The sequence below is a fragment of the Methylobacterium sp. EM32 genome (assembly GCF_040593685.1).
Lineage (GTDB): Bacteria > Pseudomonadota > Alphaproteobacteria > Rhizobiales > Beijerinckiaceae > Methylobacterium.
In genome coordinates this window covers 1-55,615 of record NZ_JBEXZS010000173.1, presented here as the reverse complement: position 1 = coordinate 55,615, position 55,615 = coordinate 1, and the positions used below count along the sequence as shown (strand labels likewise).

Below are 55,615 nucleotides of genomic sequence, written 5' to 3'. Positions count from 1 at the left end.
GCCTCCAGGACGTGGACGCGCTCGCCGAGCTCGGCCGCCAGCGCCTCCAGGGCCTCGCGCCGCGTGCCGGAGACCGCCACGTGCGCGCCCTGGGCGTGCAGAGCCCGGGCGATGGCGCCGCCGAGGCCGCCGGTGGCGCCGGTAACGAGGGCCTTGCGGCCGCTGAGGTCGAACATGATGGTCACTTTCTCAAAGCGTGAAGGCCGCGACCTCGGCCGGGGTGCCGACCGGCGTGGCGGAGGTTCCCGCCGCGATGCGCTTGACGAGGCCCGACAGCACCTTGCCGGTGCCGATCTCGTAGAAGGCGTCGACCCCGGACGCCGCCATCGCGGCGACGCATTCGCGCCAGCGCACGGTGCCGGTGACCTGCGCGACCAGCGCGTCGCGGATCGCCGCCGGCTCGCTCATGGGGGCGGCGAGCACGTTCGCCATCACCGGGACCTTGGCGGGACGAAGGTCGACGGCGTCGAGCGCCGCGCGCATCGCCTCGGCGGCCGGCGCCATCAGGGCGCAGTGGAAGGGCGCCGAGACGTTCAGCATCACGGCACGCTTGGCGCCGCGCCCCTGCGCCAGCGCCACCGCCCGCTCGACCGCGGCGCGGGTCCCTGAGACCACCACCTGACCGGCGCCGTTGTCGTTGGCGACATCGCACACCTCGCCCTGGCGCGCCTCTGCGGCGACCTCGGACGCCGCCTCGACGTCGAGGCCGAGCAGCGCCGCCATGGCGCCGGAGCCCACCGGCACCGCCTTCTGCATCGCCTCACCGCGCAGGCGCAGCAGGCGCGCGGCGTCCGACAGCGACAGGGAGCCGGCGGCGGCGAGCGCGCTGTACTCGCCGAGCGAGTGGCCGGCGACGAAGGCAACGTCGCGAGCGAGATCGAGGCCGCGCTCAGCTTCCAGCACCCGCAGCACCGCGATACTGGACGCCATCAGGGCCGGCTGGGCATTCGCCGTGAGGGTCAGCTCCTCGGCCGGGCCCTCGAACATCAGGCGCGAGAGGTTCTGCCCCAAGGCCTCGTCGACCTCGGCGAAGACCGCGCGGGCGGCGGCGTGATCCTGGGCCAGGGCGGAGCCCATGCCGACGGCCTGGCTGCCCTGGCCCGGAAAGATGAAGGCGCGCGACACGTGCGGGGTGCTTCCTGCCCTTGAGAGCGGCGGCTCGCGAACCGCGGCATGCGGCTGCGGGACGCAGCGATTGGGCGGCGCCAGTCGCAGAGGCACCGGCCATAGTCAAGCGTGGCCGGCGCGCAAAATTCGCGGGCTCGTCGCCGGCCTGCGCCGTGGGGTTAGCTTCCTTCGAGGTCAGGCCTCGTCGAAGAAATCGACTTCGCCGGTATCGAGGCTGTAGGCGGCCCCGACGATCCGGAGCTTCTTCTCGGCGAGCGGCGTCAGCAGTTCCGGCTCGGAGGCGGTGCGCAGGCGCCGCACGACCCGGCTGACATTCGCCCGCACGGCGTTCTCGACGAGGTCGCCGGGCTTGGTCCGCACCCCCAGCACCGCCGGGACGATCGGCTCGATCATCTGGCCGATGGCGCCGGGATAGACCGTGTTGTTCGTCACCACGTCCACCGCCGCCTCGACGGCGCCGCAGCGGCTGTGGCCCATCACCAGGACCAGCGGCACGCCGAGCTTGGCCACCGCGTACTCGATGGAGCCCAGAGCCGTCGTGTCGACGGTGTTGCCGGCGTTGCGCACGATGAACAACTCGCCGAGGCCGCGGCCGAACAGGATCTCGGGCGAGACGCGGGAATCCGAGCAGCTGACGAGGACGCAGAACGGCGTCTGGCCCAGCGCGATCTCGATGCGCCGCTCGCGGCCCTGCACCGAGCGCACCGGGCTGTCGGTCTTGAACAGCCGGTTGCCCTCCTTCATCGCCTCGAGCGCCTGGTCGGGATTCAGGGTGGTGCGCTTCGTCGACGGTGCCGCCGCGTGGGCGAGGCCCGGCGGGAGCAATGCGGTGGCCGCGATGGCGGCACCGAGGGTACAGCCGCAGCCGAGGAGGTGGCGCCGGCTCGGACTCTTCGTCATCGGGTCGTCTCCTTCATCCCTGTCTCCCGCCCGATATGTTCGGTGCGGCCGACCCGGGGCACCGGGCCGCCCGCGAGGATTGGCGGTGCGCCCTCCCCGCGCAATCATCCGGAAACATTAAGCCTGGTCGCGACGAGGGGCACGCGCCGTCATCGCCTGCTTGTTGCAAAACGGCATCTCGTGTAGGGAGGCCGCTAATCCGAGATTTTCGATTGACCAAGGAAGGGGTCGCGCATGGCTCGCGTCACCGTTGAGGACTGCATCGACAAGGTCGAGAACCGCTTCGAGCTGGTGCTCCTGGCCGGCCACCGCGCCCGGCTGCTCTCCTCCGGCGCCCCGCTCACCATCGACCGCGACCGCGACAAGAACCCGGTCGTGGCCCTGCGCGAGATCGCCGACGAGACCATCACGCCGGACGACCTCAAGGAGCAGCTGATCCACTCGCTGCAGAAATACGTCGAGGTCGACGAGCCGGAGGCCGAGACGGTGCCGCTGCTCTCCAGCTCGCCCGCTGCCGCCGCGGTGGCGCCGCAAGCCTCGGGCGACGGCGACGACATCACGTTCGACCGGATGAGCGAGGAGGACCTGCTGCGCGGCCTCGAGAACCTCGCGCCCCCGACCGAGACGGAAGAGGAAGGCGACTGAGCCTCCCCGGGAGGGCGGTCGCGCCCTCCCCCGGATCCGATCTCAGGATCCAATCCGGTCGCGAGGCCGGCGAGACCCGGCCGCGAGGCCGGGTTTTTTCGTGGCCGCGATTTTTTCGCGGCCTTTTTCGCGATGCGGCACGGAAGCGGCACTGCCGCGGCGTTTAGGGGCTGGCGCGGCCGCCCGTTCGGCTCGATATTGACGGTCGGACCTCCACAAGCGTCGTCGGCGTTCAGCGCAACCGGATCACTCGGCACGCCGCGACGCCCCCGCGCCGGTCGCGAGCCGGCGATTTCGTGCGCAAGGAGACCAACGGCGGATGATGCGCCAGTACGAGCTCGTCGAGCGGGTCAAGGCCTACAATCCCGGCGCCGACGAGGGGCTGCTGAACCGGGCCTACGTCTACGCGATGCGGGCGCACGGCACGCAGAAGCGCGCCTCGGGGGATCCCTTCTTCGCCCACCCGCTCGAGGTGGCGGCCATCCTCACCGACCTGCGGCTCGACGACGCCACCATCGTGGCGGCGGTGCTGCACGACACCGTCGAGGACACAGCCGCGACGCTCGACGAGATCAACCGGGTCTTCACCCCCGAGATCGGCAAGCTCGTCGACGGGCTGACCAAGATCAAGCGCCTGGACCTCGTCTCGAAGCGCGCGGCGCAGGGCGAGAATTTTCGCAAGCTCCTGCTCGCGATCGCTGCCGACGTGCGGGTGCTGCTCGTCAAGCTCGCCGACCGGCTGCACAACATGCGCACCCTGCAGCACATGCCGGCGGAGAAGCGCGCCCGCATCGCCCAGGAGACCCTGGACATCTACGCGCCGCTCGCGAGCCGCATGGGCATGCAGGAGCTGCGCGAGGAGCTGGAGGACCTTTCCTTCGTCAACCTCAAGCCCGACGTCTACGCGACGATCGCGAAGCGGCTCTCCGACCTCTCGGCGAAATCCGAGCGGCTGGTCGAGAGCATCGAGCGCGACCTCGTCGCCAAGCTGGCCCATGCCGGCATCGCCGCCACCGTCAAGGGGCGGCAGAAGCGACCCTACTCGATCTGGAGCAAGATGGAGCGCAAGTCGGTTGCCTTCGAGCAGCTCTCCGACATCTTCGGCTTCCGGGTCATCGTCGACGAGGTCGATACCTGCTACCGCGCTCTCGGCGTCGTCCACACCACCTGGCCGATGGTGCCGGGGCGCTACAAGGACTACATCTCGACCCCGAAGCAGAACGACTACCGGTCGATCCACACCACGGTGATCGGGCCGAAGAGCCAGCGCGTCGAGCTCCAGATCCGCACAACCGAGATGGACGAGATCGGCGAGTACGGCATCGCGGCGCACGCGCTCTACAAGGACGGCGCCCCGCATCTCGCCACCGAGAGCGGCGCCTACCAGTGGCTGCGCCGCACCATCGAGCTGCTGGCCGAGGGTGACAGCCCCGAGGAGTTCCTGGAGCACACCAAGCTCGAACTGTTCCAGGATCAGGTCTTCTGCTTCACCCCGAAGGGCCGGCTGATCGCCCTGCCCCGGGGCGCGACGCCGATCGACTTCGCCTACGCGGTCCATACCGACGTCGGCAACACCGCGGTCGGGGCCAAGATCAACGGCCGCATCGCCCCGCTCCTCACCGAATTGCAGAACGGCGACGAGGTCGAGATCGCGCGGGCCGACGGCCAGATCCCGCCGGCGGCCTGGGAATCCCTCGTCGTCACCGGCAAGGCCCGCGCCGCCATCCGGCGGGCCACCCGCTCGGCGGTGCGCCGGCAATATGCGGGCCTCGGCCGCCAGATTCTCGACCGCGCCTTCGAGCGCGCCGGCAAGAACTTTTCCGACGAGAAGCTCCGCGGCGCCCTCCCGCGGCTCGCCCGCCAGTCCACCGAAGACGTGTTCGCGGCGGTGGGACGGGGCGAGATGTTCTCCGGCGATGTCGTGAAGGCGGTCTATCCCGACTACAAGGACGAGCGCCGGGGTGCCGCCGCGAGCCAGGTCGGCCCGGGCCAGCCCCGGCCGCACGTCAACGGCGCCGGTCGCCTGTCCCTCGACAAGGACCAGACGGTGCGCCTGACCTGGCCGGGCAAAGGTCCCGCCAAGGAGGGCGCCGCCAACGGGGCCGAGGAGGGCGCGATCCCGATTCGCGGCCTCGACCGCGACCTCCTGGTGCGCTTCGCCCCCGATGGCGGCGCGGTGCCGGGCGACCGGATCGTCGGCATCCTGACGCCGGGCGAGGGCGTGACCATCTACCCGATCCAATCGCCGGCGCTCGCCGCCTTCGACAACGAGCCCGACCGCTGGCTCGACGTGCGCTGGGACGTGGACGGCGCCTCCAACCAGCGCTTCCCGGCGCGGCTGGCCCTGCAATCGATCAACGAGCCCGGCAGCTTCGCCCAGATCGCCCAGGTGATCGCCGACCACGACGGCAACATCGACAACATCTCGATGAAGCGCCGGACCCAGGACTTCACCGACGTCACCATCGACCTCGCGGTCTGGGACCTGAAGCACCTCAACGCCATCGTGTCGGAGCTGCGGGCGAAGCGCGTGGTGAGCCGGGTCGACCGGGTGAACGGATAGTCTCCGGTCTCTCGGCGCTCCGGCCCTGCTGCGCGCGGCAGGGCCGGAGCGCCGAGAGGCGGACCGACGGCCCCTCTCGGCGGGATCACGGTCGCCGACGAGCGGGAGACGCCCGTCTCACGGCAGCCGAACCATCACGCCAATCCGCCCTCGATCTCCTCCGTCGGGAAACTCGACTTGACGGGTTGTGCCGACGCGCGCATCTTTTCTGCAGCAATAAATTTCTATTTTCATGGCGAACCGCACATCTGCGGATATGATTTCTGTTTTTATTTATTATATTTTGAGAAGCGCTTAAGCAAAAAAGATAAACGATGCGCGCGTGCCGCATGAAATTGCTCCATGGGAGGCGAAACGTGATGACAGCAAGACGTAGTCGCCTGTCGGCTCTCTGTCTGTCGACGGCATTATGCCTCAACCTGTCGGCGGCGGGGCCGGCGAAGGCGGGGGATGATCACGATCCGATCTGGAAGGTCGAGAAGAAGCTGCTCGGCAAGGACGGAGACAAGTCGACGGATGTCAGCGGCATCGCCTGCACCACGAATGCAGGCTTTCCGCGGCGATGCCTGGTGATCGAAGATGAGGTGCAGGCGGCCCAGATTGTGATCGTGGAGGACGGTCGCCTGCTCGCTGGCGACACGATCCCGCTCATCGGCGACGCGTTCGAGGGCAAGCCGATCGAGTTCGACGGCGAGGGTGTCACCTACGCGGACGGCGCGTTCCTGATCATCGGCTCGCACGGCCACCCGCGCGACAAGAAGAACAAGCTCGATCCGACGAAGGATGCCGCGAAGATCAAGGCGAGCATCGGTGCCAGCAGCCGGATCGTCGAGGTCCGCCTCGATCCCGACCAGATCGGCCCGAGCGGCGGCCTGAAGGCGAAGGCCGCGGTCAAGGTCTTCACCGGTCTGCCGGCGATCCTGGCCGCCGAGCCGCTGCTCGCTCCCTTCCTGAACCGGCGCCTGGATCAGAACGGTCTCACGATCGAGGGGATCGCCGCCTGGGACGACCGGCTCTTCGTCGGGTTGCGCGGCCCATCCCTCGGGGGCGACCGGGCCGCGATCGTCTCGATGCCCATCAAGGACGTCATGGGGAACGGCAAGCCGAAGGCCCGGCTGCACCTCGTGCCGCTCGGGCTGGGACGGGGCGTGCGGGATCTCGCCGCCTCGCCGTCGGGGCTGCTCGTTCTCGCGGGTCCGACGGCGGAGGGCGACGGCGCCTACTCGATCTATCGGGTCAAGGACGAGGCAGTGGAGCTGCTCGGCGAGGTGCCGCCCCTCCGCCGGGACGGCGAGTTGGTGAAGCCCGAGGCGCTGCTGTTCCTCGATCAGGATGACGACGGCCAGCGGGTGCTCGTGCTGTCGGACGGGGCGAAAGAAGGCGCTCCCCGGCCGTTGCGGATACGCCCCTGAGATGTCGCGAGAGCGGCGAGCCGCGCCGGCCGATTGCGCCGGCCGGCGCGCGCTGCCACAAGCCCCGACTCAAGGGCCGCTCCACCGACCACTGAAGGGTGCCATGACCTCCGACGACGTCCTCGCCGAATTCCGCTCCGCCGGCGCCCTGCTGGAGGGCCATTTCGTGCTCTCCTCCGGGCTGCACAGCGCGGTGTTCCTGCAGAAGATGGCGATCTTCACCGATCCGGTGCGCACCGCGCGGGTCTGCGCCGCTCTGGCCGAGCGGATCACGGATCGCTACGGCCGGGTCGACTACGTCGTCTCGCCGGCGGTCGGCGGCATCGTGCCGGGCTACGAGACCGCCCGGGCGCTCGGCGCCAAGGCGATCTTCGTCGAGCGCGACCCGGGCAAGCCCTTCACACTGCGCCGCGGCTTCCAGATCCCGCAGGGCGCCCGGGCGGTGATGGTCGAGGACATCGTCACCACCGGCCTGTCCTCGCGCGAGTGCCTGGCGGCCCTGACGGAGGAGCCCGGCGAGGTGGTGGGCGCGGCCTGCCTGATCGACCGCTCCGGCGGCAAGGCCGATCTCGGCCTGCCGCTCGTCGCCCTCGTCACCCTCGACATCCCGAACTACCCGGCCGACCAGCTGCCGCCGGAACTCGCCGCGATCCCCGCGGTGAAGCCCGGCAGCCGCGCCCTGCCGGGCGCCTGACGCCCCGGCCCATCCCCATCCCGCCGCCGCATCGCCGCTTGACAGGCGCGGCGGCGCATACTTAGCTGGAGCTATTGCGGCCGCTCCGCGGTGTGCGGCACCCGCGCCGATTGCCCCCGCCTAGATACTCAGGGGGCAATTGCTTTGCTCAAGGCGGCTATTCTCGCAAGTGATTCTTTTCGTGCGGCCGTACCGTGCGTCCAAGGATAAATGATGCCCAATCCTCCCCGTAGCGCCCTGTTCATCGACGGCGCCAACATCTACGCCACCACCAAGGCTCTCGGCTTCGACATCGATTACCGCAAGCTCCTCGCTGATTTTCGCGCCCGCGAGAACCTTGTCCGTGCCTTTTATTACACGGCCCTGGTCGAGGATCAGGAATATTCCTCGATCCGTCCGCTGATCGACTGGCTCGATTACAACGGCTATCGCGTCGTGACGAAGCCGGTGAAGGAGTTCACCGACTCGACCGGCCGCCGCAAGATCAAGGGCAACATGGACATCGAGCTGACGATCGATGCCATGGAGCTCAGCCCCTATATCGACCACATGGTGCTGTTCTCCGGCGACGGCGATTTCCGGCCGCTGGTGGCGGCGATGCAGCGCCGCGGCGTGCGGGTGACCGTGGTCTCGACGGTGCAGACCCAGCCGCCGATGGTCGCCGACGAGCTGCGGCGGCAGGCCGACGACTTCGTCGACATCGTGCATCTGATCCCGCGCATCGGCCGCGACCAGGGCGACCGTCCGGTCCGCCCGCCCCGCTCCTTCGGACCGGAAGGGTCGCGCGACGCGGCGCCGCGCGATCCGGCACCGCGCACCACCGTCAATCTCGAGAACCGCTACGGCATTCGCCAGCCCGACGAGGACGACGCCGAGGATTGATCCCGCCGCGGGCGATCGCTCCTCTCTCACGGCGGCCAACCGGCCGCCGTGATCCGTTCGCGGCATGGGTCCTGATCGGAGTGGCGAGCCGTGGCGGATGAGCAGGCGACCGAAGACCGGCGAGAGGACGACCAAGCGGACAAGGACCCCTTTCCTTGGTGGGATCTGCCTGATCTCGTCGAGATGATCGTGGGGGTCGCGCGCGGGATCTGGAGCCTCGGCGCGCTGATCGTCGGCCTCTTCCGGGATTAGGCGCCACGCCTCGTCGTCAGCCGCCGGCCCGGGCCAGAGCCGCAAGGCCGCTCCGGGTCTCGACCGGCGCGGTCCATCCCAGCGCCTCCAGCCCCGCCGCGCGGGCGACCAGGGAACCGATCAACCGCTCGCGCAATTCGCCCCGCCCGGTCAGCGCCAGGGCTGCGTCGAGGAGGCCCTGCGGCACCGGCACCAGGCCCGGCCGGCGGCCGAGGCCGGCGCGCAGGGCCGCGATCATCTCCGGCACGCGCAGGGGCTCGGCCTCGGCCACGATCAGCGGCCGGCGCAAGGGGCCGGGCGCCCGCAGGACCGCGTCGACGGCGTCGCCCAGGGAGTCGACCGAGACGAGCGAGCGCCGCCCGGTGAGGCCCCCGAAGGGGAGCGGGTACGGCGCGGTGGCGAGCCGCATCAGCGCCGCCATGTTGCCCTTCTGGCCCGGCCCGTAGACCAGCACCGGCCGCAGCGAGACGTGATCGATGTCGATGCCCGCCAGCGCCTCCTCGGCGGCGAGCTTCGAGCGGCCATAGGCGTCGGTCGGGGCCGGGGCGTCGGACTCGGTGAGGATGCCGGCGGCGGAGGGGCCGGATTGCGCCCGGATCGAGGACAGGAACACGAAGCGGCGCACCCGGGCCCGCGCCGCGGCCTGGGCGAGGCCGCGCGTCGCCTCGGTGTTGAAGGTCCGGTAATCGTCCTCCGGCGCGCCCGACATCGCGTGGGCGAGGCCGGCCGAGTGCACCACCGCGTCGGCCCCCGAGAGGGCTGCCGCCATGTTCTGCGGCCGGGCGATATCGCCCACCACCGCGCCGCTGATGCCCGGCGGCAGCTCCACCGGCCGGCGCAGCAGCACCCGCACCCGGTAGCCGCGGGCGGTCAGGGCCGCCAGGAGGTGGCGGCCGATGAAGCCGGTCGATCCGGTGAGGGCGACGAGGGGAGCGGTCATGCGGCGGCGTTCCGGATGGCGGGCAGGGCGAAGAGCCGGAGCAGGCCGGCGACGAGTGCGGCGCCGAACGCCAGGGCGACGAGGGACATCGTCCAGCCCGGCACCGCCAGGGTCGCGGCGGCGAGGAGCGCCAGGGCGAGGTTGAGGACGAGGACCGCCCCGACCACGAAGGGCACGGAGCGGCCGTTGGTCGTGGCGCGCTGGTAGAAATGGCTGCGATGCGCCTGCCAGACTAGCTCGCCGGCGAGCGCCCTGCGGCCGAGGGTCAGGGTCGCGTCGGCCAAGTAATAGAGCGGAAGCAGGATCGCGGCGGCGAGCCCGCCCTCGCCGGCCAGCCGGTAGAGCAGCCAGGCGACGACCAGCCCGATCGGCAGCGAACCGACATCGCCGAGGAAGAGCTTCGCCACCGGGCGATTGAACGGCGCGAAGCCAAGGAGGCCGCCCAGCAGCGCCGCCGCCGCCAGGGTCGCGTCCGCCGGCAGCCGGCCGGCGAGGCCGAAGGCCAGGAGCGCGCCGAGCACCGGGACCATCTCGGCCACCGTCATCCAGTCGAGCCCGTCCATGAAGTTCGTGAGGTTGACGAACCACAGCCCGGCCAGGACCGCGAGGCCGCGCTCGAGCCAGAGCGGGATCTCGGGCAGCAATTGCCCGCCGGCGGCGGTGAGGACCAGCACCACGCAGGCCGCCTGGAGCGGCAGGCGCACCCTCACCGACAAGGGCCGGATGTCGTCGACGGCGCCGACGACGCCCAGGACGACCGTTCCCGCCGCGAGCGCCGCGACCTCGCCCCCGGGCATGCCTCCCAGCACGATCATCACGGCCAGCGCCGCCGCCACCACCGCGATGCCACCGCCCTGCGGAGTCGGAATCCGGTGGCTGGAGCGGGCATTCGGCCGTGCGAGCGCGTAGCGCTGGAGCAGCGGCCGCAACGCAACGATCAGCCCGGACGACAGCAGAGCGGCGAGGGGAACGGCGACGAGAGGGCTGAGCGGCATGCGGTGATCGGGGCGGGAGTGGTGCCCACCCCTACCCTACCGGCTCCGATGCGGCCAGACGGCGCGATGGTGCGCTCGCGCCGTCTCAGAGCCCGTAGGTTGGCTCAACAGCACTGAGTTCCGGGCTCCGCTGCGCGGCCCCGGACTGACGCGGAGGATTTCAACTCCATCAACCAAAACGAGCAACGTTGGACCCCGTCTCACAGCCTGTTCGAATCGCGAGGATTGCACCCGAAGGAATTCTTTGATCCTACCCACGACCTCATCCTGAGGTGCGACCGCAGGGAGCCTCGAAGGAGGCCTCCAGATACCGCCGCGATGTCTGGAGCCTCCTTCGAGGTCAGTCGATTTTCAATCGACTGACACCTCAGGATGAGGTTGTGGATAGGATATACCTTGCCGGTCAGTCGAACAGGCTCTTACAGCCGCTTCTCAAAGAAGAAGTCCGGATACGGATCGTCGTTGAAGCGGTCGATCTCGACCCAGCCGGTGCGGCGGTAGAGCTGGAGCGCCTCAGTCAGCGCGCTGTTCGAATCGAGGCGCAGGGTCGTGATGCCGAGGTCCCGCGCCGCCGCCTCCGCGGCCTCCATGAGGCGGCGGGCGAGGCCGAGGCCGCGGGCGGAGGGGCAGACCCAGAGCCGCTTGATCTCGGCGGTCTCTCCGCCTTTGCCCTTCAGGCCGACGCAACCGATCGGCAGCCCGTCCGACAAGGCGACCAGAAAGGCGCCGCGCGGACGCATCATGTCGGCCGCCTCCGGGTCACGGGAGAGAGAGACGTCGAAGCCGGTGGCAAGCCGCCGCCCCAGCTCGGCGTAATATTCCGTCAGGCAATGGAGCGCCGCCTCGGAGCGTGGGTCGGTCTCCTCGACGGCGATCCGCTCGCGGCCGAGCGCCGTCGCGACGAGGTCCATCGCGCGCAGCAACTCGTCGCCCTTGGGAAAGCGGGCGAGCAGCGCCTCTGCCCGGTCGTTCGACAGGGCCTCGTAGGCCGCGAATTCCTGCCGGCCGGCCTCGGTCAGGGCGGCGACCCGGCGGCGGGCATCGTCCGGATGCGGCAGCGTGACGACCAGCCCCTCCTCCTCCAGGCCGCGCAGGAGCCGGCTCATCAGGCCGGAATCGAGCCCGAGATAGTCGCGGATGGCGCCGACCTCGCCGCGGCCGTGGCCGATGGCATTGAGCACCCGGGCGGTGCCGAGCGGCCGGCCGCGGCCGAGGAAAGAGGTGTCAAGAGCCCCGACCTCGGCGGTCACGGCCCGGTTGAAGCGGCGAATGCGGCTGACGGCGTCGGTCGACATATATCTGACTTAAGTCAGAGAAATCGCGCCGTCAACGGGGCTCTCAACGCAAGAAGCCCCGGCCGCAGGGCCGGGGCTTCCCGTTCGTCGATCCGGAGCGGCGCGCCGCCCCGAGCCTCTTAGTTGTTCCGGTTGCCCATCAGCGAGAGCAGGAACTGGAACATGTTGATGAAGTCCAGGTAGAGCGTCAGAGCGCCGACCACCGACACCTTGGCGGCGGTCTCGCCGTCGAAGTTGCCGTAGAGGTACATCTCCTTGAGCTTCTGCGTGTCGTACGCGGTCAGGCCGGCGAAGATCAGCACGCCGATGACCGAGATCGCGAATTGCAGGGCGCTTGAGGCCAGGAAGATGTTCACCAGGCTGGCGATGACGAGGCCGATCAGGCCCATCACCAGGAACGAGCCGATGCCCGACAAGCTCCGGGTCGTGGTGTAGCCGTAGAGGCTCAGGCCGCCGAAGGCCGCCGCCGTGATGAAGAACACCTGGACTACGCTCGCGCCGGTGTAGCGGAGCAGCAGCGTCGAGAGCGACGCACCCATCACCGCCGCGAAGGCGAAGAAGGTGGTGCGGGCCGACGCGGCCGACATCCGGTCCATCCGGAACGAGAACAGGAAGATGAAGGCGAGCGGCGCGAGCGCGATCACCCACATCAGCGGCGTGGCGTAGAGCGTGCGGCCGAAGCTGGTCAGCGGGATCGAGCCGATCCGCGCCACTGCATCCGCTTGCGATGTCGCCACCGCGAGCTTGTTGATGCCGATGGCCACCAGCCCGGAGATACCGAGGCCGATGATCATGTTGTTGTAGACGCCGAGCATGAACGCGCGAAGGCCCTGGTCGATCTGGACCTGGCTCTGGGCGTAGCCCGTGGGCGCCCCGAAGCCGTTCGCGTTACCCTGCCGGAACGGGCTGTTCTCGAATGCCATGGGAGATTCCTTCGGAAGCTCTCTAGCGTGGATGTTCCTGGTGCGAGGCTCTCACGCGACCCTCGGACGCTTGACGCGTCGGATCGGCGTCCGGCCCCTCGCGGGTCCGCTCGCCTTGACCGGAATATGTGAGCCGCGACCGGCGCGCACAAGGGCGGTGCCGGAGCGGCAACTGGCCGGGACGGGCCAAAATCGAGGGTCCCTACGCCGCAGGGACTCTTCGGGATTAAGACCCCGCGAGATTTCGTAGATACTGCGCCGGCTTCTGCCCGAGGATCCGCCAGGTCCCGGCGAGCCCGAGCCCGACCGCCACGACGACCGCCAGCAGGGCCGCGAGCAGCGCCCCCGAGAGGTCGAGGGCGAAATCGAGATGCATGACCCTGGTGAGGATCACCCAGCCCGCCAGCGTTCCGGCCACGAGCCCGAAGAGTGCGGTGGCGAGGCCGAGCGCCCCGTACTCCATCGTGTAGGCCGCGAGCAGCCGCCCCCGCGTGGCGCCGAGCGTCTTGAGCACCACCGCGTCGTAGAGCCGGGCCCGGTGGCCCGCGGCCAGCGCCCCGGCGAGCACGAACAGGCTGGTCGCCACCGCCACCGCGCTCGCACCGCGGATCGCGAAGACGAGCTTGCCGACGAGGTCGTTGACCGCGTCGAGGGCGTCCTTCACCCGCACGCTGCTCACCGCGGGGAATTCCTTCGCCGCGTCGCGCAGGATCCGGGCCTCGAGGGCAGCATCCGGCCCCTCCGGCAGGGTCAGGGTCGCGAGGTCGCTGTGCGGCGCCCCCCGGAAGGTGCCGGGCGAGAAGACCATCACGAAGTTGATGCCGAGGTTGCGCCACTCGACGTGGCGCAGGTTGGCGATGGTGACGGTCAGGTTGCGCCCGAGCACGTTGACGGTGACCTGGTCGCCGACCTTGAGGTTGAGGCTGCGGGCGAGCTGGTCGTCGAAGGAGACGAGCGGCTTCTTGGCGTCGTCGCCCTTCCACCACTGCCCGGCGGTGATCCGCGAGCCGTCGGGCAGGTCCTCGGCGTAGGTGATGCCGCGGTCGCCGTCGAGCACCCAGGCAGCGTCCTCTCTGGCCTTGATCTGCGCCGCCGGCACGCCGTTCAGCGCCGTGATCCGCCCGCGCATCATCGGCACCCGCTCGATCTTGCCCCGCGGCGCGGCGCGCCCGAGGAACTGGTCGAAGGCCTCCGAGTCGCGGCTCGGGATGTCGAGGAAGAACAGGCTCGGCGCCTTCGCCGGCAGGGAGCGGGTCAGCGTCCGGGTGATGTTGGCGTCGATCAGGCTCAAGGTGACGAGGAGCGTGATGCCGAGGCCGAGCGAGAGCACGATCGAGGGCGTCAGCGCGCCGGGCCGATGCAGGTTGGCGAGCGCCAGCCGCGGCGCGGCCCGGGCCGGACGCGGCAGGCGTCGCGCCAGCGCCATCAGCCCGAAGGCGACGAGGCGCAGGAGCCCGAAGGCGAGGCCGGCCGCGACGATGAAGATCAGCGCCACCCCGCGGTCGTAGGCGGTCGTCAGCGCGAGCGCGAGGAGGCCGGCCAGGGCGAGGCCGAGGATGCCGAGGTAGCGCGGCCGCGGCCAGCGCCGGTCGGGATCGACGGTGTCGCGAAACAGTCCCGACACCGCGACGTCGTGGGCGCGCCCGAGCGGCCCGATCGCGAAGGCGAGCGCCGTCAGCACGCCGTAGAGGGCGGCGATCACGAGCTCGCCCGGTGCCAGGGTGGGGTTGAGCGGCAGCGGCAGCAAGGAGCCGAACGCCGCATCGAGGGCGAAGGGCAGCACGGCGCCGACGAGAAGGCCGCCAAGAATGCCGATCCCGGCGATCAGCATCACCTGGGTCAGGTAGATGCCGACCACCTGACCGCCCGGGGCGCCGAGGCTCTTGAGGGTCGCGATCGAGGCGCGCTTGCGCTCGACGAAGGCCCGCACCGCGTTGGCGACGCCGACCCCGCCGACGAGGAGCGCGGTGAGGCCGACGAGGGTCAGGAACTGGGTGAACCGCTCGATGCTGCGGGCGAAGCGCGGATCGGCGTTGAGCCGCGAGCGGATCTCCCAGCCGGCATCCGGCAGGGCGCTCCGAGCCTCGGTCATCGCCCGCTCCACCGCCGCGTCGTCGCCGGTCGGCAGCGTCACCCGGTAGACGAAGCGGTTGAGGCTGCCGGGCTGGACGAGGCCGGTCGCCCTGAGCGCGTCGAGCGACACCATCAGGCGCGGTCCGAAGCCGATGCCGCCGGCGATCTTGTCCGGCTCGGCGACCAGCACGGTGCGCAGCACGATCTCGGCCCCGCCGACGGTGAGGCGGTCGCCGAGCTTGAGATCGAGCCGGGCGAGCAGGGCTGCATCGGCAGCCGCACCGTAGACGCCGTCGCGGGCGGAGAAGATCTCGGCGGGCGGCATCGGCGGTTCGGTCGTCAGCGCGCCGACCGCCGGATAATCGGGCCCGACCGCCTTCAGCTCGACCAGAGCCGCGCCCTTCTCCCCCGCCGAGGCCATAGCGCGGGTGAAGCCCACCGCCGAGACGCGGCCGCGCGCCTCCAGGAAGGCTTTCTCCTGCGGGCTCGCCTCGCGGTGGACCAGCCCGAAGGTGACGTCGCCGCCGAGGATCTTTCGGCCCTCGCGGGCGAGCCCGTCGGAGAGCGAGCGCGACAGCGAGGCGACGCCCGCGATGGTGGCGACCCCGATGGCGATGCAGGCGAGCAGCACCGTGAAGCCGCGCAGGCCCCCGCGCAGCTCGCGCAGCGCGAGGCGCAGGGTCAGCGGCAGGCGCGAGGGACGGCCGGGCGTCCCGCCGGGGAGTCTGGGAAGGCTGCCGTGCATGGTTCTTAAGCGCTCACCACGTTGTCGATCAGCCCCGAGCGCAGCCGCACCGTGCGGTCGCACAGGCGAGCGAGGCCGGGATCGTGGGTGACCAGCACCAGGGTGGCGCCGCGGTCGCGCTTGAGGGAGAAGAGCAGGTCGACGATCTGCGCGCCGGTCGCCTCGTCGAGGTTGCCGGTCGGCTCGTCGGCCACCAGGATCGCCGGCTCGGGCGCCACTGCCCGCGCGATGGCGACGCGCTGCTGCTCGCCGCCCGACAGCTGGGCCGGATAATGGTGCAGGCGGTGCCCCAGGCCAACCGCTTCCAGTTCCCGCGCCGCCCGGGCATGGGCGGCGGGCGCGTCCGCCAGTTCGAGCGGCAGCGCCACGTTCTCGAGCGCCGTCATGGTCGGGACGAGGTGGAAGGACTGGAACACGATGCCGATGCGCCGGCCGCGGAACCGCGCCAGCGCGTCCTCGTCGAGCCCGGCGAGATCGGTCCCCTCGACCACGACCCGGCCGGAATCCGGCCGCTCCAGCCCCGCCATGGTCATCAGCAGGGTCGATTTGCCCGAGCCCGACGGACCGACGAGGCCGACTGCCTCGCCCGGGGCGACGGCGAGGGAGATGCCCTTCAGGATGTGGACCCGGGCGGCGCCGCGGCCGAGGCTGAGATCGACGCCCTCGAGCGCGATCGCCGGTCCGGTGGCCTTGTCGGTCATGGGGGAAGAACCGATCTTGAAGCGCGGCGACCATTCGGGCCGCCGCCGGAGGTTGAGTGTTGGGACGGACCTACGCAGGACAGGCGGCCCGCCGGCCCGATATGGGCCGCGCATCGATGCTTCGCCATGATAGCCGCCGCGCGGCGCTCGCATTTCTCATCGTTTCGCTGGTGATGACGCTCGTGACGCCGCTCCGCGCCGAACCGCGCCCCTTGAATCTCGTCGCCCTCGGCGACAGCCTCACGGCGGGTTACGGCCTGCCGGCGGATGCCGCCTTCCCGGTCCAGCTCGAAGCGGCGCTCAAGGCGAAGGGCCACGCCGTGACGGTCGCCAATGCGGGCGTCTCCGGCGACACCGCGACCGGCGGGCTCGACCGGGTCGAGTGGTCGGTGCCGGACGGGACCGACGGGGTGATCCTGGAACTCGGGGCCAACGACATGCTGCGCGGCACCGACCCGGCGGTGACCGAGCAGGCCCTCGACGCGATCATCGCGAAGCTGAAGGCCCGCGGCATCCCGGTCCTGCTCGCCGGCATGCGGGCGGCGCCGAATCTCGGGCCCGATTACGGCAAGCGCTTCGACGCGATCTTTCCGCGGCTGGCCGACCGCTACGGCCTGATCCTCTACCCGTTCTTCCTCGACGGCATCGCCGGCGACCGCGCCCTCAACCTCGCCGACGGCCTGCACCCGACGCGGGCCGGCGTGGCGCGGGTCGTCGCCGGCATCCTGCCGAGCGTCGAGGAATTTTTGACGCGCCTGCGCAAGGGCGCCTGAGACGAGGGCCCGATCCGCCATGCCGCGCCTGTTCACCGGAATCGAGGTCCCGCCCGAGACCGGCCTGCACCTGAGTGCCTTCCGGGGCGGCCTGCCGGGCGCCCGCTGGGTCGAACCCGCCGATTACCACGTGACCCTGCGCTTCATCGGCGACGTCGATGGCGGGCTTGGCCAGGAGATCACCGAGGCGCTGGCCGAGGTCCGTCCCCGTCCTCCCCTGACCCTCGTCCTCGACGAACTGGCGGTGTTCGGCGGCGAGAAGCCGCACGCGCTCTTCGCCCGCGTCGTACCGGATGACGGCCTCGCCGACTTGCAGGCCGAGCACGAGCGCATCCTGCGCCAGCTCGGCGTCGCCCCCGACACGCGGCGCTTCACGCCGCACGTCACGCTGGCCCGGCTCAAGCGCGGCGCCGGCCCGGACGGGGTGGCGCAGTACCTGGCGATGCAGCCTGTCTTTCCGCGACCGTCGTTCACGGCGCATCGGGTCGCCCTGTACTCGGCGCGCGACTCGGTCGGCGGCGGACCCTACGTGGTCGAGGCGGCCTATCCGCTGGCGGGGGACGAGGCGTGAGGGCCGCCGGTCCCTCCGGTCAGAAGCAGATCCCAAGGACGCAGGCCCCATGAGGCAAGCCCCCCTAAACGGGTGATGGTGGTACAATCAAACTGGTATAGGATCGAGGTACTGCCCCTCGACGGGCACGCGCCCACGCCGGTCACCTCCACCTTCGAACTTGGCGTGGGCGCGTTCTTATTCAGCGGGGCAGTGCCGCGTCACCCCGCCTTGCCGACATACGGACAGTTGCCCGCCTCGATCGGCCGGAACGCCCGGTCGCCGGGGATCGTCGCGATCGGCTTGAGCAAATCCCACTCGCCCTTCGATTCGGCCGGCGCCTTCACCTGCATCAGGTACATGTCGTGGACCATGCGGCCGTCCTCGCGCACGCGGCCGTTCTTGGCGTAGAAGTCGTTGACCGGCGTCTCGCGCATCTTGGCGACGACCGCTTTCGCCGCGTCGGTTCCGGCCGCCTGCACCGCCTTCAGGTAGTTCGCGATGCTGGAATAGACCCCGGCCTGGAACTGCGTCGGCATGCGGCCGTGGCGCTTGAGGAAGCGCTGCGCGAAGGCCCGAGTCTCGTCGTCGCGGTCCCAGTAGAAGCTGGTGGTGAGCAGCATCCCTTGCGCCGTCTCGAGGCCGATCGCCCGCAGGTCGACCACGTCGATCAGGAGGCCGACGAGCTTCTGGCCCTGCTGCTGGATGCCGAACTCGCCCGCCTGCTTCGCCGCCGTCGCGGTATCGCCGACCGGATCGGCGAGCGCGATCACCTTGGCGCCCGAGGCCTGGGCCTGGAGCAAGGCCGAGGAGAAATCCGCCATCCCCATCGGGTGGCGCACCGAGCCGATCACCGTGCCGCCGGCGCGCTTGACCGCCTGGCTGGTGTCGCGCTCCAGCGCGTGGCCGAAGGCGTAATCGGCGGTGACGAAGTACCAAGAGCTGGCGCCCTGCGACACCAGCGGGCCGGCGGTGCCGTTGGCCAGCGAATAGGTGTCGTAGGTCCAGTGGATCGCGTTCGGCGAGCAGGCCGGGCCGGACAGGTCGGACGAGCCGGCCGATGAGTTGAGGAACAGCCGGTCGCGCTCGCGGGTGAGAGTCTGCACGGCGAGCGCGACCGACGAGGTCGGCACATCGGCGACGACGTCGACCTGCTGCAATTCGAGCCACTGGCGGACGATGTTCGAGCCGACATCCGGCTTGTTCTGGTGGTCGGCGGAGACGACCTCGATGCGCTTGCCCAGCACCGTGCCGCCGAAATCCTCCACCGCCATCCGGGCGGCGGCGACCGAGCCGGGGCCGGTGCTGTCGGCCTGGGCCGCGCTCATGTCCGACAGGACGCCGATCTTGACCACGTCGTCGGAGACCTGCGCCTGCGCCGCACTCGCGCTCAAGGCCGCGGCCAGCGCCAGGCCGGCGCGCCGAAGGGCTCGTCTCATGGTGTCTCCTCCCGGTTTTTCCGCATGCTGGCGGGGGGTGTCGGGAAGGTCAACCGCGGAACGAGCCCTACAACCTCCGCAACGCGACGCTCTCGATGCGGTGGCTCGCGCCCTTGGCGAGGATCAGGCTGGCGCGCTGGCGCGTCGGCACGATGTTGTCGCGCAGGTTCAGGAGGTTGATGCGGTTCCACAGCCCGTCGGCGGTGTTCAGCGCCTCGTCCTCGGAGATCTCCGCGTATTTGCGGAAATACGAGAGCGGATCGCGGAAGGCGGTGTTGCGTAGACGCAGGAAGCGGTTGACGTACCAGCGGTGCAGGTCGTCCTCGTGCGCGTCGAGATAGACCGAGAAGTCGAAGAAGTCCGACACGAACGGGATCGCCGTGCCGTCCCGCGGCAGGCGGGCGGGCTGGAGCACGTTCAGCCCCTCGACGATCAGGATGTCGGGCCGGTCGACCACCGTGGTCTCCCCCGGCACCACGTCGTAGACGAGGTGGGAGTAGAGCGGCGCCGCGACGTGGCGCTTGCCGGCCTTGATGTCGGCGAGGAAGCGCAGCAGCGTCGGCGTGTCGTAGCTCTCGGGAAACCCCTTGCGCTCCATCAGGCCGAGGCGGTTCAGCTCGGCATTCGGGAACAGGAACCCGTCGGTGGTGACGAGGTCGACCTTCGGGGTGTTGGGCCAGCGGGCCAGCAGCGCCTTGAGCACCCGGGCGGTGGTCGACTTGCCGACCGCCACCGAGCCGGCGACCCCGATGATGTAGGGCACCTTCACCTCGCGCTCGGCGAGGAGGAAGCGCTGGGTCGCCTTGAACAGCCCCTGCGTCGCCGCGACGTAGAGCGAGAGCAGCCGCGACAGCGGCAGGTAGATCGCGATGACCTCCTCGAGCGAGATCGGGTCGTTCAGCGATTGCAGCCGCATCACGTCCTCGGCCGTGAGGGTGAGCGGCGTGTCGGCGCGTAGATGCGCCCATTCCTCGCGGGAGAAGACCCGGTAGGGCGAGAGGTGGTCGGTCGCCTCGTCGAGGCTCGCCGCCAGCTGCGCCGCGCCGAGGGTCGGCGCCAGGACGGCGCCGTTCACGCCCGGCTCGGTCATGGGGGCGTCGGTCATGCGGGCCTCCTCGACGCCTTCTCGGCGATGCCGCTCTGGGCCGTGCGCCGCTCCAGCTCGGCCATCACCGCCTCCAGCGGAACATCGGCAGCCCTGAGCACCACCAGCAGGTGGTAGAGCACGTCGGCGGCCTCCGCCGTCAGCCCGTCGCGGTCGCCCTGCACGGCGGCGATCGCGGCCTCGACCGCCTCCTCGCCGAGCTTCTTCGCCGGCCGCGCCGGCCCGCCGGCGACGAGCTTGGCGGTGTAGGATTCCTCCGGCGCGGCGGCGGCGCGCTCGCGGACGATGCGGTCGAGGTCGGCGAGGGTGAAGGTGGTCATGCGGCCGCCGTTGGTGATGAGGGTGAACCCTGGGGCCGGCCGTGCCGGGCGGTCAAGCGGCTGATCCCACCATTTCCCGCGGTGATTGCCGAAAGGTCAGGGCGTCAGGTCGAGCCGCATCGCCAGGCCCGCCGCCGCCATGTGGGCCTTGGCCTCCCCGACGGTGTGCTGGCCGAAATGGAAGATCGACGCGGCCAGCACCGCGCTCGCGCCGCCGTCGCGCACCCCGGCGACGAGATCGTCGAGACCGCCGACGCCGCCCGAGGCGATCACCGGCACGTTGACCGCGTCGCTGATCGCCCGGGTCAGGCCGATATCGTAGCCCGAGCGCATGCCGTCGCGGTCCATCGAGGTGACCAGCAGCTCGCCGGCCCCCTTCGCCGCCACGAGGCGAGCGAACTCGATCGCATCGATCCCGGTGGGCTTCCGCCCGCCATGGGTGAAGATCTCCCAGCGGGGCGGCTCGCCCTCGCCCGACACCCGCTTGGCATCGATCGCCACGACGATGCACTGCGCGCCGAATTTTTCCGCCGCCCGCGCCACCAGATCCGGGTCGTTCACCGCCGCGGTGTTGATCGAGACCTTGTCGGCCCCGGCGAGCAGGAGCGTGCGGATATCCTCGACCTTGCGCACCCCGCCGCCGACGGTGAGGGGCATGAAGCAGGCCTCCGCCGTGCGGCTCACCGCGTCGAGCAGGATGCCCCGGTCCTCGTGGCTCGCCGTGATGTCGAGGAAGCAGAGCTCGTCGGCCCCGGCGCGGTCATAGGCTTTGGCGGCCTCGACCGGATCGCCGGCGTCGCGCAATTCGAGGAACTGCACGCCCTTGACGACGCGGCCGTCCTTGACGTCGAGGCAGGGGATGATGCGGGTCTTGAGCACGGGCGCCGTTTCAGGTTGTCGGGTCGATCGGGAAATCGCGGGTGAGCAGGTCGTCGCGGGTGTAGGGGCAGGTCTCGCGGAACGTCCGCAGCGGTAGGCCGGTCTCCCGCGCAGCATCGACCCGCGCGCCGCGGTAGGCGCGGGCCATCGCTTCGTCGAGCCGGCTTTTGAGGCTCGGGCTGTCGGCGAGAATATCGGCCGCCTCGTCGCGCTGGTCGCGGATCGACAGTGCCCAGCTTCGCGTGCGTCGCTCGGGCTGGTGGTCGAACTTCAGCATGTCCAGCAATACGACCCGCCAGGCACTGACGAGGCTCCTCAGTTCAGAGCGGCCCAAGCTCTCGATCTCCTCGGCCAGGTTCTCACGGTCCAGAACCGAGAGGTCGCCGGCGCGCAGAGCAGCGGCCTGTTCCATCGCCCAGCCGTAGATGTCGTCGGCATAGGCCCTCGCCGGGTGCAAGCTCGATTGCGTCGGCTCAGCCTTGGATTTACGGGTCGCTGCTGTCACGCTGTCACACGCCTCACTCGCAATGGAAGGGACGCGACATTGCGTCTTCGCGCGTAAAAGGACAGTCGACAGGAAATGTCTTCGGAGAGAGGCCTGTCTCACGGATCGCGTCGTGCCGTGCCTGCAGGTAGGCGCGCTCGAACGCCTCGTTGAGGCGCGACTTCAGGCTCGGATTATCAGCGATCGTCAGGCTCACGTGCTTACGATGTGTTGAGATTGAGATGGCCCAGCTGGCGCAGCGATGGCTTGGCTGATGCACCCACTTCAACATATGGAGCTGAACCAGAGCGTAGAAGCTGACGAGTCGATTGAACTCCGAGCGGCCCAAACTCTCGATCTCCTCGGCCAGGTTCTCACGGTCAAGAACCGAAAGATCGCCAGCGCGCAGAGCCGCGGCCTGCTCCATCGCCCAGCCGTAGATGTCGTCGGCATAGGCCGTCATGGTCGGCTGGGGAGCCGGCCGTGCGGGAGCGGGCTTGGATTTCCGGGTCTCGGCCGTCATGGCGTCACATGCCTTTCGGAGAGCCGCCGCGATCCTATCACGCGGCGAGCCTGTCCGTCTCAGCCGGCGGCTAGTTCCTGCCCTCTGCGCTCTTCGCCCGCGCGATGGCCGCCAGCGCCTCTTTGGGGTCGATCCGGCCGTCGTAGAGGGCCCGTCCCGTGATGGCGCCGGCCAGCCCCGCGCAATCCGGCTCCAGGATGCGGTGCACGTCCTCGATCGAGGCGAGGCCGCCCGAGGCGATCACCGGGATCTTCACCGCCTGGGCGAGGCCCAGCGTCATCGGGATGTTGAGCCCCTTGAGGATGCCGTCGCGGGCGATGTCGGTGTAGATGATCGCGGCGACGCCGGCATCCTCGAAGCGGCGGCCGAGCTCCTCCGCCGTCACCGTCGAGGTCTTGGCCCAGCCCTCGACCGCGACTTTGCCGTCCTTCGCGTCGATGCCAACGGCGATCTTGCCGGGGAAGCGGCGCGCCGCCTCGCGCACGAAGGTCGGGTCCTTCACGGCGGCGGTGCCGATGATGACCCGGCTGACGCCCTTGGCGAGCCAGCCCTCGACGGTGCGCATCTCGCGGATGCCGCCGCCGAGCTGCACCGGGATCGTCACGGCGGCGAGGATCGCGTCGACCGCCGCGGCGTTCATCGGCGCGCCCGCGAAGGCGCCGTCGAGATCGACTACGTGGAGCCAGGAGAACCCCTGCTCCTGGAACGTCCCGGCTTGCGCCGCCGGGTCGTCGCTGAACACGATGGCCTGCGCCATGTCGCCCTGCACGAGGCGGACGCAGCGCCCTTCCTTGAGATCGATGGCCGGAAACAGGATCACGCGTCGTCACCGCAAGGCTGGAGTTCGGGGAGATGGCGGCGGGCCGTCAGGGCCGCCAGCGCAGGAAGTTGCCGATCAGCCGAAGCCCGAGGGTCTGGCTCTTCTCGGGGTGGAACTGGGTGCCCGCGACGGTGCCGCGGGCGACCATGGCGGTGACCGCGCCGCCGTAATCGGCGGTCGCCACCACGTCGCCGGGCTCGGCCGCCGCGAGGGCGTAGCTGTGCACGAAATAGGCGTGCAGCCCGTCCGCCCCGGTCGGGATGCCGTCGAGCAGGGGGTGGGCCAAGCGCTCCTGGAGCGTGTTCCAGCCCATATGCGGCACCTTCAGGCCCGGATCCGCAGGCCGGATCGGGGCGACGTCGCCCGGGATCCAGCCGAGGCCGGGGGTGATCTCGTATTCGAGGCCGCGGCTCGCCAGCAGCTGCATGCCGACGCAGATGCCGAGGAAGGGCCGGCCGCGGGCATGCGCCGCCTCGGTCATCGCCTCGACCATGCCGGAGACCGCGTCGAGACCGCGCCGGCAATCGGCATAGGCGCCGACGCCCGGCAGTACGACCCGGTCGGCCCCGGCGACGGTCTCGGGATCGGAGGTGACGAGGATGCGGGCACCGGTTCCGGTCTCGCGGGCGGCGCGCTCGAAGGCCTTGGCGGCCGAGTGCAGGTTGCCCGAGCCGTAATCGATGATGGCGACGGTATCCGCGCTCAACGGAGATCCTCCCGGGTCGCGGGGATTCGAATTAATGGGGCGGTCGTCTGGGTGGTTGCGGCGCTCACCGGGGGCCTTGCGCCTCCGGGAACAGACCGAGGGCCGGGCTCTCTGCGCGGGTATTCGCCGGGGTTGCGGGCCGGGGAGCGGTGGTCCCCAGGCGGGCGCCCTCCTCCCGCAGCCAGCGGGCGACGACCTTCACCTCGGCCTCCTTGGTGTCCGAGGCCGTCACCGCGTCGCGGATCGGGCGGCCGGTGCGGGCATAGGTCCAGCGCCGCAGCGACGAGGCCTCGAGCCCGATAAGCCAGGACAGGAGCAGCGCGATCGCGAAGCCCGCCACCGGATGCAACCCCAGGACGAGGCCGGCAAGCCAGACCACGACCTCGGCAGCCAGTACGGCGAGGCCGGCGAGCCAGAGTCGGTGCCAGAAGAACCACAAAGCCGAGAACCAGAAGGCCGGCCAGACGAAGGCGTCCGGCACCAGCTTGGCACGGTCGAGCGCCTCCGGCTCGCCGGGATCGACCTCGTCGGGGACGTGCAGGGTGTAGGTGGTCATCCGGTTCCCCCCGGGATCCGTCGTTGCGGCGATACAGCTCTAGAGCGAGCCTTTGGTCGATGGCACCCGGCCGCCCTCGCGGGGATCGACCTCGACCGCGTGCCGCAAGGCACGTGCCAGCCCCTTGTAGCAGCTCTCGGCGATGTGGTGCTGGTTGTCGCCGTACAGCGTCTCGACGTGCAGCGTGATCCCGGCATTCATCGCGAAGGCCTGGAACCACTCGCGCACCAGCTCGGTGTCGAAGGCGCCGATCTTCTCGCGGGCGAATGCGGTGCGGAACACCAGGAACGGCCGGCCGGAGATGTCGACGGCGACCCGGGTCAGTGCCTCGTCCATGGGCAGGTGCAGGTCGGCGTAGCGGCGGATGCCGCGCTTGTCGCCCAGCGCCTGGGCGAAGGCTTGGCCGAGCGCGATGCCGCAATCCTCGGTGGTATGGTGCTGGTCGACATGGAGGTCGCCCGTCACCTTGATCTCGAGGTCGAACAGGGCGTGGCGGGCGAGCAGCTCCAGCATGTGGTCGAGGAAGCCGACCCCCGTCGCGATGCTGGCCCGGCCGGTGCCGTCGAGGGTGAGCGCGACGCTGACGTCGGTCTCGGCGGTGCGCCGGTCGACGCGGCCGGAGCGGAGGGAGGAATCGGTCATCGCCAGAACTGGTTGCCAACGGAAACGGGCTGCCTTGTTAAAAGGCAGCCCGCGGAAACGCCAGGGGGGTTGCGGGCTTTACACCCTCAACCCGATCGCCCCATGGAGCGGCGGGGCGTCAGACGTCCGCCATCACCCGCGCGCAGACCGCATCGAGCTTGGCCATCAGCGCCGGGTCGCGGTGGGTCGGCGCGGTCATGATCGCGCCGTCGAGGGCACGGTCGGAGCCCGCCGGGCAGGGCTCGCGCTCGGCCGGGAAATCGCGGGCGAGACGGCTCACCAGGCGCGCGGCCTTCGAGGCGTTGGCGCGGGCCACCGCCACCACGGAGGCGACGTCGACGGCGCCGTGCTCCGGGTGCCAGCAATCGAAGTCCGTCACCATCGCGATCGTCGCGTAGGTGATCTCGGCCTCGCGGGCGAGCTTGGCCTCCGGCATGTTGGTCATGCCGATCACGTCGTAGCCCTGCGCCTTGTAATTGAGCGACTCGGCGTAGGACGAGAATTGCGGCCCCTCCATGCAGACATAGGTGCCGCCCTTCCGGACCGCGATCTCCTCGGCCTCGGCCGCCGCCAGGATGCGGGCCTGGAGCCCCGGTCCGACCGGATGGGCCATCGAGACGTGGGCGACGCAGCCATTGCCGAAGAACGACGAGGTGCGGCCGACCGTCCGGTCGACGAACTGGTCGACGAGCACGAACAGGCCCGGATAGAGCTCCTGCCGGAACGAGCCGCAGGCCGAGAGCGCCACGATGTCAGTGACGCCGGCGCGCTTGAGCACGTCGATATTGGCCCGGTAGTCGATGCCCGACGGCGAGAGCCGGTGGCCGCGGCCGTGGCGGGCCAGGAACACCACCTCGGTCTCGCCGATCCGGCCGATGCGGAGCGAGTCCGACGGCTCGCCCCAGGGCGAGGCGATCCGCTCCTCGCGCACGCCCTCCAGCCCGGGCAGGTCGTAGACGCCCGACCCGCCGATCACTCCGAGCACGGCCTTGACCATGGAGTTCTCCTCTAACGAAAGAGGCCCCTTGCGGGGCCTCGGGTAGGTTTCGGATGCTGGCGTCAGCTGGTCTTGTGCAGCTCGGGCTGCAGCCCGTGCGTCTCGCCGCCGACGTCGGACCAGATCTTCTTCTTCACGTAGTAGAGCAGGCCGGCCAGGACGAGCAGGAACAGCATCGCCCGCAGGCCCAGCGACTTGCGCGCCACGAGGTGCGGCTCCGCCGTCCACATCAGGAAGGCGGTGACGTCGCGCGAGTACTGGTCGATCGTCTCCGGCACGACCGGCTGGCCGTTCGCACCCTTGGCGTAGGTCACCTGACCGTCGCTGAGGGGCTTGGGCATCGCGATGACGTTGCCCGGATAGAACTCGTTGTAGTGGCCGCCCTCAGGCACGGTCACACCCTTCGGCGGCTCTTCCTTGTAGCCGTTGAGAAGGGCGTGGATGTAGTCCGGACCCTGCTCGGTATAGCCGATGAAGGGCAGCCAATCGGTGATGAACCACAGGCCGCCGCGGGCGAAGGTGCGGGCCTTGGCCATCAGCGACAGGTCCGGCGGCGCCTTGCCGCCATTGGCGGCGGCCGCGGCCTGATCGTTCGGGAACGGCGACGGGAACTTGTCGGCCGGCCGGCCGGGCCGCTCGAACATGTCGCCGGAATCGTTCGGGCCGTCCTTGACCTTGTACTCGGCCGCCAGCGCCTTGACCTGGGCGGCGGAGAAGTCGGGCCCGCCCTCCTCTTCCAGGTTGCGGAAGCGGACGTAGTGCAGGCTGTGGCAGTTCGAGCAGACCTCGCGGTAGACCTGGAAGCCGCGCTGCAGCTGCGCCTGGTCGAAGGTGCCGAACATTCCCGAGAAGGTCCACTTCTCGCGGTGGGGCAGCGGCCCGTGGTCCTCGGCCGAGGCGGCGCCGGCCGACAGGAAGGCGGCGACAGCGGCAGCCAAAAGAGCGCGTGTCCCGAGAGCGCGTGTTCTGATCATTCCCCTCGATGCCCCTTGCGGCGTCGTTAGTGCTTTATCGCGATGTGGTGCGGGCGGATGCGTGGAGCACCCGCCCGCCCGAGGCATGAATCAGCCCTTGGTCGAGGGCGCGGCGGCGGCGCCGGCCGGCATGCCGGAGGAGCCGACCTGCTTGCCCGGACCGGTGACGCTCTCGAGGATCGAGCCCGGCAGGGGCTTCGGCGTCTCGAACAGGCCGACCAGCGGCATCACGATCAGGAAGTGGGCGAAGTAGTAGAAGGTGGCGATGCGCGAGGCGAGCACGTAGCCGCCCTCCGGGGGCTTCGAGCCGAGCCAGCCGAGCAGGAAGCAGCAGAAGATGAAGACCCAGAAGAACTGGCGGTAGATCGGCCGGTAGTTGGCCGAGCGGACCCGGGAGGTGTCGAGCCACGGCGCCAGCGCCAGGATGATCACCGCGCCGAACATCAGGATCACGCCGCCGAGCTTGTCCGGCACCGCACGCAGGATGGCGTAGAAGGGCAGGAAGTACCACTCGGGCACGATGTGCGCCGGCGTCACGGCGGGGTTCGCCGGGATGTAATTGTCGGCGTGGCCGAGGTAGTTCGGCTGCAGGAAGATCCAGTAGGCGAAGAAGACGAAGAACACCACCACCGCGAACACGTCCTTGATGGTCGCGTAGGGAGTGAAGGGCACGGCGTCCTTGCCCGACTTGATCGGGATGCCGGTCGGATTGTTTTGGCCGGTGACGTGCAGCGCCCAGACGTGCAGGACGACGACGCCGGCGATCATGAACGGCAGGAGGTAGTGAAGCGAGAAGAAGCGGTTGATGGTCGGGTTGCCGACCGAGTAGCCGCCCCAGAGCAGGCTCTGGATCGTGTCGCCGACGATCGGGATCGCCGCCAGGATGTTGGTGATGACGGTGGCGCCCCAGAACGACATCTGGCCCCACGGCAGGGTGTAGCCGAGGAACGCGGTCGCCATCATCAGGAGATAGATGATCACGCCGAGGATGTAGAGCACCTCGCGCGGGGCCTTGTACGACCCGTAATAAAGGTTGCGGAACATGTGCACGTAGACCGCGATGAAGAACATCGAGGCGCCGTTGGCGTGCATGTAGCGCAGGAGCCAGCCGTAGTTCACGTCGCGCATGATGTGCTCGACGGAGTTGAACGCCTCGGTGGCCGAGGGCTGGTAGTGCATCGCCAGCCAGACGCCGGTGATGATCTGCGAGCCCAGCATCGCCATCAGGATGGCGCCGAACGTCCAGAAGTAGTTCAGGTTGCGCGGCACCGGGAAGGCGATGAACGAGGAATGGACCAGGCCTGCGATCGGCAGCCGGGCCTCGAACCACTTCGCGAAGCGGCTCTTGGGAACGTAGGTTGTGGCGTGTGCGCTCATGGGGCAGCCCGCGTCTGGCGTTGCTTCACGATCGGCGTAATCAGGCGGTGGCGCCTTCGCCGATGCGGACCTTGGTGTCGCCCTGGAAGGCGTAGGGCGGAATCGGCAGGTTGATCGGGGCAGGACCCCGGGTCACGCGGCCCACCGCGTCGAATTGCGAGCCGTGGCAGGGGCAGCCCCAGCCCTCGTGGCCGCCGGCATTGGCGATCGGCACGCAGCCGAGATGGGTGCAGTTGCCGTAGGCCACGAGCCAGCGCTCGTGGCCGTCCTTGACGCGGCCGAGGAACGGCGCCGGGTCGATCATGCCCGCCGGGGCGACCGCCTTCATGTCGGCGACCTCCTTCTCGGTGAGGTGGCGCACGAAGATCAGCTTGCCGCGCCAGAACACATTGACGATCTGGCCGTCGGCGATCGGCGTGAGGTCGACGTCGATGGGAGCGCCGGCCGCGATCGTCTCGGCATCGGGGGCCATCGAGGCGACGAAGGGCCAGGCCAGGGCCGCGGCCCCGACCACGGCGCCCGCACCGGTGGCGAGGAACAGGAAGTCCCGGCGGGTCGTCCCGTGGGGATGCGCGGCGTCGGATGGGGCGACGGTGGTGGCCAAGTTCCGGCTCTCCCGAAAATCGTTGACGGCGGGCCGCCGCATGCGCGGCGCCCAGATCTTCTTCTTCACAGGGCGTCGAGGCCCGCGGGAAGGGTCGGCGGGGTTTGTCGTCCCCGATCCTGCCGGACCGAAGCACCTCCCCACGCGTGGCGGCAATGCGACCGGGCGTCGCCGCGCGGCTAGCTCTGTTGCACGGTCAAGCCTCGGAATAAAGGGCGAAAAGGCGCCCCGATCCGGAGGAATTCCAGATTTCCCGGGAGTGTGCTGCGATGCACCCGGACGGTCCCGCAGGGCCGCCCGGATGCGTGGCGGAGGACCTACTCGGCGGGGGCGCCGACGCGGCCGGGGCCCGCGGCTGCGCTGCTATGGCTCAGTCGCAGCACGGTGATCATGCCGACGATGCCCGCGCAGGCGATCAGCAGGAGGCCGCCGGTGAAGCTGCCGGTCCAGTCCTTGATGGCGCCGACGGCGTAGGGGGCGACGAAGCCCGACAGGTTGCCGATCGAGTTCACCACCGCGATCGCGCCGGCGGCGGCCGCGCCCGAGAGGGTCTCGGTCGGCAGCGTCCAGGTGATCGGGAGCGCCCCGAAGATGCCGAGGGCCGCGCCGGAGAACAGGATCACCTTGATGATCGGATCGCCCACGAGGGCCGCCCCGATGGTGCAGACCGACGCGCAGGCGAGCGCCGCGGCGAGGTGGTAGCGGCGCTCCTTCCTGGCGTCCGAGCGCCGGCCCCACCACAGCATGCCCACCGTCCCGACGGCGTAGGGAATGATCATCACGAAGCCGGTCTGGGCGTTGGTGAGCCCGAAGGCCTTGAAGATCTGCGGCAGGAAGAAGCCGAAGGCGTAGAGCAGCGCGACCGCACCGAAATACACCACCGCGATGGCGAGCACCCGCGGGTTGAGGATCTCCTGGGTCAGCGGCACATGCCCCTGGCGCGGGTTGCGGGCGGCCTCCGCGGCGAGCGTCCGCTCCAGCCACTCGCGCTCGTCCGCGGCGAGCCACTTCGCGTCGGCCGGGCGGTCGGTGAGGTAGAAGTAGGTCATCACCGAGAGCACGATCGCCGGCAACGCCTCGATCACGTAGAGCCATTGCCAGCCCTTGAAGCCGAGCAGGCCGTCGAGCTCGAGCAGCAGGCCGGAGATCGGCGAGCCGATGACGCTCGAGAGGGGGATCGCCACCATGAACAGCGAGACGATGCGGGCGCGATAGGCCGCCGGGAACCACAGCGTCAGGTAGAAGATGATGCCCGGGAAGAAGCCGGCCTCGGCCGCGCCGAGGAGCAGGCGCATGATGTAGAAGCTGGTCTCGCCGCCGATGAAGGCCATGCCGCCGGAGATCACGCCCCAGCTCAGCATGATGCGGGCGATCCAGCGCCGCGCGCCGAACTTTTCCAGTGCCAGGTTCGAGGGTACCTCGAAGATGAAGTAGGTGATGAAGAACAGCCCGGCGCCGAGGCCGTAGGCGGTGGCCGAGATGCCGAGATCCCGGTTCATCGTCAGCGAGGCGAACCCGACATTGACGCGGTCGAGATAGGCGATGAAGTAGCAGACGATCAGGAACGGGATCAGGCGCCAGCTGACGCGCTTGATCGTACGGGCTTCGATATCGGTCGTCACGGATGTGTCCTCCCGGCCGGTCGTTGTTCAGGGATCCGGTGCGGCCGGGTTGCGATGGCCCGGCTCTGGCGCCCGGGATGACCGGATTGGTGCCCGTTGGCAAGGAGTGACGATCTGCGGAGGCCCGCGGACTTGTGGGACCGGCCTCTTCTGGTCTAGTGCTCCCCTCCCCCACCGGTGATGCACCGCAGCGAGGCCGCGTCGCGGCCGCGCGGGAGCCGGTGCCCGTTCGAGACGTAAGAAGTTCGCCATGGTCACGCCACGCCGCGACAGCGGAGCCGACCGCCCCCAGCTCACCGGAGCCCGGGTGCTCGTCGTCGAGGCCCGCTACTACGAGGACATCGCCGACGAGCTCCTCGCCGGCGCGACGGCCGCGATCGCGGCGTCCGGCGCCGAGGCGGTGGTCGTCACCGTGCCGGGCGCGCTGGAGATCCCGCAGACAGTCGCGATCCTGCTCGAGGCCGCCGCCCGCGCCCACAGGCCCTACGACGCCGTGGTGGCGCTCGGCTGCGTCATCCGCGGCGAGACCGGCCACTACGACATCGTCGCCGGCGAGAGCGCCCGGGCCCTGATGGACCTCTCCGTCATGCTCCGCCTGCCGCTCGGCAACGGCATCCTGACCGTCGAGACCGAGGCCCAGGCCCAGGCCCGCGCCCGGGTCGCCGAGATGAACAAGGGCGGCGGCGCGGCGGAGGCGGCGCTCGCGGTGCTGGCCCTGCGCCGGGCGCAAGACGCGGGCCGCCAGGACCGCACCATCGGCTTCACCCCCCGCCGCACGGAGACCGAGTGAGATGAAGCCCGCCGAGCGCAGCGGCGCCCGCCTCGCGGTGGTCCAGGCCCTCTACGAGATGGAGATCTCCGGCAAGGGCGTGATCGACGCGCTCGCCGAGTTCGAGGCGTTCTGGATCGGCCAGGTGATCGACGAGGTCGAGCACCCGCCGGCCGAGACCGCCTTCTTCCGCGACCTCCTGCGCGGCACCGTCGAGGAGCAGCGGGCGATCGACCAGCGCCTCGACGCGGCGCTCGCCGCCGGCTGGCCCCTGCGCCGGCTCGAGGCGGTGGTCCGCGCGATCCTGCGCGCCGGTGCCTACGAGGTGATGTTCCGCCGCGACGTGCCGGTGAAGGTGGCGATCTCCGAATACGTCGACGTCGCCCACAGCTTCTACGAAGGCGAGGAGCCGGGCCTCGTCAACGCCGTGCTCGACAAGGTCGGCCGCGCGGTGCGCCCGGACGATTTCAACAAGGGCTCGCGGGCCGGGTAAGGCGAGACCATGCCGGATCTTCGGCCTTATCCTTCGGATTAGGCAGGATGGTGCGAGCGCACGGAAAATCCTCGTCTGTCGTCATTCGATCATTGCGATGTCCCGGCCACGGGTCTAGCTGTCGACTGAGGCTCGGGCCGGGAACGGCGTCGCCCGCCACCCCGTCCCTCGCCGCGAGACCGCCCCCGCGATGGCACGCCCCTATCTCCCCCGCCCCACGCAAGACGAGCTGATCGCCCGCTACTTCGCGCCGCTCGCCGGCGCGGGCGGGCTGGGCTTGCGCGACGACGCGGCCCTGCTGACGCCGAGCCCGGGCCACGACCTCGTGCTCACCACCGACGCGGTGGTGGCCGGCGTGCACTACTTCCCCGACGACCCACCGGCCTCGATCGCCTGCAAGGCGCTCGGCGTGAACCTGTCCGACCTCGCCGCCAAAGGGGCGGAGCCGCGGGGATTCCTGCTGACGCTCGCCCTGTCGGACGAGTGGGACGAATCCTGGCTCTCCGAATTCTGCACCGGATTGAGCGAGGCTGCGGCCCTGGCGAGCTGCCCGCTGCTCGGCGGCGACACCGTGCGGGCTGCCGGTCCCACGCTGCTGGGTATCACCGCCCTCGGCGAGGTTCCCTCCGGCACCATGGTGCGCCGCAGCACGGCGCGGATCGGCGACCGACTCCTCGTCTCGGGCAGCATCGGCGACGCGGCGCTCGGCTTGCGGCTCCGGCAGAAGCCGGCGGCCTCCTGGGGCGAGGCCCTGTCCTTCCCGGCCCGCACCGCCCTGGTCGACCGCTACCTGCATCCGCAGCCCCGCCTCGCCCTCGCGCCGGCCCTGCGGGCCCATGCCCGCGCGGCGATGGACGTGTCCGACGGGCTCGTCGGCGACCTCGCCAAGATGATGCGGTCGGCGGATTTGAGCGCCGAGATCGCGGTCGACGCGGTGCCGCTCTCCGACGCGGCCCGGGCGGCTTTGGCGGTGAAGCCCGACCTCCTCGACACCACGCTCACCGGTGGCGACGATTACGAGATCCTCTGCGCCGCCGATCCGGCGCAGGTCCCGGCCCTGCAGGCGGCGGCCGCGCGGGCCGGCGTGCCGCTCACCGTGATCGGCACGGTGACGGAGGGCAGCGCGCCGCCGGTCCTCCGCGGGGCCGACGGCGCGGCTCGGAGCTTCCGCACCGGCTCGTTCAGTCATTTCTAGGAAGAGAGCCGGGATCGCCGACGCCGCTCGCCTCAGAGGAAACTCTGCGGATCGACATCGATCCCGACCCGAAGATTGCCCCGGACCTTCGGCCCCCGGGCGAGCCAGTCGCGCAGGTAACCCTGGAGGTCGATCTCGCGCTCGGTCTTGACCAGCAGGCGGAAGCGGTAGCGGCCGCGCACCAGGGCCAGCGGCGCCTCGGCGGGGCCGAGCACCATCACGCCGGGCGGCGGCTCGGCGACGCGGGCCAGCGCCCGGCCATGGGCCTCGGCGGCCTCGCGGTCGGTGCAGGAGATGACGAGTGCCGCGAGGCGCCCGAAGGGCGGCAGGCCGGCGACCTCGCGCGCCGCCGTCTCCTCGGCGTAGAAGCGCTCGGCGTCGCCCGAGATGAGGGCCGAGATCACCGGGTGCTCGGGCTGGTAGGTCTGGACCAGGGCCCGGCCCGGCTTCTCGCCGCGGCCAGCCCGGCCCGTGACCTGCTGGAGCAGCTGGAAGGTGCGCTCGGCGGCGCGGGGATCGCCGGAGGTCAGCCCGATATCGGCGTCGAGCACGCCCACGAGCGTCAGGTGCGGGAAGTTGTGCCCCTTCGCGACGAGCTGGGTGCCGACGACGATGTCGCAGCCGCCCTCGGCCACGGTCTGGAGCTCGGCCCGCAGCAGCTCGGCCCCGCCGGGAAAGTCGCTCGACAGCACGATCACCCGCTTGTCCGGGAAGGTGGCCGAGACCTCCTCGGCGATGCGCTCGACGCCCGGCCCGCAGGCGGTCAGGTTGTCGAAGGTGCCGCACTCCGTGCAGGCCTCGGGCCGCCGCTCGGCATGGCCGCAATGGTGGCAGACCAGCGCCCGGCGGAAGCGATGCTCGACGAGCCAGGTCGAGCAGTTCGGGCATTGGTAGCGGTGGCCGCAGGCCCGGCACAGGGTGAGCGGCGCGTAGCCGCGGCGGTTGAGAAACAGGAGCGCCTGCTCGTCCCGGGCATTGGTCTCGGCGATTGCCGAGACGAGGCTCGGCGACAGGTAGCGCCCGCGCGGCACCTTCTCGCCCCGCATGTCGATGGCGCGGATCTCCGGCAGGCGCCGTCCGCCGAAGCGCTCGGGCATCACCACCCGGCGGTAGCGCCCGCGCTCGGCATTGACCCGGGTCTCGATCGCGGGCGTGGCGGAGGCCAGCACCACGGCAGCGTTCTCGAGCTTGCCGCGCACCACCGCCATGTCGCGGGCGTGGTAGCAGACGCCATCATCCTGCTTGTAGGCGCCCTCGTGCTCCTCATCGACGACGATCAGGCCGAGCTTCCGGAACGGCAAGAAGAGGGCCGAGCGCGCGCCGACCACCACCTGGACCTCGCCCGACGCCACCCCGGCCCGGATCCGCTCGCGCCGCCGCCCGCCGATCCCGGAATGCCAGGCGGCGGGCCGCACGCCGAAGCGCTTGGCGAAGCGGTCGAGGAACTGAGCGGTGAGCGCGATCTCCGGCATCAACACCAGGGATTGCACGCCCCGGCGCAGGGCCTCGGCCACGACCTCGAAATAGACCTCCGTCTTGCCCGAGCCGGTCACGCCTTCGAGGAGCGTCACGCCGCCCTCCCCGGCCTCGCCTCCCCCGGCCGGCGGCGCGGTCAGCGTCGCGATCAGCGCGCGGGCCGCCTCGGCCTGGGGCTCGGAGAGGGCGTCGTGCGGATGGTCGGGATCGGGCGGCTCGGCGACCCGCTCGGGCGCCAGCGCCACGGTCTCCAGCACGCCGTCGTCGATGAGGCCGTCGACCACGCCGGCGCTGACCCCGGCCTCGAGGCTGAGCGCCCGCTTGCCCCGCACCACGCCGTCGGCCGCCACCGCCACCACCTTGGCCCGCGCCGGGGTCATCCGGCTCGGCGGCATCCCGGTCGCCCGCACGCCGACCTTGGCGGTCTCGGTGCGGCTCTCTTCCGGCAGGCGGAGCGCCATGGCGAGGGCCGAGCCCTTCGGCGCCAGGGTGTAGCGGGCAATCCACTCGACGAGGCGGCGGAGCGCCGGGCTCAGGGCCTCGACGCCGATCCGGCCGGTGACGCGCCGCAGGTTCGAGCCGGCGCCGTCGCGCAGGGACCACACCACCCCCACGGTCTCCCGCGGCCCGAGCGGCACCTGCACCACGTCGCCCTCCGCGAGCGTCAGTTCGGGCGGCACGGCGTAGCTGTAGGCCTGGTCGAGGGCGAGCGGGATCAGGACGTCGGCGATCGGGGCGGTCATCGGGCTTTGCAGTCGGGCGGCGTGTGATCGGTCATATAGGAACGGTCACGCCGGCTCGCCTCCGGGGGTCTCCTCATCCTCGCCGATACGCCGCCGCACGCCCCACTCGGCGAGCACCCCGTTGAGATCGTCGAGGATGAAATGGCGGGCGCTGTCCTGGTCGTAGCCCTCCTCCAGGAGGGAATCGTACTCGGTGAAGACGTGGCGGGCGTAAGCGACCATGCCGAGCCAGGCGGCGGTCTCGGGCGCTGCACCGCGCAGGCCTGGGCTCGCCAGCGCCCGGTCGACGATCGCCTCCGCCTCGAATTCCGGCACCCGCGGCGCGAGGTGGGAGAGCGCCGCCTCCACCGCCTCGCGGCGGGTCGGGAGCGCGCGGCGGGGCGCGGGATCGGGGCGGCGGCTCATCGGCGTCCTTCGCGGGGGGGGCAAGGGCGACCCTGCCGGAGCGGGGCGGTCGTGTCACCCCCAGGGTAGGACGGCGCACCGTCCCGCGAACCCGGATCGCTTCCGGCAGTTGGGTCCTCGGACATCAGATACTCCGAGGGAGCATGATCGCACCCGAACCTCGCTCCCGCGCGCGAGCCGACACAGCGAACTCGCCTGCCCCCGACGAACCGGCCCCCGAATCCCGCAAGAAACCCAGCCTCCTACGCCTCGTCGGCGGGGGTGTCATCACCGGGGCGGCAGACGATGATCCGTCCGCGATCGGCACCTATGCCAGCGCCGGTGCGAAGTTCGGCCTGGGCTTCCTGTGGATCGCCCCCGTCCTGCTGCCGATGATGGTGGTGGTGGTCTACGTCTCGGCGAAGCTCGGCCAAGTCTACGGCAAGGGCCTGTTCGCGGCCGTGCGCGACCGCTACCCGCGCTGGGTCCTCTACCCGGCGGTGCTCGGCGCCTTTACCGGCAACGTGATCGAGGCGGCGGCCAATCTCGGCGGCATCGGGGCCGCCCTCAACCTGCTGGTGCCGCTGCCGGTCCCGCTCATCGTCACGGTCGCGGCAGGCGTGATCCTGGCCTTCCAGATCCTCGGCTCCTACGCGCTCCTGCGCCGCCTCTTCCGCTGGCTGGCGCTCGCACTCTTCGCCTACGTCGCCGCCGCGATCTTGGCACGGCCCGATCCGGCGGAGGTCCTGTCTCGCACCTTCGTGCCGCATCTCACCCTCGACAGCGACGCGCTGGCGATGATCGTCGCCTGCATCGGCACCTCGCTCTCGGCCTACATCTACACCTGGCAGTCGAACCAGGAGGTCGAGGAGGAGATCGGCCAGGGCCGCCACACGCTCCGCCAGCGCAAAGGGGCCACCGACGCCGAGTTGCGGCGCACCCGGCGCGAGGTGATCACCGGGATGCTGTTCTCGAACATGATCCTCTACTTCATCATCCTATCGACCGGCGCGACCTTGCATCCGGCCGGCCAGACCGCGATCGACAGCGCCGCGCAGGCGGCCTCGGCCCTCGAACCCCTCGCCGGCTCCGGCGCCAAGATCCTCTTTGCCCTCGGCGTCGTCGGCGTCGGCTTCCTGGCGGTGCCGGTGATGACGACGGGCGCGGCCTACGACCTCGTCCAGGGCCTCGGCCGCGAGGGCAGCCTGCACGCCAAACCCTCCGAGGCGAAGCTGTTCTACGGCACCATCGCCGCGGTGACGGCGGTGGCGGTCGGCCTGAACTTCTTCGGTTTCAACCCGATGCGGGCGCTGGTCTGGTCGGGCATCGTGCAGGGCGTCTCGGTGCCCCCGCTCCTCTGCCTGATGATGTTGATGACCAGTGACCGAAGAATGATGGGCGAGCGGGTCAACGGCCGGCTCGTCACGATCCTCGGCTGGGCGACGGTGGCGGTGACCTTCGCGGCGACCGCCGGCCTCGCCGCCAGCTGGATCATCGGCTGACCGGCTCTCCCCTCAGGGCCCTCACCAGCGCCTCGGCCTCGCCGCTCTGGAGCAACGGCACCAGGGCCCGCACCCGCTCCGGCGGCAGGTCCCACCAGGCGGTCTCGACCAGGGCCGACACGGTCTCCGGCGGGAAGCGGTGGCGGATCACCCGGGCCGGGTTGCCGGCGACGATCGCGTAAGCCGGCACGTCGCGGGTGACGACCGCGCGGGCCGCCACCACGGCGCCCGGGCCGACCGTGACGCCCGACAGGATCAGGCACCCGGATCCGAGCCAGACATCGGCGCCGATGACCACGTCGCCCCGTGAGGCGTGGTACGCCTCCGGCGCGTCGAGGTCCGGCCACAGGCCGCGCATCGCCGCGAACGGATAGGTCGAGACCCAGTCGGTGCGGTGGTTGCCCCCGAGCAGGATCTCGACCTTGTCGGCGATCGAGCAATAGGGGCCGATCGACAGTCGCGCCCCCGATTCCGGGAAGCGGATCTTCGGCCTGCCGTAGGAGTAGGGGCCGATCCGGAAGCCGTAGCGGACGGCGAGCTTGGCCAGATGCAGGCGGGTCTCGTTGTGAGGGTTGCGCCCCTGCCGCAGGCGGTGCAGGAAATCCTTCACCCGCGGTCACCGTCGTGAGTCGCGGGCGAGGCGGCGGGCCCGAGCGTTCGGGCGATCCGGGGAGAGAACGCGGTGAGCAGCAACATTTCGGACGATCTGAAGAGCGGCGCGCTGTTCTATCACCGTCATCCGAGACCCGGGAAGCTGGAGATCCAGCCGACCAAGCCGCTCGGCAACCAGCGCGACCTCGCGCTCGCCTATTCGCCGGGCGTCGCCGCCGCCTGCGAGGCGATCGCCGCCGACCCCGAGGAGGCCGCGACCCTAACGGCGCGTCAGAACCTCGTCGCGGTGGTCTCGAACGGCACCGCGGTGCTCGGGCTGGGCGATATCGGCCCGCTCGCCTCCAAGCCCGTGATGGAGGGCAAGGCGGTCCTGTTCAAGAAATTCGCCGGCATCGACGTCTTCGACATCGAGCTGAATGAGAAGAACGTCGACAAGCTCGTCGACGTGGTGGCCGCCCTGGAGCCGACCTTCGGCGGCATCAACCTGGAGGACATCAAGGCGCCGGAGTGCTTCGAGGTCGAGGAGCGCTGCCGGGCCCGGATGAACATCCCGGTCTTCCACGACGACCAGCACGGCACTGCGATCATCGTGGCGGCCGCCGTCCTCAACGGCCTCGAATTCGCCGGCAAGCGGATCGCCGACGTCAAGATCGTGACCTCGGGCGCCGGCGCGGCGGCGCTCGCCTGTCTCAACCAGCTGGTCTCCCTCGGAGCCCGTCGCGAAAACATCTTCGTCACCGACCTCGAGGGCGTGGTCTACAAGGGCCGTGAGAAGCTCATGGACCGCTGGAAGTCGGTCTACGCCCAGGAGACCGAGGCGCGGACGCTGGCCGAAGTGATCCCGGGCGCCGACGTCTTCCTCGGCCTCTCGGCCGGCGGCGTGCTGAAGCCCGACATGCTCGAGCGGATGGCCGAGAAGCCGCTGATCCTGGCGCTGGCCAACCCCTATCCGGAGATCATGCCGCCGCTGGCCGAGGAGAAGCGGCCGGACGCGATGATCTGCACCGGGCGGTCGGACTTCCCGAACCAGGTCAACAACGTCCTGTGCTTCCCCTACATCTTCCGGGGGGCGCTTGATGTCGGGGCGACCACGATCAACGAGGAGATGAAGGCGGCGGCGGTGAAGGCGATCGCCGGGCTCGCCCGCGAGACCCCGTCCGACGTCGTCGCCCGCGCCTATGGCGGCGAGGCGCGGCCCTTCGGCCCCCACTCCCTGATCCCGAGCCCGTTCGACCCGCGGCTGATCCTGCGCATCGCCCCCGCCGTCGCCCAGGCCGCGATGGATACCGGCGTCGCCAAGAGGCCGCTGCCGGACGTGCAGGCCTATGCCGAATCCCTCGACCGGTTCGTGCACCGGTCCGGCTTCATCATGAAGCCGGTCTTCACCGCGGCCAAGGAGGATCCGCGCCGGGTCGTCTACGCCGAGGGCGAGGACGAGCGGGTGCTGCGCGCCGTCCAGGCGATCGTCGAGGAGGGGCTGGCCAAGCCCATCCTGATCGGCCGCCCGAACGTGATCGAGACCCGCCTGAAGCGCTTCGGCCTCGCGATCCGCGCCGGACAGGACTTCGAGCTGATCAACCCGGACGACGATCCGCGCTACCGCACCTACGTCCAGACCTACATCGATCTCGCTGGGCGGCGCGGCATCACGCCGGACGGCGCCCGCACGCTGGTGCGCACCAACAACGCGGTGATCGGCGCGCTGGCCGTCCGCCGCGGCGAGGCCGACGCGCTGATCTGTGGCCTCGAAGGCCGGTTCGAGAGCAAGCTCCGGGTGATCCGCGACATCATCGGGCTGGCTCCCGGCGCCCGCGACTTCGCGGCGCTCAGCCTGATCGTCACCTCGAAGGGCGCCTACTTCATCGCCGACACCCATGTGCGGCCCGATCCCAGCGCCGAGGAGATCGCCGACGTCGCCATCGCCTGCGGCGACACCGCCCGCCGCTTCGGCCTGTCGCCGAAGATCGCGCTGGTCAGCCACGCCGATTTCGGCTCGTTCGACACCGCCTCTTCTCGCAAGATGCGCCAGGCGCTGAACCTGCTGCGCGAGCGCGCCCCCGACCTCGAGGTCGACGGCGAGATGGCGGCCGACACCGCCCTGTCGCAGGCGATCCGCGACAAGGTGCTGCCGGGCTCGCGCCTCAAGGGCGAGGCCAACGTGCTGATCATGCCGAACCTGGACGCGGCCAACATCGCGTTCCAGTTCTCGAAGATGCTCGCCGACGCGCTGCCGGTCGGCCCGCTGCTGCTCGGGCCGGCCCGGCCTGCGCATATCCTGACCCCGTCGGTGACGGCGCGCGGCATCGTCAACATCACGGCGGCGGCGGTGGTTGAGGCGCAGGGGCAGGAGGTGCTGACCGTCGAGGCGGACAGCACGGCAGAGGCGGGGACACCGTTGGTGTCGGCGTAACTCGGGATGAGGCGGCCCGGCGAGGTGATCGTCGGGCCGCCGCATTCTGCAAGATGATTTTAAAGTGACGCGCGGTGCCTTTCCCCCGTGCGGGAGAGAATTACTCGGCAACCGAGTTCGAGCCTAAAACCGATCAGCTTGACCGTTTATCGGTTCCCTCTCGACCCAGCGCGGCCATGCCTGAGGGACACAATTGATTTTTCTCGCCAACATCTCTGACAGGAATTCACCGTGAAGGCATTCAAGGTTCCGTGGCTGGCAGCCAACCTGATGTATCATGATATGCAAGGCGATGGAACGCCGATCATTCTAATACATGGGCTAGGCTGCGCATCCTCATGCGACTATCCAGCCGTCGCATCAGATCCTTGCCTTGTCGGAAAGCGCATCATACTGGTCGATCTTCTTGGATCTGGCTTCAGCGAACGCCCGATCGAATTTGCTTACACAATCGAAGAGCACACCAAAGTCCTTGCGAGCTTCATCTCCGAAGTCTGCTCAGAGCCAATTTCCCTCTTTGGTCATAGTATGGGTGGAGCAATCGCAATCGCCACGGCGGCCCAGCTTGGCGGAAAAGTGCGCCGCATCGCGCTTGGGGAGCCGAACCTTGATGCAGGGGGCGGCGTGTTCAGCAAGCAAATCGCGTCAATGACGGAACATGACTATGTGATGCGCGGCCACCAAGAAACAGCCAACAACGCTCGAGCAAATGGCAATGTAATCTGGGCCAGTTCGCTGTCTCGGAGTGCCGCATACGCGATCCACCGTGGAGTAAGCTCGTTGGTAGCAGGGTCTACGCCCAGTTGGCGCAAAACGCTCTACGAGATGATGATACCAAAGACGGTGATTTTTGGTGCCCGTTCGTTACCAAATGCAGATTTCGAAAGCCTTCAATACTATGGCTGCTCTGTCGAGGTCGTTGCCGAAGCGGGACATTCGATGGCCTGGGATAATCCCTCGGGGCTCGCGACCGCCCTGCGTAACTCTTTCAGTTAGATCAACTTCCTCCCTTCAGCAGCCATTCGCGCCGTCAAGCCAATCACGTTTAGACCTCTGAGCATCTGTCAGGGATCAATCGCCTCCCCGCCTACCCCCTCGGCTTCGGCGCTGCTTTCCCCGCCTGCCCTGCCGGCTGCGCACACCCCGCCTGCTTGCCCTTGGCACCGTCATCCTTGCCGCCGGGCACGAACATCGCCGACACGCGACCGCCCGCGACCGGGTCCATGTTCGCCCGGCCGGTATTCATGTCGTAGACGAGGCGCGAGCCGCGGGTGACGTTCTGGCACTGGCTCAGGACGACGTTGCCGGTCAGCACCACGCGGTTCGCCACCCGGTCGAACACCGCGTTGTCGCCGCTCGCCACCTGATCCTTCGACACCACCGTGACCGGGCCGGCGCAGACCACCTGGCGGATCGCGCTGCCGTCGGTCGGGTCGGACGTCTTCTCGGCCTTGACCTCCGCCTTGGGCTCGGGCTTCACCTCGACCTTCGCCGCCTTCTCGACGGGCTTGGCCTCCGGCTGGGCAATGGAGGCCTTCGCGTCGGGCTTGACCTCAGCTGCCTTGGCCTCGCCCCCCTTGCCCTTCGGGTCCTTCTCCTTGCGCTGGTAATGCACGGTCATGCTGGAGCAGCGGATGGTGCTCTCGCCCTGCACCGCCACGACGTTGCCGGCAAAGACCGCCTTGTTCTCGCGGTCGAACACGTCGAGCCGGTCGGCGTCGATCTTGATCGGCTCCTTGCCGCCGCCGCTGCCGAAGGCGCCGAAGCCGGAGCCGGCTTCCTTCTTCTTGGCGGCAGGCGCGGCCGGGGTCTCGGCCCGCGGGACGGAGGGGAGGGCGAGGGCGCCGAGGGTGAGGCAGCCGAGCGCCACGAGGGCCGGGATGCGGGCCGGGAGACGGGGACGCACGGGCTCAATCGTCCTTGATCTGGGCCTCGGTGGTCCGCAGCGGCGGAGTCTCGTCCGAGGATTCTGAAGGGGCGTGGCTGGCGAAGACCGCCTTGACGTTGCCGACGAACGAGATGGTCTTGCCGCTCTCGGTCACTTCCAGTCCGTCGGCCTTGATCGAGCCGGTCGGCATCGTGACGGTCACGGCCTCGCGCGACGACATCGCGCCGGCCTTGAAGTCGACATGGGCCGAGGTCAGCCGGGCCTCCTGGCCCTTGTCGGTCCAGAGGCGGATGTGCTGGCTCAGCTCCAGCGCCTCCTTCTGGGTGTCGAAGATCCCGGCCGTCGCCTCGATATGGGCGAGCCCCCCCGATTCGTCGGTGGTGAGGCGGCCGAGCATGTTCTGCAACTCGATCACGAAGGGCTTGCGCACGTCCTGGAGCGCGGCCTTGGCGGTGACCACGTAGGGGCGGTTGTCCTTCGAGCGATACCCTGAGAGGCGCGGGCTCTCCATCGTCACCTTCGAGCCCGAGACGCCGATCGACCCGAGGCTGACCGAGACGCCGAGATCGGCGAAGGGGTTGAGCCAGGTGCCGACCACGATGGCGAGCCCCGCAGCAACAGCCCCGAGGGGGATCGCGCGCCGCAGCCAGCGCACCTGGGCGCTGTGGCGGCGCGCCCTGGCATGGGCGCGCAGGCGCCGGGGATCGAGGCCCGCGGAGGGAAGCGCATCGAGCGGGGAAGCTTGCAGCAAGGTCGTGGCCACCTGCATCGTGCCGGGGTGCGGCGGGACGTCAGCGCCCCCTCATGCTCCGGACCGGTGTCGAAGTTATGGCCGGCAGGTTAACAGAACGGCGACGCTTCGTCCCGCCGTTCTCACGGATCCGACGCCTCAGCTATGCGCGAAGATGTCGGTCTCGTCCCATTCGAGCAGGTCGAGGCGGGCGCGGGTCGGCAGGAAGTCGAAGCAGGCCTGGGCGATGGCGGTGCGCTCCTCGCGGGCGAGCATCATGTCGAGGCGCTCGCGCAGGGCGTGGAGGTGGAGCACGTCGGAGGCGGCGTAGTCGATCTGCGCCTGGGTCAGGGTATCGGCGCCCCAATCCGAGGATTGCTGCTGCTTCGACAGGTCGACGCCGATCAGCTCGCGCACCAGGTCCTTCAGGCCGTGCCGGTCGGTGTAGGTGCGGGCGAGCCGCGAGGCGATCTTGGTGCAGTAGACCGGTCCCGGCATCACGCCGAGGCGGTGGAAGAGCACCGCGAGGTCGAAGCGGGCGTAGTGGAAGATCTTGGTCACCGCCGGATCGGCCATCACCCGCTTGAGCACCACCGGCTCGGGGCCTCCCTTCGGGATCTGCACCAGGTCGGCCTCGCCGTCGCCGCGGGAGATCTGCACGACGCAGAGCCGGTCGCGATGGGGCTGGAGGCCGAGGGTCTCGGTGTCGACCGCGATGGCCGGGCCCGGCACGTAATCGTCGGGCAGGTCGCCGCGGTGCAGGCGGTGGGGCATGGATGAAGCGTCCGGGAAGCGTCGAAAAAGGCTCCCCGGCGCCTATCACCCCTCCCCCGGGCCGGCAAGGATCAGACGGGTCAGGACTTCTGGCGGGCGATGACCTTGTCCTTGATGCCCTCGTAGACGTTCGACGGGACGATCTTCTTCGACAGGAGCTCGTCCTTGCCGCGATACGGCCGCCCCTTGATGATCGCCTCGGAGCGCGCGGCGCCGATGCCCGACAGGGTCTCCAGCTCCTCCTTCGAGGCGCTGTTGAGGTCGATGAGGGCCGTCTTGCCGGCGGGCGCCACCTTCGGGGCCTCGGGGGCCTTCGGGGCCGCCGGCGCCGTGGGAGCCGGGGCCGGGCGGGTCGTGGGAGTGGTCGAGGGTGCAGGCGTCTGGGCCAGAGCGGGGCCGGCGCCGAGCAGGGCGGCAACGGCGAGGGCGCGGGTCAGGCGGGGGAGGCGAATCATCGGGACGCTCCGATCGTGTCGCGCGCGGGGCCGGGCTTTGGTGTCCCGAGCGGCAAGAGCATCATGGCGTTTTCGCCGTTGAACGGCGGCTTAATGGATCTGTGCCGTGAGCGGCGGTTTTTCTGGTGCTTGTCCTCTAGCCAGGGCCGCGCGCCTCCTCTATAGACCCCCTCCGAACAGGTTCGCGACGCGCGCGGCGGCTCCGCCCGGGGCGGCCTCGCGCCTGTTTTGTTGCACGGGAAGTAGTTTCAATGGCCGTTCCGAAGCGAAAGACCTCTCCGTCGCGGCGCGGCATGCGCCGTTCCGCCGACGCCCTCAAGGCCCCGACCTACGTCGAGGACAAGGATTCCGGCGAGCTGCGCCGCCCGCACCACATCGACCTCAAGACCGGCATGTATCGCGGTCGCCAGGTGCTGAAGGTCAAGTCCGACGCGTGATCCGGCGTGGCGGCGCTGAATGCGCCGCCGATGACCGGCACGGGATGACGGCGCCCCTCGCGGGCGCCGTTCTCGTTTGTGGGCTCCGTCAGGCCGGGGCGCGGCCGTCCCGCCACAGCCAGAGGGCGGTGAGCACCAGGAGCAGCGTCGCGAGCGCGCCGGTGAGGTCGAGGGCATTGAGCCCCCATCGCCCGGGCCCGAGGGCGCGGACCAGGAGCGGTCCGAGGATCTGCCCGGCCGCGAAGGCGGCGGTCATCCGGGCGAGCAGCGGCGTCGGCGCGTCGGGGCGCGCCTCGCGGGCGAGTTGCAGCCCCGCCATGGTGGCGATCATGAAGGTGCCGCCGACCAGCAGCGCCGAGGCCGCGACCGCCCAGAGGGCGTGGACCGTGAGCGGCAGCACGGTGCCGAGGGCCATGATCCCTTGCGCCGTCGCCCAGAGCCGCCGGCGCGGCACCCCCGCGAGGGTGCGGGCCGCGACCGCGACCGAGACCAGAGCAGCGAGGCCGAAGAGCGGCCAGGCGAGGCCGAAGACCAGCGGGTCGGGGGTCAGCTCCCGCGCCATCGCCGGCAGGAACGTAGCCGGCACGATGTAGCCGAAGCCGAAGGTGCCGTAGCACAGGATGAGGCCGCCCTGCCCGACGCCCCGGACGGAGGCCACCGCCTCGCGCTCCACCGGTCCCGACGGCGCAGCACCTTGCCCCCGCGACAGGACCCCGACGGCCAGCGCGCCGGCCGCCGCCGCCACCCCGAGTTCGAGCCACAGATGGGTCGCCGGCTGGCGCCCGCCGAGCCAGGCGAGGAGGCCGGCGAGGGCGATGCCGAGGCCGACGCCGGTATAGATCCAGGCCCCGAGACGCGGCGCCTGCCGACGGGCGAGCTCGGCAAGGCACCAGCCGCTGGCGCAGACCAGCGCCCAGGCGCTGAACACTCCGGCCGCCGCTCGCAGGGCAGCGCCGAGGACAGCCGGCGCGGGACTGCCGGCCCCCGCCATGGCGAGCGTCGTCAGCGCCACGCCGGTGAGGCTCAGGCGCAGCCCCCGCCCCGGATCGCCCGAGAACCACGCCGCCGTCAGCGCTCCGACGAGGTACCCGGCATAGTTGGCCGCCGCCCATTCGGCACCGGCCGTGCCGCTCAAGGCGCCGTCGCGCAGCATCAGCGGCAGGAGCGGCGTGAAGGCGAAGCGGCCGATGCCCATGGCCACCGCGAGGGCGAGGATGCCGCCGGCGACGATCGGGCCGTTGGCCGAGGGCGCGAGTGGGCCGGCCTTCGGGAGGCGGGCAAGGGGAAGGTCGGTGGTGCTCATGCGGGCGATCAGACACCTGCCGCATCGTCTTGAAAAATGAATTTTCGTGACGCATCATTCTCTCGATGAGAATGATGGATCTCGACGACCTGCACATCTTCCGCGCCGTGGTGCGGCAGGGCGGGGTGACGCGGGCGGCGAGCCTGCTGAACCGGGTGCCGTCCAACGTCACCACCCGGATCAAGCAGTTCGAGGAGCGGCTGGGCGTCGCCCTGTTCCGGCGCGAGGGCCGCACGCTGACCCTCACCGAGGCCGGGCGCACCCTGCTCGGCCACGCCGAGAAGCTCCTGCAGCTGGCGGATCTGGCCGAGCGGGAATTGCGCGGCGGCGGCGTGCGCGGGGTCCTGCGGCTCGGCTCGCTCGAGAGCGCCGCCGGCGCCCGGCTGCCGCCGATCCTCTCGGCGTACCATGCCCGCCATCCCGACGTGACGATCGAGCTGCAGACCGGCACGACCCGGGCGATGCTGCGCCAGCTGGAGCGCCACGAGGTCGAGGCGGCCTTCGTCTCCGAGCCGTTCGAGCGCGGCACCCTGTCCGCGATGCCGGCCTTCGACGAGGAGCTGGTGCTGATCACGGCCAAGAATACTGCCAAGAATACTACAAAGCGCGCGGACGAGGGTGAGGCGACCCGGACCGTGGTGGCCTTCCCGCACGGCTGCTCCTATCGCCAGCGCCTGTTCGAGTGGCTCGCCGCCGAGGGCCGCTCGCCGGAGCGGATCCTGGAGATGAGTTCCTACCACGCCATCGTCGCCTGCGTGGCCGCCGGAACCGGGGCGGCGATCGTACCGGCGGAGGTGCTAGACCACGCGGTCCTGAGCCACGCGGTGGCCCGCCACGCGCTTCCGGCCTCGTTGCGGCTCAACCGCACGCACCTGGTCTGGTCGGGAGAGGCGAGCCCGGCCCTGCGCTCGCTGATGGCGCTGGTGCCGCGGGTGGGGGAGCGGGAGTCGGTTGCAGCGTCGGGCTGACCGGAGCGGCCCCCTCACCCGGCTCGCGTCAGTCGAGGCTCCCGACGGCCGCGTACCGCGCCGAGGCCACCCGCGAGCGGTCGACCCGCGACGGCCGCAGGGTTCCGCTCGGGCCGTCGATCAGCTGGACCAGGAAGGTCGCGAGCGGCCGGGCCGGCACGGCCCGGGGTGTCTCGGAAACCCCGATCGGGACGAGGGACCGGCCGGGGGCGTCCGGGTCCGGGACGGGCGTATCGGACTGGGACATGGCGGCGGCCCTGCGAGGTGACGACAAGCCAACGCCGCAAGCCGCCTGCCGAGTTCCCTCCCCCGCGTGCTTCGTCCCGCTACTTCTTCGCCAGGGCCTCGAGCCGACTCTGCATCTCGGCCATCTGGCGCTTGAGGTCGTCGAGCTCGCCCTTGGGGGCGGCCGGCGCGGGGACCGGCGTCTCGGCCGGCTTGTCCCCGGCGCCGGGCTGCCCGCCCGCACCGAAAGGCGTGAACATCCGCATGGCCTCGCTGAAGAAGCTCATGTTGGCGCGCACCTGCTCCTCCATGGCGTGCTGGAAGGCGGTGGGGCCGAAGGTCTGTGACATCTTCTCGCGCAGGCCGTCCTGCTCCCGGGCGAGGTTGTCCATCGAATATTCGAGGAAGCTCGGCACCATCGCCCGCATGCTGTCGCCGTAGAAGCGGATCAGCTGGCGCAGGAAGGCCACCGGCAGCAGGTTCTCGGCGCCGGCCTTGTTCTCCTGCTCGAAGATGATCTGGGTCAGCACCGAGCGGGTGATGTCCTCGCCCGACTTGGCGTCGTAGACCACGAAATCCTCGCCGGCCTGCACCATCGCGGCGAGGTCCTCCAGGGTCACGTAGGTCGAGGTGCCCGTGTGGTAGAGACGCCGGTTGGCGTACTTCTTGATGACGGTGGGTGTCGACTTGCCGCTCTCCGCCATCGGTGCGTGGCCTCCCTCTTGCCGAGCCTGTTGGCCGACCCCTTGGCGAACCCGACCGGAACTGGACGGCGCCGGGCGAGCCGAATTTTCACCGGTTCTCATGATCGGACCTTAAGGCCTTCGTGTGCTGGCGAAAATAGCAATCTGCGCGCCGTCCACGCAAACTGGCCGCGCTGCCAGTGCGAGAACCGGTGGTACCCGCCTTGACTTCGCGCAGGGCAACGCTTTCATCCACCCCAAAGCACGCGGGACGAGAGCCGCCGGAAGCGGGCCGACGGCATCCCGTGACGCTGGGAGAGGGTCAAGGAGAGGCGCATGGCCGAGAAGTCAGACATCGTCATCGTGGGCGCCGCCCGCACCCCGGTCGGCTCGTTCAACGGGGCCTTCGCCACCGTGCCGGCCCACAAGCTCGGCGCGGTCGCCATCAAGGCGGCTCTTGAGCGGGCCAAGGTCTCCCCCGAGGAGGTCGACGAGGTAATCTTCGGCCAGGTGCTCGCCGCCGGCGAGGGCCAGAACCCCGCCCGCCAGGCCGCCATGGCCGCCGGCATCCCGCAGGAGAAGACCGCCTGGGGCCTCAACCAGCTCTGCGGCTCGGGGCTCCGCACCGTCGCGGTCGGCATGCAGCAGATCGCCAACGGCGACGCCGACATCATCGTGGCCGGCGGCCAGGAATCGATGTCGATGGCGCCCCACGCCCAGTACCTGCGCGGCGGCCAGAAGATGGGCGACCTGAAGCTCGTCGACACGATGCTGAAGGACGGCCTGATGGACGCCTTCAACGGCTACCACATGGGCAACACCGCCGAGAACATCGCCCAGCAGTGGCAGCTGACCCGCGAGGAGCAGGACGCCTTCGCCGCACGCTCGCAGAACAAGGCCGAGGCCGCCAAGAAGGAAGGCCGCTTCAAGGACGAGATCGTCCCCGTCACCGTGCCCGGCCGCAAGGGCGACGTGGTGGTCGATACCGACGAGTACATCCGCGAGGGCGCGACCCCCGAGGGCATGGCCAAGCTGAAGCCCGCCTTCTCTAAGGACGGCACGGTCACCGCCGGCAACGCCTCGGGCATCAATGACGGCGCCGCCGCTCTGGTGCTGATGTCGGCGGCCGAGGCCGAGAAGCGCGGCCTCAAGCCGCTCGCCCGCATCGCCTCCTGGGCCACCGCCGGCGTCGACCCGAAGATCATGGGCACCGGCCCGATCCCGGCCTCGCGCAAGGCCCTCGAGAAGGCCGGCTGGAAGGCCTCCGACCTCGACCTGATCGAGGCCAACGAGGCCTTCGCCGCCCAGGCGCTCGCGGTCAACAAGGACCTCGGCTTCGACGACGCGAAGGTCAACGTGAACGGCGGCGCCATCGCCATCGGCCACCCGATCGGCGCGTCGGGCGCCCGCGTCCTCGTCACCCTGCTGCACGAGATGCAGCGCCGCGACGCCAAGAAGGGCCTTGCCACCCTCTGCATCGGCGGCGGCATGGGCGTCGCCATGTGTCTCGAGCGGTAAGAGCGCTCTGATATATTACGCTGAGACCAGGAGCGGCCGGGAGCCCGGCCGCTCCACTACAGTTAGCACTTAAAGAAGCGGGACAGCACCCGCCTTCGTTGTGGAACGGCGGCCTTCCGTAAAGTACCACGGGGGCGCGCCGAGGGACGGATCGCTCGAACGCTCACAAGGAGAGGGCACATGGCAGAACGCGTCGCACTGGTCACCGGGGGCACGCGCGGCATCGGCGCTGCGATCTCGAAGGGTCTGAAGGACGCCGGCTACAAGGTCGCGGCCAATTACGGCGGCAACGACGAGGCCGCGCAGGCCTTCAAGAGCGAGACCGGGATCCCGGTCTTCAAGTTCGACGTCGGCGATGCCGCGGCCTGCGAGGCCGGCATCAAGGCGGCGGAGGCCGAGCTTGGCCCGATCGACATCCTGGTCAACAATGCCGGCATCACCCGCGACGGCATGTTCCACAAGATGACCTTCGAGCAGTGGCAGGCGGTCATCCGCACCAACCTCGACTCGATGTTCACCTGCACCCGTCCGCTGATCGACGGCATGCGCTCGCGCGGATACGGCCGCATCATCCTGATCTCGTCCATCAACGGCCAGAAGGGCCAGATGGGCCAGACCAACTACTCCGCCGCCAAGGCCGGCGTGATCGGCTTCGCCAAGGCGCTGGCGCAGGAGAACGCCAACAAGGGCATCACCGTCAACGTGATCGCCCCGGGCTACATCGGCACCGAGATGGTGAAGGCGATCCCCGAGGAGGTGCTGAAGGCCAAGATCCTGCCGCACATCCCGGTCGGCCGCCTCGGCGAGGCGGAAGAGATCGCCCGCGCGGTCGAGTTCCTGGCCGGCGAGCAGGCGGGCTTCATCACCGGCTCGACGCTGTCCATCAACGGCGGCCAGTTCTTCGTGTGATCCGGCACGGGGCGCCGGAGCGGCGCCCCGTCTCGTGATGAGGGTCCGGCGGCCCCTTTTTCCGGATCTCGTGCCGCCGGCCCTCGTGAAGCTCGGCGGAGGGCTCCTCTCCCGGCGCGAAGCAAGCAGCGAGACGACGACGCCCTTCGGACCAGCCCACGCGACGGTCGATCGTGACGGCTGTCCGCGCTTCGGCCGGATTCCCTTCCCCCAACGATCGATCCCACTTTCATCCGATGACGGCGCTTGCGCCGACAGCCGCAGCCACGCCGACTCCGTGCACGGCCTCGTTCAGACATGCCTCGCGCCGGGCGAGGGAGAGCCGTGCGGCTGACCGCAGGATCTCGCAGTGCGAGGCAAGGTCAACCCTGCCGCCCTGTGGAATCGGAACGCCGAAGCGTGATCGCAGCACAGTGCGATGTCGATCAGGAATAATCTTTTCCAAATCCAGCCATTGATGTCGTGCCCGCAATCAAGAAGATCTTATCCGCGCCGAGCGCGCCGACGAATCGGCCACGGCCTGAAACCGGAGGATAAGATGTCGAGAAAATCCTTAATGATTACGCTCGCGGCAACCACTATGCTAGTAGCGACATCGAGCCTTGCATCAGCGCGATCGGTCTACATCACCGGATCATGCGTGTGCAAGAAGGGCAACAACGTCCTTGCGACCTATTCGAGTCGCATCTGTGCGGCCAACACGCACGACAATTGCACGGCGGCGAAGCAGGCATGTACGACCGAGAGCCGGGCAGCCTGCACAGATCTCGGGGGTATCCTGACGCAGAGCGGCCAGTCCTGCAACATCGGCGACAAGTGCTGAGCACCGCAGGATTCCGGTGACGCCGAAATGAAGTGGACGGACCGCGGGGCCGGTCCGTCGGGCGGGGCGGCGCGGCTGACGCCTTGCGGCCTCCGGAGGGCGACGCCCGTCCGGAGGTCGGTACCGGATGCGACTACTGCGTCAGCGGGCACCCGCTCGCCTTGGCCGACAGGAACGCCTTGTCGCCCGGGATCGTCGCCAGCAGCTTATAGTAGTCCCATGGCGCCTTCGACTCCGCCGGCGACTTGACCTGGAACAGGTACATGTCGTGGACCATGCGGCCGTTGGCCTGCACCGTGCCGCCGCGGCCGAAGAAGTCGTCGACCTTGAGTTCGCGCATCTTGGCCGCCACCGCGTCGGTGTCGTCGGTGCCGGCGGCCTTCACGGCCTTGAGGTAGTGCAGCACCGAGGAATAGGTGCCGGCCTGGATCATGTTCGGCATCTTGCCGGTCTTGGCCATGAAGCGCTTGGCGAAGGCGCGGGCCTGGTCGTCGAGGTCCCAGTAATAGCCTTCCGTCAGCACGATGCCCTGCGCCGCCTTGAGGCCGAGGCCGTGCACCTCCGACAGCGTGAACAGCAGGGCCGCGAGGCGCTGGCCGCCCTGGACGATGCCGAACTCCGCCGCCTGCTTGATCGCGTTCGAGGTGTCGAGGCCGGCATTGGCGAGCCCGACGATCTTGGCGCCCGAGCCTTGCGCCTGGAGCAGGAACGAGGAGAAGTCCTGGGCGCTGAGCGGATGGCGCACCGCGCCCACCACCTTGCCGCCCTTCTGGGTCACGTATTGCGTCACGTCGGCCTGGAGCGCCGAGCCGAAGGCGTAGTCGGCGGTGAGGAAGAACCAGGTGTCTCCGCCGGTCTCGACCAGCGAACCGCCGGTGCCGACCGCGAGCGCGTGGGTGTCGTAGGCCCAGTGGAAGCCGTACGGGGTGCACTGCTTGCCGGTGAGGTCGGACGTCGCGGCCCCATCGACGATGGTGATCTTGCGCTTCTCCTTCGACAGGCCCTGCACCGCGAGCGCCACCGAGGAGGTGGTCAGCTCCATGATCGCGTCGACACGGTCTGTGTCGTACCATTGCCGGGCGATGTTCGAGGCGATGTCCGGCTTGTTCTGGTGGTCGGCGTCCACGATCTGCACCGGCACGTCGAGGACCTTGCCCCCGAAATCCTCGACTGCCATCTTCGCCGCCTCGACCGAGCCGCGGCCGCCGAAATCGGCGTAGACGCCGGACTGGTCGTTGAGGATGCCGATCTTCACCACGCCGTCGGAGGCGCCCTTCTGCGCGGTCTGCGCCTGCGCGGCGCCTGCGAGAGCGAGACCCGCGACGAGCGCGGTGGTGCGGGCGAGCGCCCGGCTCAAACGTGTCATGTCGTCCTCCCCGGCCGCCTCGTTGCCCGTGCGGCCGTTCTCCTGTCGTCGGAACGGCAGCTAGAGCGGTGCCGGGACGGGAATCAAGCGGCGGATCCATCCTCCGCCCCCCGTCTTTCGCAGCACGGCCACGGTTGTGCTCCCGCGCCCGCTGCCTTTTGGGTGCACGGCTCCCTATATGGGCCTATAAGGCGCCCGCGGCGCGCGCCACTACCGTTACGATCGATCGCAGGTTCACGATGCTGGGTTCCCTTGCCAAGAAGATCTTCGGGTCGTCCAACGACCGCCGGGTGAAGGGATACCGACCCCGCGTCCAGGCCATCAACGCCCTCGAGCCCGAGTTGGCGGCCCTGTCCGACGAGGCCCTGCGCGCCCGCACCGACGCCCTGAAGGCCGAGCTCGCCGCCGGCAAGACCCTCGACGACATCCTGGTCCCGGCCTTCGCCACCGTGCGCGAGGCGGCCAAGCGCGTGCTCGGCCAGCGCCACTTCGACGTGCAGATGATCGGCGGCATGGTGCTGCACGAGAGCGGCATCGCCGAGATGAAGACCGGCGAGGGCAAGACCCTGGTGGCGACCCTCGCCACCTACCTCAACGCGCTCTCGGGCAAGGGCGTCCACGTCGTCACCGTCAACGACTACCTCGCCCGCCGCGACGCGGAATGGATGGGCCGGGTCTACCGCTTCCTGGGGCTGACGACCGGCATCATCGTGCACGGCCTCGACGACGTCGAGCGCAAGGCGGCCTATGCCTGCGACATTACCTACGGCACCAACAACGAGTACGGCTTCGATTATCTTCGCGACAACATGAAGTATGAGCTGGGCCAGATGGTCCAGCGCGGCCACAACTACGCGATCGTCGACGAGGTCGACTCGATCCTGATCGACGAGGCGCGCACGCCGCTGATCATCTCGGGGCCGATCGACGACCGCTCCGACCTCTACACCACGATCGACGCGATCATGCCGCGCCTCGTGCGCGAGGATTACGACCTCGACGAGAAGCAGCGCACGGTCTCGCTGACCGAGAACGGCAACGAGCACATCGAGGAGCTGCTGCGCGAGGCCGGCATCCTCAAGGAGGGCGATCTCTACGACGCCCACAACGTGACGCTGGTCCACCATGTCAACCAGGCGCTTCGCGCCCACACCCTGTTCACCCGCGACAAGGACTACATCGTCCGCAACGACGAGGTGGTGATCATCGACGAGTTCACCGGCCGCATGATGCCCGGCCGGCGCTACTCGGAGGGGCTGCACCAGGCGCTCGAGGCCAAGGAGCGGGTGACGATCCAGCCCGAGAACCAGACGCTCGCCTCGATTACTTTCCAGAACTACTTCCGCCTCTACAAGAAGCTCGCCGGCATGACCGGCACCGCCTCGACCGAGGCCGACGAGTTCCAGGAGATCTACAACCTCGAAGTGGTCGAGATCCCGACCAACAAGGAGGTCGAGCGCGTCGACGAGGACGACGAGGTCTACCGCACCGTCGACGAGAAATACGCCGCGATCATCAAGGAGGTCGACAAGGCGCATGCGCGCCTGCAGCCGGTGCTGGTCGGCACCGGCTCGATCGAGCGCTCGGAGCACCTCGCGAGCCTGCTGGTCAAGCACGGCTACACGCCGCTCGACTACAGCGACCCGTCGGCCCTGGAGGACGTCTACGCGGCGGCCCGCGAGGGCCGGGTGACCAAGCGCTTCGCGGTGCTGAACGCCCGCTTCCACGAGCAGGAAGCCTACATCGTCGCCGAGGCCGGCGTGCCGGGCGCGATCACCATCGCCACCAACATGGCCGGCCGCGGCACCGACATCAAGCTCGGCGGCAACCTCGACATGCGCATCGAGCAGGAGCTCGCCAACGTCCCCGAGGGGCCGGAGCGCGACGCCCGCATCGCAGGCCTCAAGGCCGAGATCGAGCAGAACCGGGCGCGCGTGCTGGCCTCCGGCGAGCCCGCCGACCCGGCCGCCGGCCGCAAGACGGCCCTGCCGGGCGGCCTCTACATCGTCGGCACCGAGCGCAACGAGAGCCGGCGCATCGACAACCAGCTGCGCGGCCGCTCCGGCCGCCAGGGCGATCCCGGCCGCTCGAAGTTCTACCTCTCGCTTCAGGACGACCTGATGCGGATCTTCGGCTCCGACCGCATGGACGGCATGCTCCAGCGCCTCGGGCTCGAGGAGGGCGAGGCGATCATCCATCCGTGGATCAACAAGGCGATCGCCAAGGCGCAGCAGAAGGTCGAAGCGCGCAACTTCGACATGCGCAAGAACGTGCTCAAGTACGACAACGTCATGAACGACCAGCGCAAGGTCGTGTTCGAGCAGCGCCGCGAGTTCATGGCGCAGGAGAGCGTGCGCGACACCGTCGACGAGATGCGCCAGGGCGTGATCGAGGACGTGGTGGCGCGCCACGTGCCGGAGGACGCCTATCCGGAGCAGTGGGACATCGCCGGGCTTCGCGAGAGCGTGACCCGCGACCTCAACCTCGACGTGCCGGTCGAGGACTGGGCCAAGGAAGAGGGCATCGCCGACGAGGAGATCCGCGAGCGCCTGCGCAAGGCCGCCGACGAGGCCTACGCCGAGCGCACCGCCCGCAACACGCCCGAGGTGATGGCTTACGTGGAGAAGCAGGTGCTGCTCCAGAGCCTCGACCATCTCTGGCGCGAGCACCTCGTCACCCTCGATCACCTGCGCCAGGTGATCGGCTGGCGCGGCATCGCCCAGCGCGATCCGCTCAACGAGTACAAGTCCGAGGCGTTCGACCTGTTCAACAGCCTCGTCGGCTCCCTGCGCGAGCAGGTGACCGGCCAGCTGATGCGGGTCGAGATCATGTACCAGGAGCCGGAGCCGCAGGGCTTGCCGCCGATGTTCGCCCAGCACCTCGATCCGGTGACCGGCGAGAACGAGTTCGCCTATGCCGAGGGCGCGGCTGGCGGTGGCGGCGGTGCCTACGAGTTCGCCGGTCAGGCGCTCGCCGCCGACGCGCCGGTGCTGGAGCGCAATCCCGACGATGCTGGGACCTGGGGCCGCGTCGGCCGCAACGAGCCCTGCCCCTGCGGCTCGGGCAAGAAGTACAAGCACTGCCACGGGCGATACGCCGCGGAGGAGTGATTTTATCGGAGAGGGCGCGGCGCTCGGCGCCAGACCCCTCCCCCCTCTGCGGCAGGGCTGTCCGAGGAAAAGAAATGGCGCGCCTCCCCTCTCCCGTGTGGGAGAGGGGCCGGGGGTGAGGGTGGCTCGGCTTCCGCAATAAAGCTCAGGCCGTAGTGCTGGCAGCTCAACGGTTGAGTTCTATTCTGAACCCGAGCCACCCTCACCCCTACCCCTCTCCCAAACGGGCAGGGCTATCGCATATGGCGAACGAGGCGTTCCAGGAAATCGTCGTTCCAGCCAGCCATCTGCATTTTGGTGTGGAGCGAGGCCTTGGTCGGATC

Annotated in this window: 54 protein-coding genes (1 of these 54 cut by a window edge); 19 read left to right on the top strand and 35 right to left on the bottom strand. The window is 69.8% G+C overall.

The features are described 5' to 3' along the window. The 3 genes from fabG to ABZT49_RS22930 form a co-directional block, all read right to left on the bottom strand. Positions 1–176, bottom strand: the 5' end (the start) of a protein-coding gene (gene fabG / locus ABZT49_RS22940; RefSeq protein ID WP_109970857.1) for a 3-oxoacyl-[acyl-carrier-protein] reductase. The gene continues 562 nt to the left of window position 1, outside the view; 176 of the gene's 738 nt are visible here — the first part of the coding sequence; it begins with the start codon at positions 174–176; its stop codon lies beyond the left edge, outside the window. Positions 177–189: 13 nt separating this feature from the next. After that, on the bottom strand, positions 190–1,125 hold the full coding sequence (gene fabD / locus ABZT49_RS22935; RefSeq protein WP_355289273.1) for an ACP S-malonyltransferase: 936 nt from the start codon (positions 1,123–1,125) through the stop codon (positions 190–192). Positions 1,126–1,302: 177 nt separating this feature from the next. Further along, entirely contained in the window at positions 1,303–2,028 is a 726-nt protein-coding gene (locus ABZT49_RS22930; protein ID WP_355289271.1) for a carbonic anhydrase, read from the bottom strand. Positions 2,029–2,262: 234 nt separating this feature from the next. On the opposite strand from ABZT49_RS22930, the gene rpoZ reads away from it, so the two are divergent. The 6 genes from rpoZ to ABZT49_RS22900 all read left to right on the top strand — a co-directional run bounded on the left by rpoZ (position 2,263) and on the right by ABZT49_RS22900 (position 8,476). Beyond that, positions 2,263–2,673 carry a DNA-directed RNA polymerase subunit omega gene (gene rpoZ / locus ABZT49_RS22925; protein ID WP_355289269.1) on the top strand — a complete coding sequence of 137 codons (411 nt, stop codon included), beginning with the start codon at positions 2,263–2,265 and terminating at the stop codon, positions 2,671–2,673. Between the two features lie 319 nt (positions 2,674–2,992). Then, on the top strand, positions 2,993–5,236 hold the full coding sequence (locus ABZT49_RS22920; RefSeq protein ID WP_355289267.1) for a bifunctional (p)ppGpp synthetase/guanosine-3',5'-bis(diphosphate) 3'-pyrophosphohydrolase: 2,244 nt from the start codon (positions 2,993–2,995) through the stop codon (positions 5,234–5,236). Between the two features lie 359 nt (positions 5,237–5,595). Next, entirely contained in the window at positions 5,596–6,648 is a 1,053-nt protein-coding gene (locus tag ABZT49_RS22915; RefSeq protein ID WP_355289265.1) for a DUF3616 domain-containing protein, read from the top strand. A 103-nt stretch (positions 6,649–6,751) separates the two neighbouring features. Continuing rightward, positions 6,752–7,342, top strand: coding sequence for an orotate phosphoribosyltransferase (gene pyrE, locus ABZT49_RS22910; RefSeq protein WP_355289264.1), 591 nt, complete (start codon positions 6,752–6,754; stop codon positions 7,340–7,342). 213 nt (positions 7,343–7,555) lie between these two features. Then, positions 7,556–8,224, top strand: coding sequence for an NYN domain-containing protein (locus ABZT49_RS22905; protein WP_355289262.1), 669 nt, complete (start codon positions 7,556–7,558; stop codon positions 8,222–8,224). A 90-nt stretch (positions 8,225–8,314) separates the two neighbouring features. Continuing rightward, positions 8,315–8,476 carry a hypothetical protein gene (locus tag ABZT49_RS22900; RefSeq protein ID WP_355289260.1) on the top strand — a complete coding sequence of 54 codons (162 nt, stop codon included), beginning with the start codon at positions 8,315–8,317 and terminating at the stop codon, positions 8,474–8,476. A 16-nt stretch (positions 8,477–8,492) separates the two neighbouring features. Here the strand turns inward: ABZT49_RS22900 and ABZT49_RS22895 are convergent, their stop codons facing one another. From ABZT49_RS22895 to ABZT49_RS22870, 6 genes are all read right to left on the bottom strand, one after another. Continuing rightward, complete coding sequence (locus tag ABZT49_RS22895) at positions 8,493–9,416, bottom strand: NAD-dependent epimerase/dehydratase family protein (RefSeq protein ID WP_355289258.1); 924 nt, start codon at positions 9,414–9,416, stop codon at positions 8,493–8,495. Further along, positions 9,413–10,411 (bottom strand): glycosyl transferase, encoded by a 999-nt coding sequence (locus ABZT49_RS22890; protein ID WP_355289256.1) that lies wholly within the window; start codon positions 10,409–10,411, stop codon positions 9,413–9,415. Before ABZT49_RS22890 ends, ABZT49_RS22895 begins: the two co-directional genes overlap by 4 nt. A 419-nt stretch (positions 10,412–10,830) precedes the next feature. Continuing rightward, positions 10,831–11,706: a bifunctional helix-turn-helix transcriptional regulator/GNAT family N-acetyltransferase gene (locus tag ABZT49_RS22885; protein ID WP_355289254.1), complete on the bottom strand. Its 876-nt coding sequence runs from the start codon at positions 11,704–11,706 to the stop codon at positions 10,831–10,833. Positions 11,707–11,825: 119 nt separating this feature from the next. Continuing rightward, positions 11,826–12,629 (bottom strand): Bax inhibitor-1/YccA family protein, encoded by an 804-nt coding sequence (locus ABZT49_RS22880; protein WP_355289253.1) that lies wholly within the window; start codon positions 12,627–12,629, stop codon positions 11,826–11,828. A 226-nt stretch (positions 12,630–12,855) separates the two neighbouring features. Further along, entirely contained in the window at positions 12,856–15,447 is a 2,592-nt protein-coding gene (locus ABZT49_RS22875) for an FtsX-like permease family protein (RefSeq protein WP_355289252.1), read from the bottom strand. 5 nt (positions 15,448–15,452) lie between these two features. Beyond that, positions 15,453–16,148 carry an ABC transporter ATP-binding protein gene (locus tag ABZT49_RS22870; RefSeq protein ID WP_355289250.1) on the bottom strand — a complete coding sequence of 232 codons (696 nt, stop codon included), beginning with the start codon at positions 16,146–16,148 and terminating at the stop codon, positions 15,453–15,455. Between the two features lie 116 nt (positions 16,149–16,264). Here ABZT49_RS22870 and ABZT49_RS22865 point away from each other — a divergent pair, with 116 nt between their 5' ends. After that, positions 16,265–16,921: an arylesterase gene (locus tag ABZT49_RS22865; protein ID WP_407943552.1), complete on the top strand. Its 657-nt coding sequence runs from the start codon at positions 16,265–16,267 to the stop codon at positions 16,919–16,921. Positions 16,922–16,940: 19 nt separating this feature from the next. Next, positions 16,941–17,492 (top strand): RNA 2',3'-cyclic phosphodiesterase, encoded by a 552-nt coding sequence (gene thpR, locus ABZT49_RS22860; RefSeq protein ID WP_355289247.1) that lies wholly within the window; start codon positions 16,941–16,943, stop codon positions 17,490–17,492. 200 nt (positions 17,493–17,692) lie between these two features. On the opposite strand, the gene ABZT49_RS22855 is transcribed toward thpR, so the two are convergent. From ABZT49_RS22855 to ABZT49_RS22785, 15 genes are all read right to left on the bottom strand, one after another. Then, a complete protein-coding gene (locus tag ABZT49_RS22855; RefSeq protein WP_355289245.1) occupies positions 17,693–18,910 on the bottom strand; it encodes an ABC transporter substrate-binding protein in 1,218 nt (405 codons plus the stop codon). Between the two features lie 67 nt (positions 18,911–18,977). Continuing rightward, complete coding sequence (gene coaA, locus ABZT49_RS22850; protein WP_407943551.1) at positions 18,978–20,015, bottom strand: type I pantothenate kinase; 1,038 nt, start codon at positions 20,013–20,015, stop codon at positions 18,978–18,980. Continuing rightward, the gene (locus ABZT49_RS22845; protein WP_355289243.1) at positions 20,012–20,335 is read right to left on the bottom strand and encodes a phosphoribosyl-ATP diphosphatase; all 324 of its coding nucleotides are present in this window, start codon (positions 20,333–20,335) and stop codon (positions 20,012–20,014) included. The genes coaA and ABZT49_RS22845 overlap by 4 nt, the downstream gene beginning before the upstream one ends. Positions 20,336–20,431: 96 nt before the next feature. Next, positions 20,432–21,214, bottom strand: a complete 783-nt coding sequence (gene hisF, locus ABZT49_RS22840) for an imidazole glycerol phosphate synthase subunit HisF (protein WP_355289242.1) — start codon at positions 21,212–21,214, stop codon at positions 20,432–20,434. Between the two features lie 10 nt (positions 21,215–21,224). Then, complete coding sequence (locus ABZT49_RS22835) at positions 21,225–21,719, bottom strand: DUF29 domain-containing protein (RefSeq protein ID WP_355289240.1); 495 nt, start codon at positions 21,717–21,719, stop codon at positions 21,225–21,227. A gap of 13 nt (positions 21,720–21,732) precedes the next feature. Beyond that, positions 21,733–22,221, bottom strand: coding sequence for a DUF29 domain-containing protein (locus ABZT49_RS22830; RefSeq protein ID WP_355289238.1), 489 nt, complete (start codon positions 22,219–22,221; stop codon positions 21,733–21,735). 70 nt (positions 22,222–22,291) lie between these two features. Next, a complete protein-coding gene (hisA, locus tag ABZT49_RS22825; RefSeq protein ID WP_355289236.1) occupies positions 22,292–23,041 on the bottom strand; it encodes a 1-(5-phosphoribosyl)-5-[(5-phosphoribosylamino)methylideneamino]imidazole-4-carboxamide isomerase in 750 nt (249 codons plus the stop codon). A 46-nt stretch (positions 23,042–23,087) separates the two neighbouring features. Then, positions 23,088–23,747, bottom strand: a complete 660-nt coding sequence (gene hisH, locus ABZT49_RS22820; protein WP_355289234.1) for an imidazole glycerol phosphate synthase subunit HisH — start codon at positions 23,745–23,747, stop codon at positions 23,088–23,090. A 64-nt stretch (positions 23,748–23,811) separates the two neighbouring features. Then, positions 23,812–24,303, bottom strand: a complete 492-nt coding sequence (locus ABZT49_RS22815; RefSeq protein WP_355289232.1) for a DUF2628 domain-containing protein — start codon at positions 24,301–24,303, stop codon at positions 23,812–23,814. Positions 24,304–24,342: 39 nt separating this feature from the next. Further along, a complete protein-coding gene (gene hisB, locus ABZT49_RS22810) occupies positions 24,343–24,945 on the bottom strand; it encodes an imidazoleglycerol-phosphate dehydratase HisB (protein WP_355289231.1) in 603 nt (200 codons plus the stop codon). 118 nt (positions 24,946–25,063) lie between these two features. Beyond that, positions 25,064–25,942: an S-methyl-5'-thioadenosine phosphorylase gene (locus ABZT49_RS22805; protein WP_355289229.1), complete on the bottom strand. Its 879-nt coding sequence runs from the start codon at positions 25,940–25,942 to the stop codon at positions 25,064–25,066. Between the two features lie 62 nt (positions 25,943–26,004). After that, on the bottom strand, positions 26,005–26,916 hold the full coding sequence (locus ABZT49_RS22800; RefSeq protein WP_355289227.1) for a cytochrome c1: 912 nt from the start codon (positions 26,914–26,916) through the stop codon (positions 26,005–26,007). 90 nt (positions 26,917–27,006) lie between these two features. Next, a complete protein-coding gene (locus tag ABZT49_RS22795; RefSeq protein ID WP_355289225.1) occupies positions 27,007–28,293 on the bottom strand; it encodes a cytochrome b N-terminal domain-containing protein in 1,287 nt (428 codons plus the stop codon). A gap of 40 nt (positions 28,294–28,333) precedes the next feature. Beyond that, positions 28,334–28,897 carry a ubiquinol-cytochrome c reductase iron-sulfur subunit gene (petA, locus tag ABZT49_RS22790; protein WP_355289223.1) on the bottom strand — a complete coding sequence of 188 codons (564 nt, stop codon included), beginning with the start codon at positions 28,895–28,897 and terminating at the stop codon, positions 28,334–28,336. A gap of 317 nt (positions 28,898–29,214) precedes the next feature. Next, positions 29,215–30,519: an MFS transporter gene (locus ABZT49_RS22785; RefSeq protein ID WP_355289221.1), complete on the bottom strand. Its 1,305-nt coding sequence runs from the start codon at positions 30,517–30,519 to the stop codon at positions 29,215–29,217. Between the two features lie 250 nt (positions 30,520–30,769). On the opposite strand from ABZT49_RS22785, the gene ribH reads away from it, so the two are divergent. The 3 genes from ribH to thiL all read left to right on the top strand — a co-directional run bounded on the left by ribH (position 30,770) and on the right by thiL (position 32,976). After that, positions 30,770–31,309, top strand: coding sequence for a 6,7-dimethyl-8-ribityllumazine synthase (gene ribH, locus ABZT49_RS22780; RefSeq protein WP_355289219.1), 540 nt, complete (start codon positions 30,770–30,772; stop codon positions 31,307–31,309). A 1-nt stretch (position 31,310) separates the two neighbouring features. Then, entirely contained in the window at positions 31,311–31,781 is a 471-nt protein-coding gene (gene nusB / locus ABZT49_RS22775) for a transcription antitermination factor NusB (RefSeq protein ID WP_093564234.1), read from the top strand. 190 nt (positions 31,782–31,971) lie between these two features. Beyond that, positions 31,972–32,976 carry a thiamine-phosphate kinase gene (gene thiL, locus ABZT49_RS22770; protein WP_355289217.1) on the top strand — a complete coding sequence of 335 codons (1,005 nt, stop codon included), beginning with the start codon at positions 31,972–31,974 and terminating at the stop codon, positions 32,974–32,976. 32 nt (positions 32,977–33,008) lie between these two features. Here the strand turns inward: thiL and ABZT49_RS22765 are convergent, their stop codons facing one another. Together ABZT49_RS22765 and ABZT49_RS22760 are read right to left on the bottom strand one after the other, a co-directional pair. Next, the gene (locus ABZT49_RS22765) at positions 33,009–35,195 is read right to left on the bottom strand and encodes a primosomal protein N' (protein ID WP_355289215.1); all 2,187 of its coding nucleotides are present in this window, start codon (positions 35,193–35,195) and stop codon (positions 33,009–33,011) included. Positions 35,196–35,240: 45 nt separating this feature from the next. Next, the gene (locus ABZT49_RS22760; RefSeq protein ID WP_355289213.1) at positions 35,241–35,600 is read right to left on the bottom strand and encodes a DUF2293 domain-containing protein; all 360 of its coding nucleotides are present in this window, start codon (positions 35,598–35,600) and stop codon (positions 35,241–35,243) included. Between the two features lie 143 nt (positions 35,601–35,743). On the opposite strand from ABZT49_RS22760, the gene ABZT49_RS22755 reads away from it, so the two are divergent. Next, entirely contained in the window at positions 35,744–37,081 is a 1,338-nt protein-coding gene (locus tag ABZT49_RS22755) for a divalent metal cation transporter (RefSeq protein ID WP_355289211.1), read from the top strand. Here the strand turns inward: ABZT49_RS22755 and ABZT49_RS22750 are convergent. After that, positions 37,071–37,679 carry a CatB-related O-acetyltransferase gene (locus tag ABZT49_RS22750; RefSeq protein WP_355289290.1) on the bottom strand — a complete coding sequence of 203 codons (609 nt, stop codon included), beginning with the start codon at positions 37,677–37,679 and terminating at the stop codon, positions 37,071–37,073. The genes ABZT49_RS22755 and ABZT49_RS22750 overlap by 11 nt on opposite strands. A gap of 84 nt (positions 37,680–37,763) precedes the next feature. Between ABZT49_RS22750 and ABZT49_RS22745 the strand changes: the two genes are divergently transcribed. Next, positions 37,764–40,103, top strand: coding sequence for an NADP-dependent malic enzyme (locus ABZT49_RS22745; protein ID WP_355289209.1), 2,340 nt, complete (start codon positions 37,764–37,766; stop codon positions 40,101–40,103). 231 nt (positions 40,104–40,334) lie between these two features. Further along, on the top strand, positions 40,335–41,099 hold the full coding sequence (locus ABZT49_RS22740) for an alpha/beta hydrolase (RefSeq protein WP_355289207.1): 765 nt from the start codon (positions 40,335–40,337) through the stop codon (positions 41,097–41,099). 91 nt (positions 41,100–41,190) lie between these two features. Here the strand turns inward: ABZT49_RS22740 and ABZT49_RS22735 are convergent, their stop codons facing one another. From ABZT49_RS22735 to ABZT49_RS22720, 4 genes are all read right to left on the bottom strand, one after another. Beyond that, positions 41,191–42,009 (bottom strand): LptA/OstA family protein, encoded by an 819-nt coding sequence (locus tag ABZT49_RS22735; protein WP_407943550.1) that lies wholly within the window; start codon positions 42,007–42,009, stop codon positions 41,191–41,193. Positions 42,010–42,013: 4 nt separating this feature from the next. After that, on the bottom strand, positions 42,014–42,760 hold the full coding sequence (gene lptC, locus ABZT49_RS22730; protein ID WP_407943549.1) for an LPS export ABC transporter periplasmic protein LptC: 747 nt from the start codon (positions 42,758–42,760) through the stop codon (positions 42,014–42,016). A gap of 120 nt (positions 42,761–42,880) precedes the next feature. Next, complete coding sequence (locus ABZT49_RS22725) at positions 42,881–43,495, bottom strand: ribonuclease D (protein WP_355289203.1); 615 nt, start codon at positions 43,493–43,495, stop codon at positions 42,881–42,883. An 80-nt stretch (positions 43,496–43,575) separates the two neighbouring features. Next, the gene (locus ABZT49_RS22720; protein ID WP_355289202.1) at positions 43,576–43,950 is read right to left on the bottom strand and encodes a helix-hairpin-helix domain-containing protein; all 375 of its coding nucleotides are present in this window, start codon (positions 43,948–43,950) and stop codon (positions 43,576–43,578) included. Positions 43,951–44,201: 251 nt separating this feature from the next. Here ABZT49_RS22720 and rpmF point away from each other — a divergent pair, with 251 nt between their 5' ends. Then, entirely contained in the window at positions 44,202–44,387 is a 186-nt protein-coding gene (gene rpmF / locus ABZT49_RS22715; RefSeq protein WP_048425702.1) for a 50S ribosomal protein L32, read from the top strand. An 88-nt stretch (positions 44,388–44,475) separates the two neighbouring features. Here the strand turns inward: rpmF and ABZT49_RS22710 are convergent, their stop codons facing one another. Continuing rightward, positions 44,476–45,690, bottom strand: coding sequence for a YbfB/YjiJ family MFS transporter (locus ABZT49_RS22710; protein WP_355289199.1), 1,215 nt, complete (start codon positions 45,688–45,690; stop codon positions 44,476–44,478). Between the two features lie 74 nt (positions 45,691–45,764). Between ABZT49_RS22710 and ABZT49_RS22705 the strand changes: the two genes are divergently transcribed. After that, positions 45,765–46,658, top strand: a complete 894-nt coding sequence (locus ABZT49_RS22705) for a LysR substrate-binding domain-containing protein (RefSeq protein ID WP_355289197.1) — start codon at positions 45,765–45,767, stop codon at positions 46,656–46,658. A gap of 28 nt (positions 46,659–46,686) precedes the next feature. Here ABZT49_RS22705 and ABZT49_RS22700 read toward each other — a convergent pair whose 3' ends face one another. Continuing rightward, a complete protein-coding gene (locus ABZT49_RS22700; RefSeq protein ID WP_355289195.1) occupies positions 46,687–46,905 on the bottom strand; it encodes a hypothetical protein in 219 nt (72 codons plus the stop codon). 79 nt (positions 46,906–46,984) lie between these two features. Further along, positions 46,985–47,587, bottom strand: coding sequence for a polyhydroxyalkanoate synthesis repressor PhaR (gene phaR / locus ABZT49_RS22695; RefSeq protein WP_355289193.1), 603 nt, complete (start codon positions 47,585–47,587; stop codon positions 46,985–46,987). A 315-nt stretch (positions 47,588–47,902) separates the two neighbouring features. Between phaR and ABZT49_RS22690 the strand changes: the two genes are divergently transcribed. After that, positions 47,903–49,084 carry an acetyl-CoA C-acetyltransferase gene (locus ABZT49_RS22690; RefSeq protein ID WP_355289191.1) on the top strand — a complete coding sequence of 394 codons (1,182 nt, stop codon included), beginning with the start codon at positions 47,903–47,905 and terminating at the stop codon, positions 49,082–49,084. Between the two features lie 180 nt (positions 49,085–49,264). After that, positions 49,265–49,993, top strand: a complete 729-nt coding sequence (phbB, locus tag ABZT49_RS22685) for an acetoacetyl-CoA reductase (RefSeq protein ID WP_355289189.1) — start codon at positions 49,265–49,267, stop codon at positions 49,991–49,993. A 956-nt stretch (positions 49,994–50,949) separates the two neighbouring features. Here phbB and ABZT49_RS22680 read toward each other — a convergent pair. Beyond that, positions 50,950–52,182, bottom strand: coding sequence for an ABC transporter substrate-binding protein (locus ABZT49_RS22680; RefSeq protein WP_355289187.1), 1,233 nt, complete (start codon positions 52,180–52,182; stop codon positions 50,950–50,952). 239 nt (positions 52,183–52,421) lie between these two features. Here ABZT49_RS22680 and secA point away from each other — a divergent pair, with 239 nt between their 5' ends. Beyond that, complete coding sequence (gene secA / locus ABZT49_RS22675) at positions 52,422–55,292, top strand: preprotein translocase subunit SecA (protein WP_355289185.1); 2,871 nt, start codon at positions 52,422–52,424, stop codon at positions 55,290–55,292. The last annotated feature ends 323 nt before the right edge of the window (positions 55,293–55,615 follow it).

Coding starts and splice junctions, on each gene's coding strand:
- ABZT49_RS22930 (WP_355289271.1), bottom strand. CDS start 2,028: ATGACGAAGAGTCCGAGCCGGCGCCACCTCCTCGGCTGCGGCTGTACC.
- rpoZ (WP_355289269.1), top strand. CDS start 2,263: ATGGCTCGCGTCACCGTTGAGGACTGCATCGACAAGGTCGAGAACCGC.
- ABZT49_RS22920 (WP_355289267.1), top strand. CDS start 2,993: ATGATGCGCCAGTACGAGCTCGTCGAGCGGGTCAAGGCCTACAATCCC.
- ABZT49_RS22915 (WP_355289265.1), top strand. CDS start 5,596: ATGACAGCAAGACGTAGTCGCCTGTCGGCTCTCTGTCTGTCGACGGCA.
- pyrE (WP_355289264.1), top strand. CDS start 6,752: ATGACCTCCGACGACGTCCTCGCCGAATTCCGCTCCGCCGGCGCCCTG.
- ABZT49_RS22905 (WP_355289262.1), top strand. CDS start 7,556: ATGCCCAATCCTCCCCGTAGCGCCCTGTTCATCGACGGCGCCAACATC.
- ABZT49_RS22895 (WP_355289258.1), bottom strand. CDS start 9,416: ATGACCGCTCCCCTCGTCGCCCTCACCGGATCGACCGGCTTCATCGGC.
- ABZT49_RS22890 (WP_355289256.1), bottom strand. CDS start 10,411: ATGCCGCTCAGCCCTCTCGTCGCCGTTCCCCTCGCCGCTCTGCTGTCG.
- ABZT49_RS22885 (WP_355289254.1), bottom strand. CDS start 11,706: ATGTCGACCGACGCCGTCAGCCGCATTCGCCGCTTCAACCGGGCCGTG.
- ABZT49_RS22880 (WP_355289253.1), bottom strand. CDS start 12,629: ATGGCATTCGAGAACAGCCCGTTCCGGCAGGGTAACGCGAACGGCTTC.
- ABZT49_RS22875 (WP_355289252.1), bottom strand. CDS start 15,447: ATGCACGGCAGCCTTCCCAGACTCCCCGGCGGGACGCCCGGCCGTCCC.
- ABZT49_RS22870 (WP_355289250.1), bottom strand. CDS start 16,148: ATGACCGACAAGGCCACCGGACCGGCGATCGCGCTCGAGGGCGTCGAT.
- ABZT49_RS22865 (WP_407943552.1), top strand. CDS start 16,265: ATGCTTCGCCATGATAGCCGCCGCGCGGCGCTCGCATTTCTCATCGTT.
- thpR (WP_355289247.1), top strand. CDS start 16,941: ATGCCGCGCCTGTTCACCGGAATCGAGGTCCCGCCCGAGACCGGCCTG.
- ABZT49_RS22855 (WP_355289245.1), bottom strand. CDS start 18,910: ATGAGACGAGCCCTTCGGCGCGCCGGCCTGGCGCTGGCCGCGGCCTTG.
- coaA (WP_407943551.1), bottom strand. CDS start 20,015: ATGACCGACGCCCCCATGACCGAGCCGGGCGTGAACGGCGCCGTCCTG.
- ABZT49_RS22845 (WP_355289243.1), bottom strand. CDS start 20,335: ATGACCACCTTCACCCTCGCCGACCTCGACCGCATCGTCCGCGAGCGC.
- ABZT49_RS22830 (WP_355289238.1), bottom strand. CDS start 22,221: ATGACGGCCGAGACCCGGAAATCCAAGCCCGCTCCCGCACGGCCGGCT.
- ABZT49_RS22815 (WP_355289232.1), bottom strand. CDS start 24,303: ATGACCACCTACACCCTGCACGTCCCCGACGAGGTCGATCCCGGCGAG.
- hisB (WP_355289231.1), bottom strand. CDS start 24,945: ATGACCGATTCCTCCCTCCGCTCCGGCCGCGTCGACCGGCGCACCGCC.
- ABZT49_RS22805 (WP_355289229.1), bottom strand. CDS start 25,942: ATGGTCAAGGCCGTGCTCGGAGTGATCGGCGGGTCGGGCGTCTACGAC.
- ABZT49_RS22800 (WP_355289227.1), bottom strand. CDS start 26,916: ATGATCAGAACACGCGCTCTCGGGACACGCGCTCTTTTGGCTGCCGCT.
- ABZT49_RS22795 (WP_355289225.1), bottom strand. CDS start 28,293: ATGAGCGCACACGCCACAACCTACGTTCCCAAGAGCCGCTTCGCGAAG.
- ribH (WP_355289219.1), top strand. CDS start 30,770: ATGGTCACGCCACGCCGCGACAGCGGAGCCGACCGCCCCCAGCTCACC.
- nusB (WP_093564234.1), top strand. CDS start 31,311: ATGAAGCCCGCCGAGCGCAGCGGCGCCCGCCTCGCGGTGGTCCAGGCC.
- thiL (WP_355289217.1), top strand. CDS start 31,972: ATGGCACGCCCCTATCTCCCCCGCCCCACGCAAGACGAGCTGATCGCC.
- ABZT49_RS22765 (WP_355289215.1), bottom strand. CDS start 35,195: ATGACCGCCCCGATCGCCGACGTCCTGATCCCGCTCGCCCTCGACCAG.
- ABZT49_RS22760 (WP_355289213.1), bottom strand. CDS start 35,600: ATGAGCCGCCGCCCCGATCCCGCGCCCCGCCGCGCGCTCCCGACCCGC.
- ABZT49_RS22755 (WP_355289211.1), top strand. CDS start 35,744: ATGATCGCACCCGAACCTCGCTCCCGCGCGCGAGCCGACACAGCGAAC.
- lptC (WP_407943549.1), bottom strand. CDS start 42,760: ATGCAGGTGGCCACGACCTTGCTGCAAGCTTCCCCGCTCGATGCGCTT.
- ABZT49_RS22725 (WP_355289203.1), bottom strand. CDS start 43,495: ATGCCCCACCGCCTGCACCGCGGCGACCTGCCCGACGATTACGTGCCG.
- ABZT49_RS22720 (WP_355289202.1), bottom strand. CDS start 43,950: ATGATTCGCCTCCCCCGCCTGACCCGCGCCCTCGCCGTTGCCGCCCTG.
- rpmF (WP_048425702.1), top strand. CDS start 44,202: ATGGCCGTTCCGAAGCGAAAGACCTCTCCGTCGCGGCGCGGCATGCGC.
- ABZT49_RS22710 (WP_355289199.1), bottom strand. CDS start 45,690: ATGAGCACCACCGACCTTCCCCTTGCCCGCCTCCCGAAGGCCGGCCCA.
- ABZT49_RS22705 (WP_355289197.1), top strand. CDS start 45,765: ATGGATCTCGACGACCTGCACATCTTCCGCGCCGTGGTGCGGCAGGGC.
- ABZT49_RS22700 (WP_355289195.1), bottom strand. CDS start 46,905: ATGTCCCAGTCCGATACGCCCGTCCCGGACCCGGACGCCCCCGGCCGG.
- phaR (WP_355289193.1), bottom strand. CDS start 47,587: ATGGCGGAGAGCGGCAAGTCGACACCCACCGTCATCAAGAAGTACGCC.
- ABZT49_RS22690 (WP_355289191.1), top strand. CDS start 47,903: ATGGCCGAGAAGTCAGACATCGTCATCGTGGGCGCCGCCCGCACCCCG.
- phbB (WP_355289189.1), top strand. CDS start 49,265: ATGGCAGAACGCGTCGCACTGGTCACCGGGGGCACGCGCGGCATCGGC.
- ABZT49_RS22680 (WP_355289187.1), bottom strand. CDS start 52,182: ATGACACGTTTGAGCCGGGCGCTCGCCCGCACCACCGCGCTCGTCGCG.
- secA (WP_355289185.1), top strand. CDS start 52,422: ATGCTGGGTTCCCTTGCCAAGAAGATCTTCGGGTCGTCCAACGACCGC.